This is a genomic window from Brevibacillus sp. AY1 (genome assembly GCF_029870785.1).
In the GTDB taxonomy this organism is placed as follows: domain Bacteria; phylum Bacillota; class Bacilli; order Brevibacillales; family Brevibacillaceae; genus Brevibacillus; species Brevibacillus invocatus.
The window spans coordinates 1-43,041 of the sequence record NZ_JAFLPN010000031.1 but is presented as its reverse complement, the minus strand read 5'-3'; the positions used below and the strand labels follow the sequence as shown (position 1 = coordinate 43,041).

General features: G+C 49.1%; 40 protein-coding genes and 4 pseudogenes. 9 read left to right on the top strand and 35 right to left on the bottom strand.

All coding sequences use genetic code 11. The annotated features are described in order from the left end of the window. Positions 1 to 184: 184 nt before the first annotated feature. Positions 185 to 271: pseudogene (locus JZI27_RS25080) on the top strand (pyridoxal-phosphate-dependent aminotransferase family protein); the annotation flags it as partial. Between the two features lie 84 nt (positions 272 to 355). Here the strand turns inward: JZI27_RS25080 and JZI27_RS19505 are convergent. The 10 genes from JZI27_RS19505 to JZI27_RS19460 all read right to left on the bottom strand — a co-directional run bounded on the left by JZI27_RS19505 (position 356) and on the right by JZI27_RS19460 (position 12,005). Next, positions 356 to 1,669 (bottom strand): (Fe-S)-binding protein, encoded by a 1,314-nt coding sequence (locus JZI27_RS19505; RefSeq protein WP_245996944.1) that lies wholly within the window; start codon positions 1,667 to 1,669, stop codon positions 356 to 358. Next, the gene (locus JZI27_RS19500; RefSeq protein WP_280208801.1) at positions 1,662 to 3,077 is read right to left on the bottom strand and encodes an FAD-binding oxidoreductase; all 1,416 of its coding nucleotides are present in this window, start codon (positions 3,075 to 3,077) and stop codon (positions 1,662 to 1,664) included. Before JZI27_RS19500 ends, JZI27_RS19505 begins: the two co-directional genes overlap by 8 nt. A gap of 57 nt (positions 3,078 to 3,134) precedes the next feature. Beyond that, on the bottom strand, positions 3,135 to 4,040 hold the full coding sequence (gene murQ / locus JZI27_RS19495; RefSeq protein ID WP_280208800.1) for an N-acetylmuramic acid 6-phosphate etherase: 906 nt from the start codon (positions 4,038 to 4,040) through the stop codon (positions 3,135 to 3,137). 48 nt (positions 4,041 to 4,088) lie between these two features. After that, entirely contained in the window at positions 4,089 to 5,051 is a 963-nt protein-coding gene (locus tag JZI27_RS19490; protein WP_251245223.1) for an ABC transporter ATP-binding protein, read from the bottom strand. Then, positions 5,048 to 6,022, bottom strand: a complete 975-nt coding sequence (locus tag JZI27_RS19485) for an ABC transporter ATP-binding protein (RefSeq protein ID WP_122909765.1) — start codon at positions 6,020 to 6,022, stop codon at positions 5,048 to 5,050. Before JZI27_RS19485 ends, JZI27_RS19490 begins: the two co-directional genes overlap by 4 nt. A 17-nt stretch (positions 6,023 to 6,039) precedes the next feature. Then, on the bottom strand, positions 6,040 to 7,260 hold the full coding sequence (locus JZI27_RS19480; protein ID WP_280208797.1) for a serine hydrolase domain-containing protein: 1,221 nt from the start codon (positions 7,258 to 7,260) through the stop codon (positions 6,040 to 6,042). Between the two features lie 15 nt (positions 7,261 to 7,275). Next, entirely contained in the window at positions 7,276 to 8,109 is an 834-nt protein-coding gene (locus JZI27_RS19475) for an ABC transporter permease (RefSeq protein ID WP_122909763.1), read from the bottom strand. An 18-nt stretch (positions 8,110 to 8,127) separates the two neighbouring features. Beyond that, positions 8,128 to 9,069, bottom strand: a complete 942-nt coding sequence (locus JZI27_RS19470) for an ABC transporter permease (protein WP_122909762.1) — start codon at positions 9,067 to 9,069, stop codon at positions 8,128 to 8,130. 126 nt (positions 9,070 to 9,195) lie between these two features. Next, complete coding sequence (locus JZI27_RS19465; RefSeq protein WP_280208796.1) at positions 9,196 to 10,758, bottom strand: ABC transporter substrate-binding protein; 1,563 nt, start codon at positions 10,756 to 10,758, stop codon at positions 9,196 to 9,198. 26 nt (positions 10,759 to 10,784) lie between these two features. Next, positions 10,785 to 12,005, bottom strand: a complete 1,221-nt coding sequence (locus tag JZI27_RS19460; RefSeq protein ID WP_122909760.1) for an anhydro-N-acetylmuramic acid kinase — start codon at positions 12,003 to 12,005, stop codon at positions 10,785 to 10,787. A gap of 239 nt (positions 12,006 to 12,244) precedes the next feature. Here JZI27_RS19460 and JZI27_RS19455 point away from each other — a divergent pair, with 239 nt between their 5' ends. After that, on the top strand, positions 12,245 to 12,844 hold the full coding sequence (locus JZI27_RS19455) for an undecaprenyl-diphosphatase (RefSeq protein ID WP_280208794.1): 600 nt from the start codon (positions 12,245 to 12,247) through the stop codon (positions 12,842 to 12,844). Positions 12,845 to 12,972: 128 nt separating this feature from the next. Here JZI27_RS19455 and mscL read toward each other — a convergent pair whose 3' ends face one another. Next, a complete protein-coding gene (gene mscL / locus JZI27_RS19450; RefSeq protein ID WP_122909758.1) occupies positions 12,973 to 13,431 on the bottom strand; it encodes a large conductance mechanosensitive channel protein MscL in 459 nt (152 codons plus the stop codon). A 187-nt stretch (positions 13,432 to 13,618) separates the two neighbouring features. Here mscL and JZI27_RS19445 point away from each other — a divergent pair, with 187 nt between their 5' ends. Continuing rightward, positions 13,619 to 13,942 carry a hypothetical protein gene (locus JZI27_RS19445; protein ID WP_122909757.1) on the top strand — a complete coding sequence of 108 codons (324 nt, stop codon included), beginning with the start codon at positions 13,619 to 13,621 and terminating at the stop codon, positions 13,940 to 13,942. Positions 13,943 to 14,880: 938 nt separating this feature from the next. Here JZI27_RS19445 and JZI27_RS19440 read toward each other — a convergent pair. The 5 genes from JZI27_RS19440 to JZI27_RS19420 form a co-directional block, all read right to left on the bottom strand. Beyond that, positions 14,881 to 16,092: an ABC transporter permease gene (locus tag JZI27_RS19440; protein ID WP_280208792.1), complete on the bottom strand. Its 1,212-nt coding sequence runs from the start codon at positions 16,090 to 16,092 to the stop codon at positions 14,881 to 14,883. Continuing rightward, on the bottom strand, positions 16,089 to 16,811 hold the full coding sequence (locus JZI27_RS19435; protein WP_280208791.1) for an ABC transporter ATP-binding protein: 723 nt from the start codon (positions 16,809 to 16,811) through the stop codon (positions 16,089 to 16,091). Before JZI27_RS19435 ends, JZI27_RS19440 begins: the two co-directional genes overlap by 4 nt. A gap of 4 nt (positions 16,812 to 16,815) precedes the next feature. Continuing rightward, positions 16,816 to 18,444, bottom strand: coding sequence for an efflux RND transporter periplasmic adaptor subunit (locus tag JZI27_RS19430; protein ID WP_280208789.1), 1,629 nt, complete (start codon positions 18,442 to 18,444; stop codon positions 16,816 to 16,818). A gap of 140 nt (positions 18,445 to 18,584) precedes the next feature. Then, the gene (locus tag JZI27_RS19425) at positions 18,585 to 19,994 is read right to left on the bottom strand and encodes a HAMP domain-containing sensor histidine kinase (RefSeq protein ID WP_280208787.1); all 1,410 of its coding nucleotides are present in this window, start codon (positions 19,992 to 19,994) and stop codon (positions 18,585 to 18,587) included. Beyond that, the gene (locus JZI27_RS19420; protein WP_122909751.1) at positions 19,987 to 20,670 is read right to left on the bottom strand and encodes a response regulator transcription factor; all 684 of its coding nucleotides are present in this window, start codon (positions 20,668 to 20,670) and stop codon (positions 19,987 to 19,989) included. Before JZI27_RS19420 ends, JZI27_RS19425 begins: the two co-directional genes overlap by 8 nt. A 522-nt stretch (positions 20,671 to 21,192) precedes the next feature. Between JZI27_RS19420 and JZI27_RS19415 the strand changes: the two genes are divergently transcribed. After that, positions 21,193 to 22,002, top strand: a complete 810-nt coding sequence (locus JZI27_RS19415) for an MBL fold metallo-hydrolase (protein WP_280208785.1) — start codon at positions 21,193 to 21,195, stop codon at positions 22,000 to 22,002. Positions 22,003 to 22,103: 101 nt separating this feature from the next. Here the strand turns inward: JZI27_RS19415 and JZI27_RS19410 are convergent, their stop codons facing one another. After that, positions 22,104 to 22,934 (bottom strand): prohibitin family protein, encoded by an 831-nt coding sequence (locus JZI27_RS19410; RefSeq protein WP_122909749.1) that lies wholly within the window; start codon positions 22,932 to 22,934, stop codon positions 22,104 to 22,106. A 62-nt stretch (positions 22,935 to 22,996) separates the two neighbouring features. Next, positions 22,997 to 23,872 (bottom strand): alpha/beta fold hydrolase, encoded by an 876-nt coding sequence (locus JZI27_RS19405; RefSeq protein ID WP_280208783.1) that lies wholly within the window; start codon positions 23,870 to 23,872, stop codon positions 22,997 to 22,999. 100 nt (positions 23,873 to 23,972) lie between these two features. Between JZI27_RS19405 and JZI27_RS19400 the strand changes: the two genes are divergently transcribed. Next, positions 23,973 to 24,764 carry a YwqG family protein gene (locus JZI27_RS19400; RefSeq protein ID WP_280208782.1) on the top strand — a complete coding sequence of 264 codons (792 nt, stop codon included), beginning with the start codon at positions 23,973 to 23,975 and terminating at the stop codon, positions 24,762 to 24,764. Positions 24,765 to 24,853: 89 nt separating this feature from the next. Here the strand turns inward: JZI27_RS19400 and JZI27_RS19395 are convergent. After that, a pseudogene (locus tag JZI27_RS19395) lies at positions 24,854 to 25,718 on the bottom strand (MFS transporter). Between the two features lie 127 nt (positions 25,719 to 25,845). Here JZI27_RS19395 and JZI27_RS19390 point away from each other — a divergent pair. Beyond that, positions 25,846 to 26,714, top strand: a pseudogene (locus tag JZI27_RS19390) (LysR family transcriptional regulator). 3 nt (positions 26,715 to 26,717) lie between these two features. Here the strand turns inward: JZI27_RS19390 and JZI27_RS19385 are convergent. From JZI27_RS19385 to JZI27_RS19370, 4 genes are all read right to left on the bottom strand, one after another. After that, positions 26,718 to 26,990, bottom strand: coding sequence for a hypothetical protein (locus JZI27_RS19385; protein ID WP_280208781.1), 273 nt, complete (start codon positions 26,988 to 26,990; stop codon positions 26,718 to 26,720). 82 nt (positions 26,991 to 27,072) lie between these two features. Continuing rightward, positions 27,073 to 28,761 (bottom strand): YndJ family protein, encoded by a 1,689-nt coding sequence (locus JZI27_RS19380; protein ID WP_280208780.1) that lies wholly within the window; start codon positions 28,759 to 28,761, stop codon positions 27,073 to 27,075. 186 nt (positions 28,762 to 28,947) lie between these two features. Next, positions 28,948 to 30,789, bottom strand: coding sequence for an ABC transporter ATP-binding protein (locus tag JZI27_RS19375; RefSeq protein ID WP_122909743.1), 1,842 nt, complete (start codon positions 30,787 to 30,789; stop codon positions 28,948 to 28,950). Between the two features lies 1 nt (position 30,790). Further along, positions 30,791 to 32,518 (bottom strand): ABC transporter ATP-binding protein, encoded by a 1,728-nt coding sequence (locus tag JZI27_RS19370; protein ID WP_280208779.1) that lies wholly within the window; start codon positions 32,516 to 32,518, stop codon positions 30,791 to 30,793. Positions 32,519 to 32,709: 191 nt separating this feature from the next. Here JZI27_RS19370 and JZI27_RS19365 point away from each other — a divergent pair, with 191 nt between their 5' ends. Then, entirely contained in the window at positions 32,710 to 33,204 is a 495-nt protein-coding gene (locus tag JZI27_RS19365; protein ID WP_280208777.1) for a peptide ABC transporter substrate-binding protein, read from the top strand. A 61-nt stretch (positions 33,205 to 33,265) separates the two neighbouring features. Here the strand turns inward: JZI27_RS19365 and JZI27_RS19360 are convergent, their stop codons facing one another. The 3 genes and pseudogenes from JZI27_RS19360 to JZI27_RS19350 all read right to left on the bottom strand — a co-directional run bounded on the left by JZI27_RS19360 (position 33,266) and on the right by JZI27_RS19350 (position 34,228). Beyond that, positions 33,266 to 33,640: a hypothetical protein gene (locus tag JZI27_RS19360; protein ID WP_481752828.1), complete on the bottom strand. Its 375-nt coding sequence runs from the start codon at positions 33,638 to 33,640 to the stop codon at positions 33,266 to 33,268. After that, a pseudogene (locus JZI27_RS25075) lies at positions 33,633 to 33,812 on the bottom strand (NUDIX hydrolase); the annotation flags it as partial. The pseudogene JZI27_RS25075 and the gene JZI27_RS19360, both read right to left, overlap by 8 nt. A 17-nt stretch (positions 33,813 to 33,829) precedes the next feature. Then, the gene (locus JZI27_RS19350) at positions 33,830 to 34,228 is read right to left on the bottom strand and encodes a DoxX family protein (protein ID WP_280208774.1); all 399 of its coding nucleotides are present in this window, start codon (positions 34,226 to 34,228) and stop codon (positions 33,830 to 33,832) included. Positions 34,229 to 34,452: 224 nt separating this feature from the next. Between JZI27_RS19350 and JZI27_RS19345 the strand changes: the two genes are divergently transcribed. Together JZI27_RS19345 and JZI27_RS19340 are read left to right on the top strand one after the other, a co-directional pair. After that, positions 34,453 to 35,220 carry a VCBS repeat-containing protein gene (locus JZI27_RS19345; RefSeq protein WP_481752827.1) on the top strand — a complete coding sequence of 256 codons (768 nt, stop codon included), beginning with the start codon at positions 34,453 to 34,455 and terminating at the stop codon, positions 35,218 to 35,220. Positions 35,221 to 35,448: 228 nt separating this feature from the next. After that, positions 35,449 to 36,294, top strand: a complete 846-nt coding sequence (locus JZI27_RS19340; protein ID WP_280208771.1) for a DegV family protein — start codon at positions 35,449 to 35,451, stop codon at positions 36,292 to 36,294. Between the two features lie 65 nt (positions 36,295 to 36,359). On the opposite strand, the gene tyrS is transcribed toward JZI27_RS19340, so the two are convergent. From tyrS to JZI27_RS19295, 9 genes are all read right to left on the bottom strand, one after another. Then, positions 36,360 to 37,625, bottom strand: coding sequence for a tyrosine--tRNA ligase (tyrS, locus tag JZI27_RS19335; RefSeq protein WP_481752826.1), 1,266 nt, complete (start codon positions 37,623 to 37,625; stop codon positions 36,360 to 36,362). Between the two features lie 45 nt (positions 37,626 to 37,670). After that, positions 37,671 to 37,796: a hypothetical protein gene (locus JZI27_RS19330; RefSeq protein WP_280208770.1), complete on the bottom strand. Its 126-nt coding sequence runs from the start codon at positions 37,794 to 37,796 to the stop codon at positions 37,671 to 37,673. A 202-nt stretch (positions 37,797 to 37,998) separates the two neighbouring features. Beyond that, positions 37,999 to 38,643 (bottom strand): formylglycine-generating enzyme family protein, encoded by a 645-nt coding sequence (locus tag JZI27_RS19325; protein WP_280208807.1) that lies wholly within the window; start codon positions 38,641 to 38,643, stop codon positions 37,999 to 38,001. 60 nt (positions 38,644 to 38,703) lie between these two features. Then, positions 38,704 to 39,072, bottom strand: a complete 369-nt coding sequence (locus JZI27_RS19320; RefSeq protein ID WP_280208768.1) for a DUF4180 domain-containing protein — start codon at positions 39,070 to 39,072, stop codon at positions 38,704 to 38,706. A 316-nt stretch (positions 39,073 to 39,388) separates the two neighbouring features. Beyond that, on the bottom strand, positions 39,389 to 40,000 hold the full coding sequence (locus tag JZI27_RS19315) for an isocitrate lyase/PEP mutase family protein (protein WP_280208766.1): 612 nt from the start codon (positions 39,998 to 40,000) through the stop codon (positions 39,389 to 39,391). Between the two features lie 260 nt (positions 40,001 to 40,260). Further along, positions 40,261 to 41,148, bottom strand: a complete 888-nt coding sequence (locus JZI27_RS19310; RefSeq protein WP_280208765.1) for a C-terminal binding protein — start codon at positions 41,146 to 41,148, stop codon at positions 40,261 to 40,263. A 218-nt stretch (positions 41,149 to 41,366) separates the two neighbouring features. Further along, positions 41,367 to 41,660 carry a spore coat protein gene (locus JZI27_RS19305; RefSeq protein ID WP_280208763.1) on the bottom strand — a complete coding sequence of 98 codons (294 nt, stop codon included), beginning with the start codon at positions 41,658 to 41,660 and terminating at the stop codon, positions 41,367 to 41,369. 17 nt (positions 41,661 to 41,677) lie between these two features. After that, positions 41,678 to 41,872, bottom strand: coding sequence for a hypothetical protein (locus JZI27_RS19300; protein ID WP_280208761.1), 195 nt, complete (start codon positions 41,870 to 41,872; stop codon positions 41,678 to 41,680). Between the two features lie 30 nt (positions 41,873 to 41,902). After that, complete coding sequence (locus tag JZI27_RS19295; RefSeq protein ID WP_280208805.1) at positions 41,903 to 43,018, bottom strand: zinc-dependent alcohol dehydrogenase; 1,116 nt, start codon at positions 43,016 to 43,018, stop codon at positions 41,903 to 41,905. Positions 43,019 to 43,041 lie beyond the last annotated feature (23 nt).

Sequence of the window (43,041 nt, the reverse complement as noted above, 5' to 3'; positions counted from 1 at the left end):
GGGAGGTACTCCTTTTTCTATGCTCAAAAAACCTTGAGCCCGTAGGGCTCAGATTTATGAAATTGATTCAATTAAAATATTTTAAAATTTTCTCAAAGAAAAGCGAAGGATTTTTTTCAAATATGTGCAATAGGTTCCATAGATATCCCAAAAATGGATGACATGCACGAACAAGGAGGTACACATGTACAAGGAATTGTCTCCTTCTCTTCGCACGATCATGACACCCGGCCCCGTCGAAGCTGAACCTCGTGTATTGCGAGCGATGAGCATCAGGAGAGCTGCCGCTAATACAAAAACAGCCCTGATCGGGACCGTATGATTCGGTCGATCAGGGCTGTTTAAAATCCGTGCATCACTTGCTGCTCATCTCAGATTGGTTGGAGACACGCGCCAGCAAATCGACCAGATGGACCGCTTCCATCCGGTCTTCCAAACCAGCACGCTTGATGCCTGCTTTCATTTGCAGCAAACATCCCGGGTTGGACGTCACCAAGATGTCTGCCTGGGTCGCTTTGACATGCTCCATCTTTTCATTCAGCAGATTGCCAGACATCTCAGGCTGCACCAGGTTGTAGATGCCCGCTGAACCACAACAGCGGTCTCCTTCTCTCAGAGCCACATAGGTTGCTCCAGGTATGGATTGCAACAAGCTCACAGGCTCTTTCGTCACCTTCATTCCGTTGCGCAGGTGGCAAGAGCTCTGATAGGTGACACGCTGTGGAAGTTCATCCCAAGCTTCCGGTTCCACGGACGGCGCCAGCACCTCGCTCACATCCTTGACACGCGAGGCAAACCACTTGGCTTGCTCGTGCCAATCCGGGTCATCATGCAGCAGATGATCGTACTCCTGCAGTAAAGCACCGCAGCCGCCCGCATTAGAGATGATGAGATCCACCTTTGCCTGCTGGAATGCCTCGATGTTTTTGCGCGCCAGACTTCGCGCAGCCTCCCGCTCTCCACTGTGGGCATGGAGGGCACCGCAGCAAACCTGACCGGGAGCAATTACCACTTCGTAGCCCGCTTCTGCCAAGAGACGAACCGTATTGACGTTGGTCTCTTGAAACAGGACATCCATAATGCAGCCGTGAAACATGCCGACACGCTGCTTGCTCTCGCCTACTGCCGGAATGACCGTCGCACCCATCCGTTCAGAGAGTCCTTTCGACGAGGCATCCGGCATGATCGCTTCCATTTCTTTCAGCTGCTTGGGCAATATGTTCAGCACACCTAGCTTGCGCACCGCAGTCTGCAGTCCGGAACGCTGATAGAAGCCAAGCAAGCCCCCCAGTCGATTGAGCCGTCGTTGATGGGGAAAAAGATGGGTAAAGGCTGTTTTCCGTGCCATGCGAATGTACCAGGGGTGATCCTGCTCCTGTTCAATGGCCTCTCTCGTTTGCTCGATCAATTGACCATAGGGAACACCAGCCGGGCAGACGGGCTCACATGCACGACAGCCCAGACAGAGATTCATCTGGTCGACAAAGTCCTTGTCGGGTTCCATGACGCCATCTGCCACAGCTTTCATCAAAGCAATCCGCCCGCGTGGGGATGCTGCTTCATAGCCGGTCTCCCGAAACGTCGGGCAAGCAGGCTGACAAAAACCGCAGCGCATGCAGTTGGCAAGTTCTTCGTAATCCAGTTTTTGTTGCAGCGCTTCCTTAAGCACGGTTGACCACCACTCTGTTCCGGGATTCCTTGGCAAACATCTTGCCTGGATTGAGCAGGTTATGCGGATCAAAAGCATGTTTGATCCCTTTCATCACTTCAATCCCGGCAGCGCCCACCTTCCACTCCAGATACGGCGCCTTGACGATGCCGACACCGTGTTCTCCTGTAATCGTACCACCCAGATCGATGGCTGCAGCAAAAATTTCTTCGAATGCATGCTCCACCCGCTCGATCTCTTCATGGTTGCGGGCATCCGTCATACAGGTTGGATGCAGGTTGCCATCACCCGCGTGACCAAAGGTACAGATGTTGAGTCCAAAACGATTCGTGATCTCCTGAATCGCGGCTACCATCGGTGCAATTTGCGCACGTGGCACCGTAGCATCCTCCAGAATCGTCGTCGGACGCATCCGCGACAGTGCAGCCAGGGCACTTCTTCTCGCTGTCATCACTTCTTCCGCTTCCTCCGGGGTGGTCGCGACCTTGATCTGAACCGCCTGATTCTTTTGGCAGATCGCAGCAATGCGCTCCATGTCCCGATCCACGAGCTCCGCTTCTCCATCCTGGCCGATGAGCAGGATCGCGGCTACGTCAGTAGGCAAACCAATCTGCTTGAAATCCTCTACGACGCGAATCGTTCCCTGATCCAAAAACTCCAAGGTGCCTGGGATAATTCGATTGGCGATGATGTCGGACACCGAGCGAGCTGCTTGCTCCATGTCAGCGTACATAGCCAGTATAACGCGCTGTGTCGTCGGTTTGGGAATGAGCTTCAGAATCGCTTCGGTAATGATCGCAAGGGTTCCTTCGCTTCCCACCAGCAGCTTGGTCAGATCGTACCCCGCTACGTCCTTCATCAGCTTTCCGCCCGTGCGAATCACTTCACCATTGGGCAGTACAGCTTCTAGGCCCAGTACATAATCCTTGGTCGTCCCGTACTTCAACCCTCGCAACCCACCCGAATTGAGCGCGATATTTCCGCCAATCGTGGAAATGACCATACTCCCTGGGTCTGGCGGATAAAACAGACCACGTGCTTCTACGGCCTGATGAATATCGACTGTGCGCACACCTGGCTGTACTGTGATCGTCAGGTTTTGCTCGTCAATCTCGACGATCTGGTTCATCCTGTGCAAGGTCAGGACGATCCCTCCCCCGACTGGAACAGTCCCCCCGCACAGGTTGGAGCCTGCTCCGCGTGTCACGATGGGAATCTGGTGTCTGGCGGCTACCTGAACCACCTTTTGTACTTCCTGTGTCGTTTGCGGCATGACTACAACGTCAGGCAATGCCTGCTGCATCGGTGTCGCATCATACGAATAGGCAACCAATGCTTCCTGTCGATCCAGACAATTCTTTTCGCCTACGATGGCGCGAAGCTCGGACCTGATGGCGTCTGACAACATAGGAATCTACCTCCTGCCTGCTAAATAGTGTCTGACTCCTGTGCAGCAATACCACGTTTACCCGTACTGTTGGATCGCTTCACGGATTCTTCCCTTCGTTAGTTTCAACAGACGGTTTGCTTCTTCCCTGCTTGTGCCGGTCAATCTCATCAAAATCGCGATTTTGGCATCCCCATCTGCCAGCACAGAAAGCTTTTCTGCTTCGTCATAGCTGACGCCGGTAACTTCCATAATGATCCGCTTGACCCGTTCCTTCAGCTTGTGGTTCGTCGCCTGAACGTTGACCATGAGATTGCCGTAGACTTTGCCCATCCGGATCATGGTTGCTGTAGTCAGCATGTTCAATACCAGCTTTTGTGCAGTTCCTGCTTTCAAGCGGGTGGAGCCCGTCAATACCTCAGGCCCGACCACGACGTTGATCGCTACGTCTACGCCTTCATTGATGGTTGCCTTCTCATTGCACGATACGGCAATCGTCCTGGCTCCGATCAGTTGGGCCTCCTTCAGGACACCCATGACGTATGGTGTCCGTCCACTTGCCGCGATGCCCACCACCACATCCTGACTGGTAATTCCGTGAAGGCGCACATCTTCTCGTCCCAGCTCCATCGAGTCTTCTGCTCCCTCGACAGCGCGAACCATCGCAGATGGCCCTCCCGCGATCACACCCTGAACCAATTCAGGATCTGTTCCGAAAGTCGGCGGGCACTCAGAGGCATCCAGTATCCCCAGCCTTCCGCTCGTTCCCGCTCCAAAGTAGAAGAGACGTCCTTCGTTTTCCAAAGCTGCAACGATGATTTCCACCGACTCAGACACTTGATCCAATACGCGCTCCACAGCGTAAGGCACCTTCTTGTCCTCATCGTTCATCATTTGTACGATGGCCCTGACGCTCAATCGATCAAGGTCCCGAGAGTTTTCGTTCTTCTTTTCTGTCATTAATGCATGTAAATGTTCCTGCATGATGCACTCTCAACCTCCTCTGTTCTCGTTCTCGCGGCTAGACTCTCGCTACTCCAGATGACAAGAGACCCAGTGGCCGGCTGACTGTTCTTTTACTGGAGGAGCTGTTGTTTTGCAAATGTCCATACAATGACGGCAACGTGGGTGAAATGTACAGCCAGTTGGCGGATTGGCCGGACTTGGCATGTCTCCCTCCAGAATAATGCGCTGTGCGGTATGATGTGGATTGGGCACCGGAACCGCAGATAACAGGGCCTGCGTATACGGATGTGTCGGATTTTCATACAAAGACTTCTTGTCTGCCACTTCCACCACTTTTCCTAGATACATCACCGCTACCCTGTCAGAGATATGGCGAACCACACTCAAATCGTGGGAGATGAATAAGTAAGTGAGTTTGAATTCCTTTTGCAGGTCTTGCATCAAATTCAGGATTTGCGCCTGAATCGACACATCCAGTGCGGAAACGGGCTCATCGGCAATGATCAGCTTGGGTCTGAGAATCAATGCTCGGGCAATTCCGATCCGCTGCCGCTGCCCGCCTGAAAATTCATGTGGAAAACGATTCAAATGCTGTTTGGTCAAGCCGACGATCTCGATGATTTCTTCGACCTGCTTGCGCCGTTCAGCTGCTGTCCCGATTCCGTGCACGATCAATGGGTCCTCCAGGATCTGACCCACCGACTTGCGCGGATTGAGCGAAGCAAACGGATCCTGAAACACAAGCTGCATATTGCGCCGCGCTTTTCGCAATTCCGTTTCGTTAAAATCCCGTATATTTTTACCGTCAAACCAAATCTCGCCGTCAGTCGGCTCGATCAGCCTCAGGATACATCTCCCCGTCGTCGATTTACCGCAGCCTGATTCACCTACGATGCTGACGGTTTCACCAGGGTAAACGGTCAGGTTGACGCCATCCACAGCGCGCACCACTTTTTCCTTGCTGAATAGTCCCGGCTTGCTCGTAAAATGCTTGGTCAACGATTTTACTTCTAAAAGCGGTTGCGTCATTGTGTTCCCCCCTCACCGTACAGCCAGCAGCGGCATTTTTGAGTCTCCGAAATGCTCTTGAGCTCCGGATTCTTCTCGCGGCATACGTCCATGACCTGCGAGCAACGGGGCGCAAAACGGCATCCTTTCGGCATTTCCGTAAGCATAGGAACAGCTCCCGGAATCGCATCGAGGCGTTCCTGATTGTTGTTCAGACTTGGCATGGAATTGAGCAAGCCGCGTGTATAAGGGTGCTTCGGTTCGTCAAACAGCTGCTTGACGTCAGCTTCTTCCACGATCTGGCCCGCGTACATGACGATCACGCGGTGGCACATCTCCGCTACGACACCCAGGTCGTGCGTGATGAGCAAAATGGAGGTGCCGTGCTCATTCCGCACTTTTTTCATCAGCTCCAGAATCTGCGCCTGAATGGTCACGTCCAGGGCAGTCGTCGGCTCGTCAGCGATCAACAGCTTGGGCGTACATGCCATCGCCATCGCAATCATCACACGCTGTCTCATCCCTCCAGACAGCTGGTGGGGGTAGTCGGAAATGATATCTTCCGCACGCGGGATTCCGACCTCCTTGAGAAGCTGGATGGTGCGTTCCTTGGCTTGCTGCTTGTTCAGCCCCAAGTGGCGGCGAAGCGGCTCGCTGATCTGCTTGCCAATGGTGTGAAGCGGATTCAAGGACGTCATCGGCTCCTGGAAGATCATCGCGATCTGATTGCCTCGGATCGATTCCATCTGTTTATCTGTCAAAGTGAGCAATTCCTTTTCCTGAAAACGAATGCTCCCCTCTAGCTGTACATTGCGTCCCAAAAGCTGCATGACGGACAGGCTGGTGACACTTTTGCCGCATCCCGACTCGCCCACGACGCCGACTGTTTCTCCCGGCGCTACGGACAGGCTGACACCTTCGATGACGGTAAGCTTCTCTCCCGATTGCAGAAAAGAAGTGCGCAAATCGCTTATTTGTAGCATGGCTGTCATGGGTACTCCCCCTCTTCTCAGGATGTGCCGACAGGCTGGATTGTGCCAAATACCACGTTGTGGTGGGAACGGCGCCACGCGTTCATGTTCGTATTGACCACGGGATGCACCCGGTTGGTCAGTGTGATGAGCGTTGCTCCCCGGACTGGATCAGACCAGATCGAGGTACCCGTAAACCCAGAATGTCCGAATGCTTGCTCGGACAAGAGATCTCCCCCGGTACAGCCATGTGCGATCTGAGCCAGCTCACCGGCTGGAGCGGACGCTTCCCAGCCTACGGCTCTTCTCGGTACGGATTGCCCCGTCTGTGCCCGGATCGCAAAAGCTCGCAGGATCGGGTCCATGCGTACAGGCGCATCGGCTGACGTCCAGATTCGCATGTAGAGGGACAAATCTTCCAGGGAGGAAAAGAGTCCAGCATGACCACTCACGCCTCCCATACCGTGATAGGCATTGCAGTCGTGAACATGGCCTCGAATAACCCCTTTTCGCCAGCTAAAAGCATCCAGGGCTGCTCGCCACTCTTCTGCTCGAGGATCTTGAACGGCATCCAGCTGCATCAAAAACTGCTTTGCCATATTCCACTCAAACGGACTTCCCTCTTCTGCAGGAGCAATCACGCATTCTTTTAGAGAAGCTTGCTCAAGTGGCAAATAAGTCGTTCGTGTCATGCCACTCGGTCTAAAAATCAGACGCTTTGCCAGAGCATCCAGCTCTTCTCCCCAAATTTCCTCCAGTACAAAGCCCAGAAGCATAAATCCCAAGTCGCTGTACACGACGTTTTCGCCAGGCTTGTAGATCAAGGACTCATCCGCGATATAGCGCAAATACTCGCGTTTACCATGACCTTTTATAAAGAACGGACGCCAAGCCGGCAGACCGGAGGAGTGTGTGAGCAAATGGATGATCTTGATCTGCTCCTTCTCGCTCTTGCCCGGACCTTCCCCAAATTCAGGCAGGTGCGTCACAACGCTATCCGTCAAAGACAGCTTTCCGTGCTGGACACTGAGCAGAATCAGCGGCAGGGTCACCACCACTTTTGTCAAGGAAGCCAAGTCATACAGCGTATCGGACGTGATCGGCTCGTCGTCTGTCGCATAGCCGGTCCTTCCCCTGTACACCGTTATATCCGACATTCCTTTTCGCTGTAAAAGAACAGCACCACCAGGAAAAATCTTCTGATCGATTCCGCGATCCAGACTCTTTTCGATTTGCAGGGTGATCGCATTCTTGTCCATTCGGTTTCCTCCTGCTTATTTGCCGCGATGACGCGGATCCAGAATATCGCGAACAGCATCCCCGAACATATTGCAGGAAAGAATGGTGATCGTCATCGCCACACACGGCCAGATGATCATTCCGGGTGCCAGTTCCATATAGCGACGTGCCTCTGAAATCATTCCTCCCCAGGACGGATCCGGCGGCTGAATACCCAAGCCAAGGAAGCTGAGTGCAGATTCTGTGAGAATCGCACCGGAGATCGCCAGTGAAGATTGCACGAGCAGCGGCGCTGTGACATTTGGAAAAATTTCCTTGAACAAAATACGCGGGGTACTAGCTCCGATGGCGCGGGCGCTCTCCACGAATTCAAGGTTTTTGATCGAGAGGACCGCCCCCCTCACCGTTCTCGTAAAGATCGGAATATTGACGATTCCGATCGCCATAATCGTGTTGAAAGTACCGGGTCCCAATGCAGCTACAATCGCCAGCGCGAGCAAAATCTCTGGAAATGCAAACAGCACATCCATGACGCGCATGATAAAACCGTCAATCCAGCGTCCAAAGTAGCCCGCGATCAAACCAAACAAAGTCCCGAAGAAAACACTCACCATGACGGCAGAAATCCCGACTAACAGAGACACGCGCGCACCATAGATGACACGGCTCAGCAAATCGCGACCGAATTGGTCTGTCCCTAGGAGAAACTCGCTGGAACTGCCTTCCATCCGGTTGTTTTGAAAGATTTCAGTAGGATCATGGGGAGCCAGGATCGGGGCAAAAATCGCTACCAAACAGAGCATTAGAAGCAATATGGAACATACAACGGCCGTTTTGTTGGCCCAAAATCGTTTACGAAAAGTGCTCATGTCTTCATCCCCCCCGTGTCAGTACTTGATTCGTGGATCAATCCAGGTATAGATCAGGTCGATAAGCAGATTGACCAGAACAAAGACTAGGGCGACAAAGAGAACGCCTCCCTGCACGACCGGATAGTCACGTTGATAAATGGCCTCCAGTACGTATTGGCCCAGGCCAGGAATGGAAAATAGCTGTTCTACAATGACGGAGCCACCAAGCAAATAGCCGATCTGCATACCCGCGATCGTCACAATCGGGATCGAGGAGTTGCGGAACGCATGTCCCACGACTACTGTCCATTTGTTGTTTCCTTTGGCACGAGCTGTCCGGATAAAATCCTTGTCCATCGTTTCCAAAAAGGCAGAACGCGTCATTCGCATGACACCGGCAGCTACGACAATTCCCATCGTGGTTGCTGGCAGTACAAACACCTTGAACGCTTCGACCGGGTTCTCCCAGAAGCTGACGACATCAATCGGGGGAAACCAGTTGAAGTACAGGGACGACGCCAGCAGCAGCAGCGTTCCGATCGCGAAGTTCGGAACAGAAATCCCCAGCAAGGTCATGACGCGAACCGTGATGTCCGTCTTCGAATGAGCGCGAATGGCGGATAGAATCCCGAATGGAATCGCAACCAGCCAGCCAATCAGGACAGCAAATACTGTCAATTGCAGCGTAATTCCAAAACGCTTGAGAATTTGCGGTAAAATTTCTTCGCCTGAGTGAACGGATACACCAAAATTGCCCTGGAAGAGTCCACCTATCCAAGTCAGGTATTGCGTTACTAATGGTTCATCCAGTCCCATGCTTTTTCGCAGGGCAGCAATCGACTCTTCGGTTGCATTGGTTCCCAGCATGATGGAGGCAGGGTCACCTGGCACCAGATGCAAGATGGTAAAGACCAACACGGAGATACCGAACAGGATCGGAATCAGGCTGATAACACGTTTGATCAGATAAGCTCCCACTAAGGCCCCTCCCTCTTTCCAACCTCTAAATCTTTCTTCTTTTACGTAATATAAACCTCTATCGAAGCCTATACGTTAAAAACATGGCTCCGCCTTTTGATCCGGCGGAGCCACCATTCGCTATTCTTACTTGATTGAGGCTCTTACCAGCGCGAAGCCCTCTCCCGCTGCAGATGGCGAAAACTCGATGTTGTCACGAACCGCGTAGAAGTTCTTCGGAGAAGCCAGGAACAAGTTTGGAACATCTTCATTAACCAGCATCATTTGAGCTTGATCGTACAGTTTCTTGCGTTCATCTGGATTCACTGTCATCAATGCCTTTTCCACCAGCTCGTCATAGGCAGGGCTGGAGTAGTTCCACACGTTGGCAGAACCCGTGCTATGGAAGAAGAAGCGCATGGAACGGTCAGCGTCAACACCGGATGTATTGCGTCCAACCATCAGATTGCCATCTTTGGACTTCCATACATCGATGTAGTTGCCCCACTCCAGCTGATTGATTTTCGCGTTGATGCCAATCGCTTTCAGCTGCTGTTGCAAAATGATCGCAGTCTCAACCATGTCAGGATAGGTAGCAGCCGTGTCGATCACGGTTTCAAAGCCATTTGCATAGCCAGCTTCAGCCAAAAGTGCCTTCGCCTTATCGATGTTGTGGTTGTAGGTATCATAGCTGCTCGTATCCAATGCGAAGCCTTTTACAGCTGGCGCGATTGGACCGGTCAGAGCTGCTTCGCCCTTCCAGACCGTTTGGACAATGGTATTACGATCTACCGCATAGCTGATCGCTTGGCGTACCTTCGGATCATCAAACGGTTTTTTGTTTACGTTGATACCCAGGTAGCTGTATTCGAGCGATTGGTAGCCTTTTACTTCTACACCTTCTTTACCTTGCAAAAGGGTAGCAGAATCGGCAGATACCATCGAAACGTCAATTTTACCAGCGCGGATTGCAGCCAGACGTTCTGCTTCATCCTTCATGATCTGGAACTTGATTGTTTCCATTTTTGCCAGTTCAGGTTTGAAGTAAGTTGGATTCTTTTTCAAAAGAACGTATTGGCCAGACTCGTACTTTTCCAACATATACGGTCCGCTGCCCGCTGTATCCTTGGTCAAATCGCCAGCGCCAACTGGTACGATCGCAGTGGATGCGCTGCTCGTATTTGCCATGAAAGCAGCATCCGCGTTTTTTAAGTGAAATACGACTGTAGTCGGGTCTTTCACTTCGATCGACTCCAGGCTGGAGAAATAAGACTTGGAGATCGAACCGGTATCCGGATTCAGAATGCGCTCAAAAGTGAATTTTACATCTTCGGCTGTCAAATCTTTGCCATCATGGAACTTGACGCCTTGTGCCAGAGTTACCGTGATGGTCTTGCCATCCTCGGATGTCTCCCATTTTTCAGCAAGGTGCGGGATGAGTTCCAGGTTTTCATCCAGCTTGGTCAAGCTGTCGTAAATCAGACCGTAAATTCTCGCACTGGATGCGGCTGGAACCTTGTGAGGGTCAAACCCAACTGGTTCCTGTTCTGCTGCTACAATCAGTTCTGTCTTAGCTGGCGTTTGCGGCTGTTCCTGCGCCGGCTGCTCTTGCGGCTGTGACTGGTTGGATGGAGCGGTACCTCCACCTGAACAAGCCGACAGAACCAGGGTCATAGATAGGAAAAATCCTGCCAACACGCGTTTCTTCACGATGTTACCCCCTACGTTATCTTTCGTTAAAAGCATATATTTCCTAACGGCACAGCCCTCTTCGCACCTGTAACAGATGGAACATTCGATGGCCTGCCCATTAGTGTCTCATGACCTAAAATGGCGAATGCAACTGCTTCCTTCGCGTCATCCGGCATGCCGAATTGCTGCGTCGTCATCACAGCCATTTCTTCCGGCAATTGCGCTCGAAGCATGCGCAACAGCGTTTGGTTATGTGCCCCACCCCCGGAGACAATCACTTCCTTTATAGGCGTCTTCGGCAAGACATGCTGCTTGTACGCCTGAGCGATGGTAGTGGCTGTCAGCGATGTCACGGTAGCGAGGAGATCCTCATGACTCAACCCCATGAAATGCGCCATGGAGATAAGCTCCTGAGCAAAGGCTTTACCGTATACTTCGCGTCCTGTACTCTTAGGTGGCTGGAGCTGGTAGTACGGATCCTGCAGAAGCTTTGTCAGCATTTCCTCTGACACGCTTCCCGTAGAAGCCATCAGGCCGCCTTCATCGTAGCGCATCTTGCCATTTGTGATGACATGGATGATCTGGTCGATGATCATGTTACCTGGCCCTGTATCAAAAGCTACTACTTTTTCAATGCCTTCCCCTGCCGGCAATATCGTCACATTGGCGATGCCCCCGATATTTTGCAGGAGTCTGCCTTTTGCAGGATCTCGGAAGAGTATGTAGTCCGCATAGGGTACGAGCGGAGCTCCCTCGCCGTCTGCAGCCAGATCTCTTGCTCGAAAATTCCCGACAACCGGGATGCCCGTACGTTCTGCCAAAAGGGAAAGGTCTCCGATCTGCAAGGAAGCCCGAACCTCCGTCATCCCGCTTGGTCCTGGAAACGGAGTGCGTCCAGCAATATGCCAGACTGTTTGCCCATGCGTGCAAACAGCGTCAACTTCCGCTGCTGTGATCCCCGCTTTTTCAATCAAACTCTGTACGGAATAAGCATACCACTCGGACAAACCGTAGTGTGCCGTGGTCAACAAATCAAGTCTGGCTGTCTGAAGACTGCACAAATTCATAACCCACTCCCGCACCTCATCCGAATACGGGAGGTACGTGAATTCCTTCAAGGACACCTGTTCAATTTCGCCGCTCTCATCCGTCCGAATGGCAACGAGCGCGGCATCAATCCCATCCAGTGAAGTACCTGACATCAAACCGATGAGCATATGATCCTGCTTGTCACGGTAGTCGAGCAAACTCGCAGGTTGATTCATCCTACTCCCCCCTGTACGGGATATTTTGAATGCTTACATAATTCTATCTTGATTACGTTTTCATTATATGAAATAAAATTACACCAGTCAATCGGATGTTGGTAAACAATATTTCAGATTAAGAAGAAATTTTTGGATTCTTACAGGATTGTAAGGTAGGCGTAAGCTAGATCGATATTTTTGAGAGAAGTGATCCTGTATCTTCTCTATATAAATGGAAATAAGGAGGAAACCTCTCTTTGAATCTCATGGAAATCAATATCTCGGCTTTTCGTGCCATCAATGACTTAGGCAAGCAATTCGCCTTTCTCGATCCTGTATTTTTCTTTTTTGCCGAATATACGGTGTATCTCTTGGCACTCGCTGTAGTCATCTACTGGTTTACGAGGACAAACGAAAACAGAATCATGATCATCAGCGCTGCCCTCTCCCTTCTCATTGCAGAGATTCTGGCGAAACTGGCAGGGTTCGTCCATGCCAACAACCAACCCTTCGCAGAGCTTTCAGCCGTTCACCAGCTGGTGGATAAAGCGATTGATAATTCCTTCCCCAGCGACCACACCATTCTCTTCTTCACGTTTTGCCTGACGTTTTGGTTGTTCGGGAAAAAACATCGCCTGATCTGGATGATCCTCGCAGTCTGTGTCGCTCTATCCAGGATCGGAGTTGGTGTGCATTATCCCGCTGACGTGCTGGTTGGTGCGATTTTTGGTACGCTTTCTGCTCTCCTCTCTTACGCAATCGTACCCAAGGCTCCGCTGATCCAAAGGCTTTTGGCTCTGTATGAAAGGATTGAGCTGGCTGTGCTTCCACGAAAAGATAAAGAAAGAAGCTTGTAATACACCGCTACTGTAGACGAAGCATGGATGCCCCCCTGTTCGACCCTCCTTTGAAAGAAAAAAGGATAGACCTGAGCTGAAGGTATAAGCTCTGGTCTATCCTTTCCCATTTTCAACGTCTGTTTCAATTAAGCAGGCTCATGTTCCCCGGCTTGCAGAATAGAGGTGCAATTCGGGCAACGCGTCGCTTTTATCGGAATCTGAGTAATGCAATGTGGGCATTCCTTGGTTGAAGCTGGCGGCTTTGCTTCCTCTTGTTTTTTCTTGAAGCGATTCAGCTGCTTGATGACCAAGAAAATCGAGAACGCGATGATCAAGAAATCGATGACCGTATTCAGGAACAGGCCGTAATTGATAGTAGCCGCTCCTGCTGCTTTGGCGTCTGCCAACGTTTTGTAGGGAACGTCAGACAAGTTAATGAAAAGATTGGAGAAATCCACCTTTCCGAGCAGCAAGCCAATCGTCGGCGTAATCAAATCGTTTACCAGCGATGAAACAATCTTTCCAAAGGCCGTCCCGATGACGACCCCGACTGCAAGGTCCATTACATTTCCTTTTAGCGCAAACTCCTTAAACTCTTTAAGCAACTTCTCTTCCTCCTCTTTCCTTAGAACGCACGCTTTCAATCATTCTTAATGATGCTTCTCTCCTATTGCATCATTTTCCTATCTATTCTACACTAATTTTAAATTCGACAAAATTCGTCTTCCTTTTTTCTTCAAAGAATCTCCTTCGATACAACTGACATGTCTCACAAAGGAGTCAGATTATGTGATGTTTTCCCTAGTACAACCGAACCAATTGATCGAGCTGGCCAAAAAACAGCTCATTCATGCACTGGTACAGCATCAGCAAAAGCCTTACCTGCCTGTTTGGGGAGAATTGTTTACTGCTCTGCGGGATATCGCCAAATATGGGCAGCAAACACAGGAAAACACGATAATCTACACGATACAGCCCTCAGGCAGCCTCTGGTATCTTTACAAAGAGCAGCGCTTTATGGTGGACGTGCCGGAACCCGGCATCACGATTTCTTTGACACAGGAGCAATTAATCGACGCTTTGCTGCAAGGCAGCTTTGCACCCTCCAAATCGTAATAACGACGCCCCCTCTTCCTTTTCTCACTATGTACGCCAGCCAAGCCGAGCTATGCTTATGCAGAAAAAAGCCCAGGTTTTTAACCTGGGAGAGAATAGTACGGAAGTATTCACGTGAACAACTCTATCATATAATCTTATCAAACTAGTTTCCAGCTGTATTTTTTTAGGTACTAATGCCTATATTAACCTTTTCAAGAAGATAACCTCGAGCGAGGCTTATTTAAGGAGGAACGACCGCGCTTTAGCGGAAAGTTTTACCGAAGCAATGCCAGGCGCGGACCCTGAGGCACCTTGTCATGCGCTTCAGAATTCATAAGCTTGAAGCTTATAAATTCCTATAAATAAAAAAAGAGGCGGCTCCACTGCGTAGATTCGAGCCGCCATCCCGAACTTCCCCAAGTTCGTTCATAATGAAATTGTACTATGAAACTCTCCTATCGAAAAGTGTCAGCTTTTGTTTTTTAACGAAATATTTAAAATATAGCTAGATTATACTCTATTTCCTCGCATTTTCACTTACTAGTCCCCCCTGCTTTTGTCCCAAACAGGATGTGCAGATACACATACTGACTGATACTTACCTTTGGAAAAACAAAAAGGATGTTAGATTTCCCCTTTATTTGTTGAATGGAATACTGGATATTGCTCGATTTCATTTTTCGTCGGATATATGCTGCTTCCCTCCATGATGCGAAAAATTCAACATTCTGCTCCATATCCCCCTACCACCTCATGGAGCTAGTATGTCCGATCCCTTTCCAAATCAATCCACTTGAGAATGTGTTAGTGAATTTCATGATCCACAGGTGTTGGCAAAACAAGCATTTCCGTCAGTTAATCTGATCTGCACAAACGATAGAAAAACCCAGTTGCACCGTCCACATTTGGCTGATTTCCCTGCCTCATGTGAGCTCGCAACTGGGTTCTTTTCTTTCCTATTCGTAACGCAGAGCGTCAATCGGCTTGAGCTGTGCTGCTTTTCTCGCTGGATAGACGCCAAACACAACGCCCACAATCGTGGAAGTCAGGAAAGCGTAGAGAATCGGTGAAATGGTGATCGCTGTGGCCATTCCTCCCAGCTTGCTGACCCCAAGAGCCGCTCCTATTCCCAGCAAAATGCCGACGACACCTCCGATCAGACTCAGCGTGACTGCCTCGATCAGAAACTGGCGCATGATATCTCGTTTCTTCGCTCCGATCGCTTTGCGGATACCAATCTCACGCGTACGCTCTGTTACCGAGACGAGCATGATATTCATGACGCCGATTCCTCCGACGATCAACGATATGGCTGCGATCCCTGAGAGCAATGTCGTCATCGAGCTAGAGACCTCTTGAGCCGTACTCAGGATGTCGGATTGCGAAGTAATGCGAAAATCATCTGCTTCGTTCGGTCTTAGGCTGTGCTGGGAACGCAAGGCATTTCTCGTATCCTGCTGGGCTTTTTCCATATCGTTTGCCGATGCTGCCGATACGTATATCGTGCCTACATTCTTGCCACCTGTCAAACGACTCATCGCCGTTGTCACCGGAATGAGTATCCGGTCGTCATTGTTGGTCATCCCGGAGCTTCCCTGGCTTTTCAAGACCCCAATGATCGAAAAGGGGATCCGGTTGATCTGAATCGTCTGTCCAATTGGAATGCTTCCCGCAAACAGGTTGTTGACAACCTCCGTACCTACAACCGCCACATTCATCTGCTTTCTCACTTCAAAATTGGAGAAAAAGCGTCCATCTGCTACCTGAACATTGCGCACGTCAGGAAAAGATTCCGTCGTGCCCTCCAGCATGGTCGAATAGTTGTTGCTCCCAAAGACGATCTGCGCTCTGCCATTGACACTCGGGGCAACACCAGACACTGCTTCACTTTCCGCTATTTTCTCCGCATCTGCGAGAGTCAAGGTGTTCAATGACCCTGCCCCCAGACTGACGCGACCTTGTGTAGCCTGTCCAGGAGAGACGATCAGCAGATTGCTTCCCAAGCCATTGATCTGATTAGCTACACTGGCAGACGTTCCTTCACCGATTGCGACCATCGCAATGACGGCCGCAACGCCGATGATTATCCCCAGCATGGTCAATACGGAACGAAGCCCGTTCGCCTTGATACTGCGAAAGGAAACGCGCAAGCTCTCTAGAAAACTCATGTGATCACTTCCTCTGGCAACACTCTTCTGCGCTCCTCCACGATTTCATTGGAGACGATCTGCCCGTCGCGAAAACGGACAATTCGCTTGGCGTATTCAGCAATGTCCGGTTCATGGGTGACGAGAATAACGGTTTTTCCGGCATTATTCAGCTGCTGGAAAATCCCCATGATCTCCACGCTCGTTTTCGTATCGAGTGCCCCTGTAGGCTCGTCAGCCAGCAGAATGACCGGATCATTCACCAATGCGCGTGCAATCGAAACACGCTGCTGCTGTCCGCCAGACAATTCATTCGGCTTGTTGTTCAGCCGCTCGCCCAGTCCCACGTCTAACAATGCCTGTATGGCGCGCTCCCGTCTTTCCTTTGCAGGCGTACCTGCGTATAGCAAGGGCAGCTCCACATTTTCCACAGCGGTAGTGCGGGGCAGCAGGTTGAAGTTTTGAAAAACGAATCCGATCTTCTGATTGCGAATCTCGGCCAATTCGTCATCATGCGCTTGCGATACCGGGTATCCATCCAGGTAAAACTCACCTGAGGTCGGCTTGTCGAGGCAGCCGATCACGTTCATCATCGATGACTTGCCTGAACCAGATGGGCCCATGATGGCTACGAAATCACCCGTTTCGATCGAGAGACTGACGCCGCGCAGCGCCTGGATCTCCTGATCGCAGATCTGATACCGTTTCTTCAAATCTTCCATCTGAATGACTGGTCTCATCTGCTCATCGCCCTCTCATGACGCCACCGCCACCGGGGAATCCGCCCATGCCAGGCATTCCGCCCATCCGCATGCCATTTTGATTGGCTGAACCTGTTGAGCCCGCGGTCGGCAGGATCACGATCTGATCTCCCTCTGACAGTCCCTCGGTAATTTCCACGCGGTCAGAAGCAAAGTAGCCGATTTTTACAGGCTGGAAGCGATAAGGCAAATTGCTTCGCTGCTCGGCTGTTCCTTCTCTTCGAGCCTCTTGCCGCTGCTGAGGCTGTTGCTGCTGATCGGTTGGCTGTCCCTGCTGGGCTTGTCTTGGCTGTTCATTCCCTGATGGTGCAGCTGTGCCGTTATTCATCAAAAGGACCCCATCTCGGCCATTGCGACTCTGCAAGGCTGACGCAGGAATGACCAATACATCCGTATGGGTACCGATCTCGATAGTGACATTCATAGTCATGCCGATTTTCAACAAGCCTTCCTGGTTATCGACCGAAAGCAGTACATCATAGGTCGTCACCCCCGAATTCGTCACAGCCTCCGGGTAGATCAGCTTTACCTTGCCCTCAAACACTTGATCCGGGTAGGAGTTGGTCGTAAAGGTGACCTTCAGATCCTCTTTTACCTTTCCGATATCACTCTCGCTGATCTGCGCCAATACTTCCAGATCGCCTGAGTTGGAGTTGTCCATGATAATAAAATTGTTGGACGGGACCTCGCCTACGTTGCCATTCAGCTGAACGATGACACCGTCCATTGGTGCTTTTAGCGTCACTGCATTAAGTGCAGTCTGATTTTGCTGCAATTGGGCTTTTGCCTGCTCGACGGCAGCCTTGGCTGAGAGAATGGTCGCCGAGTCAGGTCCTTTTTGCGCTTCTTCCAGGTTTTCCACGGCTATTTGATAGGCTGCCTGGGCTTGCTCCACCTTGTTCTTCGCTTGCCCGCTTGTCTGCTCCAGGGTCAAGACTGCTGTCTGGTAATCTCGTTTGGCCTGCTCCAAATCGGTTTCGGCTGTTTCATACTCGGTACGAGAAATCGCTTCTGCCTCAAAGAGCATTTTTTGCGAAACGTAGTTCTTTTCGGCTTTCTCCAGATTTGCTTTCGCCTTTAATTCATCATTGCGCGCTTTTTCCAGATCCACCGACTTGCCCGCCATCTCCAGCTCTGATTTTGTCTGGTTGACACTTGCCTGCAGGGTACTCATTTCTCCTGTACTCTTGCTCTTTTGCGCTTCTTCCAGCTTGGCCTGGGCAGACAACAGATTGGCCTGTGCATTGATCAGCTGCATTTTGGCAACAGAATCATCCATCGTGGCCAGAACCTGTCCAGCCTTCACATGATCCCCTACCTGTACGAGAATGGAGGAGATCACATCTTTGGCATCCTCCGCGTCTGCAAAGGATAAGGACGTTCGCTTGGAGGCTTGGACGGTTCCAGAGGCCAGTACCGTCTCCGTCACATCTCCCTTGCCTACATGTATCACCTGATAGGCAGCCTCTGCTTGAGCAGGCGCCATAAACGTCTGATAACCGACTACACCTGCTCCACCCAAAAGAAGAACGGCGAGACTCGTGATCACGATCCGCTTTTTATTTTTCCCTTTTTTGGAGAAGGCTTCTTTTTTCTTGCTTGTCTCATCCACTGGATGACTCCCCCCGCACTGTTTAATCTTTCAAGCCATTTCCTGCTTTTGCCTCAATATAAGGGAGAAATACGTCAGCATCATGTCAGAGAAAAGGGAAAGACGACTTGCTTCCCGCAAAGTCGTCTTCTTGGCATTCGCTATATTGTTTTTCGCAAGACCAGCATGAAGGTGCTTCCTGCATCAGAGCTTTCTTTCAAAGACAGTTGGCCGCCCAGTGCCTGCGCGATCATCCGGCTGAAGGACAGCCCCAGCCCCAGGCCTCTTTGCGTCTGCTTCTTCTCTTCTCCACGGAAGAATCGCTCAAAAATCAAAGACTGCTCATCCAGCGGAATCCCGCATCCATTGTCCTTCACTTCGATCCGAATCTCTTCTTCCGTGTCCACCAAGCTCACCACAATGTTTCCACCAGATGCGATCGCTTGAGCCGCATTATTCAACAGGTTGTACAAGATCTGCTGTACGCGAAGCGGATCTGTCGAGGCCATGAGAGGGTGCTCGGGCTTTTCAATCAGCACGGTCAGCTCCTCGATCTCGTGGGCAATCCGCCATTGATGGGTGATTTCGACGATCAGCTCGTTCATATTCTGATCCTCTTTGCGAATCCGGATATCGCCTACTGCGAACGAATTGAAATCAAGCAGATCCTCCACCATTTTTTGCAGGCGAGTCGTCTCTTTTGAGCAGATCTCCAAAAACTCCTTGGCTTCATCACCGCTCACAATATCATCCTTGACAGCCTGAATCAGTCCGCTGATCGAGGTCACCGGTGTTTTCAGCTCATGGGTCACCCCCGCCAGCAGCTCTGTCCGCATCATTTCCAGCTGACGCAAGCGATCCGCCATTTCTTTGAACGAGTGGTTCAGCTCGTAGATTTCCTGCTCTGGCCGTTCCTTATCCAGTTGAATCTCGTAATCCCCCGTGACGATCTGGTTGGCGGCTACCGCGACATCCTTGATCGGCTGCGAGAGCTTTTTGGTCAAAAGGTAAATAACCCCCCATCCCAAAAGCCCCAAGCTGAACAGCATGATAAACAACAGCTGGTACTGCGTATTGCTGCCCGCTTCCTTGTCTGGTGTAAACAGGAGCACCCAGCCGATTTCCTGCTGATTGAACTGGATCGGGTGTTTAACGAAAAGCATCTGGTCTCCATGAGAAAGTGTGATCTTCGTCACTTCTTGACCCTCTTTGAGCAGTTGTGGCGCCATGCGGCCGAGCTCGGAGGAAAAAGGACCAGGTCCGTCAAACAACGCTTTTTTCCGCGAATCGACGATCAGCATCAAGGGCTTGTAATCCAAGCGAAGAGACTGCTGCCTGTTGTCCAGAATACGGAATAAAAAAGGAGCCATTCTGATCTGTCCGTTGGGGTCGACGACACGCTCTGCGATTTCAGCAGCCATCAGCCTCATGATATCGAGTCGCTGCTGTGTCTCGCTGTACTTGATCCAGAGACTGGAGGCAATGCCAATCACGAGCAGACCGACACACAACGTCAAGAGATACCGGTTCGTCCAATAACGAAAAAGCGAGACTCTTTTTTCTTTATTCATAGACGCATAGCTTGTACCCTAATCCGCGATAGGTACGAATCTCCCCTTCTGCATCCGGCCAATGCTCCAATGCTCTTCTGATCCGCTTGATGGCCAAGTCCACTGCGCGATCGCTTCCCTCGTAGTCCATTCCCCATACCTGTTCGATCAGCTGCTCGCGGGTAAATGCCTGATTTTTATACTGGGCGAGAAATAAAAAAAGCGTCAAGTCCTTTGGCGTAAAGGTCAGCTCGATCCCATGAAGCATCACCGTGCGTGCCTTGAAGTCCACCTTCAGACTGCCAAACTGCTTGATATGATCTCCTTCGATGATTTGCGTCGAGCGGCGCAGAACAGCTTGTACACGCGCGACGACCTCATCGGCAATAAAAGGCTTTGTTATGTAATCATCCGCTCCCTGGTGCAGTCCAGCCAGCTTGTTGTCAATCTGCCCAAGAGCTGTCAGCATGATGACGGGACATGAGCTTTTTGCTCGTATATACTCAAGGATGCTCCAGCCGCTGCGACCAGGCAGCATGACATCCAATAATACGAGCGCAGGATTGATCAAATCGAATTTTCGCTGTGCCTCGTCTCCTGTAAATGCCTGTTCGACCTGAAAGTGATGCTTTTCCAGATAGACCTTCAACACTCGAGAGATAGGCAACTCGTCTTCCACAACCAGGATGTTCTTCATCTCTGCTCATCCCCCTTCTGATCGAATCGACTATCTAATCTAGCGTATGAGAAAATTATGTCAAACAGATGTCTAAGTGGAAAGCTTGGACTCCGACTTATCCTTTCCGTTCCTGTAAAAAAAGGGCTGCCTCAACTCCGGCAGCCGACATCTAGGGGGGTAGTACATGAAGAAGATACCCTACAGACGCTTGAAAGGTTGGCCAAGGTTTCAGTCTGTATCCTACTCGCGAACTTGGAACTAGCAAAATAGGCATGATCACCTATCTGGCTCGCATCGCATTCGACCCATCCAGACTTAAGACTTGGAAGCTCTTTACCGAATCGAATGGTACCATGCTGCAATCGCTTTACCGTGCGATACAATACGTTCACTTCATTCCTCGATATCCAAGAATCTACTTCTTTCTGAAATGGCCATTCACCTTTATATGGTCATGGCCTTGCTTTTTGTTCACTCATTTCGTGCGAATTTTCTGAGTGGATGTATAATAGAAAAAAATGGATGGCCCGGGAGGTATTTATGCTGCGAACTTCAATCCATGAAGATGTAGTCTGTGTCGAAATCGTATTGAATCGCCAAGGTAGGGAGTCATCCGTCTATGTCTATCTGACAGATGGCATGCTGGTCGATACCGGTCCACAGAATGTCCTGTCGGAATTGATTTCCTTTTATGAACAGAACACGTTTGAATCTGTCGTCCTCACACACAGCCATGAGGACCATGTCGGCACAGCCTCCTGGATCGAGCAAAATCTAGAAGTGTCTGTCTATATCCATCCCTATGGCATGACAATCTGCTCTGAACAAGCCGCTTATCCGCTGTACCGCCAAGTCGCTTGGGGTGTTCGCGAACCATTTAACGCCAAGCCATTAACCGATACCTTCCACTCCCGCTCCACTAGCTGGAAGGTGATCTATACACCCGGCCACGCTGATGACCATGTCGTCCTTCTGCACGAAGAAACAGGTCGCTTGCTTTGTGGGGATTTGTACCTGACTGCCAAGCCTAAAGTGCTGCTTTCTTTTGAATCCATTCCGCAACAAATGGCATCGCTTCGAATCGTACTGGACTATTCGTTCGATTCTATCTATTGCGGACATGCCGGATATATCGCCAGCGGAAAAAACATGCTGCGACAAAAGCTGGACTATTTGGAAAATCTCTCAGGAGAAATCATTCATTTACACCAGAGAGGATGGTCTGCCGCAGAAATCAATGATCGACTCTTTGAGCCCAACCATCTACTCACGAAAGTATCTGATGGAGAGTTCGATACCATGCACATCGTCACATCGGTACTGCGTGGACTTGCACCGAAGGAGGGCTGAAGACGGAGCTTCTGAACTCGAATTTGTCGTTCCCTTCCCTAATCAGTGAGTGATGGAAATAAAAAAAGGGTGCCTATCTGCTAAGAAGGCACCCTCTGTTGTTATTGTTTGTCTACATCGATAAATGGCATCGCGCCACCGGTTACGTTTGGCATTTTGCCGTCCCATTTGCGAATCGCTTCCAGCTGCGCTTCGATTTGTCTGAGCTGGATCAATTCAGGTGTTACTTCCTGCTTCTGCAAGCGGAGGGCTTCCGCCTGAGCCTGTGCTTTCGTAATCTCCTGCTCTTTCTCAATCTTGATCCGCTCCAGATCAAGCTTCGATTTGAGTGCTTGCTGCTCGGCGATCTGCTTGGACTCGATCGCGCGGTTGAACTCTTCGCTAAACGTAAATTCCCGTATGTTGATTTCATCCAGAACGATGTAGTACGTGGAGAGCTTCTGAGTCAGCAGCTCTTTCACTTTTCCACTCACTTCAGAGCGTTTGGAAATCAGTTCTTCTGCTGTATATTGAGCCGTTACCGATTTAAATGCTTCGGCAATAGCAGGGTCTACGATCCGAGAATTATAATCCAGACCAACCTGTTGATACAATTTGTTGACATTGTTTGGCTCCAGGTGGAAGTTCACAGCTATTGTCGTCGATACGTTTTGCAAATCACGTGAAGCAGAGGTTTGACTCATCTCTGATTTTTGGACCCTGACTTCGATTGGAATCACGGTTTGTACAAACGGAATCTTAAAATGTAGTCCTTCCTGCATGACATTTGGTTGTACTGCTCCTAGCTGCAGCACAACGCCGCTATGACCGGCCGAGATAATGGTAAAAGATTGCGTACCCAACAGTGCAATGACAGCGATTACAAGTATGGTGACGAGCAGCTTTCCTCCCTGTTTAAAGGAATTCATGTTTACTACGTTATCGTCGTTCATATTCCGCCTCCCCTTATCTTTTTCTGTATCCCTAGTCTATACGGCAAGAGGGGCAAAAAGTTTCATTTTTCTTTAGAATCTTCATTCCGGTAAATAAAGGCCAAGTATTCACTGTCTACTTGTTCCGATCCCTTCCCGATCCAAATCAAATGACCCCATGTGTCCAAGATGCATAGCTGAGCGTGAGGGATATGTGCATTTGCGCGATGAGCATGCTTCAAGGGCACGGTCTGATCATGTTTACTGTGCATAATCAGTGTCGGACACTTGATGCTCTTCATGTCCTCCACTAGGTCCCGCCTGGATTGTACCAGATCGATCATGAAGCCATACCCAGATCTCTGGCGATTGTTCATGGCGCAAAACGCTTCTACATCTTCCTCCTTCAGATAGGTCATCACTTCACTCCAAGACAAGGTCGAAAAGGAGGGAGCCATATGTTTCAGGATAAAGGTAGGAAATCGTTTGGACATGGAACCCATCAGCTTCCAGGTGAATCTTTCCACACCAGGGCGAAACAAGTTAACGGCCATTCGTTGGGTCTTGTCTGTTGGCGAAATCAATTCATCCGTCACTGCAGATTGCAGCGTGAGGGTTCGCACGCGTTCTGGGTAATATGCAGCGAAATAGATGCCACTCGGGCCTCCCGCTGAGATGGCAAGGACATGGACCTGCTCTAGTCCTAGTTCATCGAGTAACATCACATAGGCGTTACAAGCTTTCGCAAAACTTTCTCCAAGCTCGCGTGATGTATCACCATAGCCTGGCCGGGACGGTGTAATCAGAGAGCAGCCGCTTTCAAGTAGTTCCCGATAGCCGAATTCTTCGAAACAATTGGAGTGTCCACCGTGGAAAACAAGGATTGGAATCCCTGTTCCACGAATAGTATATTGAACCTCCGTCCCATCTGGCAGAAAAATATGTTCACTTTTGAGCATGGAGCACCCTTTCCCAGGAAAAACGTCCCGTTGATCTTCCTCTATGGTTATTTGCTACTCATCATACCCTTATATTCGAAAATGCGAAAGGAGTTTGTCTATGATACAGAATATACATACCCTGATCGAAAAGCTCGGTTTAGATACGATGAAAGAAACCATTCTTGCCCACCTACACGAATGCATGTACCTTTACCCTCAAAAAGAGGATACACCCACCTTGGCTACAAGTCGTTTGGGAGGTTATCCAGACTTTCCACCCGGATGGACGTATCCCGAGTATCAGGGTGAGCCACTGTCCTTTATTGGACAGCTGAATCTCGAAGATGTACAACGAATCGGTGTTGCCAACGAATTGCCTGAGCGTGGTCTGCTCTACTTTTTTTATGATGCGGCAGAGCAGTCAGTATACGGCGGAGAGCTGCCAAACAGAGATGGCTGGAGGGTTCTGTATTACGATGGCGATCTTTCGCACCTCCAAACGCTTCCGTACCCGGGGACACACAAATACGGGGTTCTTCCAGCCAACAATCTGCAAATGATCAAGGGCCTGTCTTTGCACAGCGAAGCGATCACCGTGCCAGATGAACATTGGGATGTGTATTGGGATCAGTTCCTTCCTGCCTTTGCCGAAATAAACGGCTCTCCTACTTGGCACCACCAGGCTTTGGGCCATCCTCACAACATCCAAAATGACGTCTTTGATGAAATTGATTATTTTCGCAAGCTAGAGGGCAACGATCGTTATACGCTGCTTCTGCAGGTCGATACGGATGAAGAAAACCTGAATATCATGTGGGGGGATGTAGGAACGATCTATTTTGTCATTGCACAGGATGACTTGCGAGAGAGGAATTTTGCGAACTGCTATTTTTCCTATCAGTGCTGCTAGTGAAGGGCCGAAAAAAGGAATATTAAAAAGGCGGTACAGGAATAATGACCTGCACCGCCTTTTTTCAACCTGCATGGATGTGATAGATTCTAACCCCTATGATTTCCTTTATCGTTTATCATGACCGCTACTGGTTTTACCCCCTTCGACAAGTTCACAGCCAACAGGAGAGCCAATAATAGAAATGCGGCGACCAATCCTACTACGCCTTCCCAGCCATACGCTGACCAGAACACTCCGCCTGTCGTTCCTGCCACACTGGACCCCGCGTAGAAAAAGAAAAGGTAAAGCGAAGAGGCCTGTGCCTTGTCGTGAAGCGCCCGCCTTCCCACCCACGCGCTGGCAATGGAATGACTGCCGAAAAATCCAAAGACCAGAACGGGCAATCCGATCATTTTCACCCATAGATGAGTTTCCAGGGTAATACACACCCCTACCAATGTGAGCGTCAAAGCCAGAATCATCATATTTTGGCGCCCGTATTTGTCCGCCCATTTCGCCATCCATACGGAGCTGACTGTGCCCACCAGATAAACGATGAAGATCCAGCCTACCAGGGTTTGACTGAGTCGATAGGGCGGAGCAGTCAGTACATACCCCAAATAGTTGAACAAAGCGACGTTGCTGCCAGGATGAGAAAGCCAATCCCGTACAAGCAAAGCATCCCCCGATCCTTCAGGTGATGCCCAAAGGAGAGCAGCAGCTTTTGCGGTTCAGGTGAACGAGGCTGGAAATTTTGTGAGCGCGGCAGATTCAGCCAAAAGATCAGGCAAGCGAAATGGTCGTCAACGACAGGGATAGACTGGCCATCGTCGGAGAAATCCCAAAATCTTCGGTAAACTCTGGCATGAGTGGCTGCGTGCTGTACAAAATGGCAAATGTATTAAAGCCGGCAGCAAAAAAAGCGAGATTTGCTTTACGAAAGGCAGAAGTCCCTTTCTGGATGTGTCCCACGTTGAAGCTACCTCCCCGAAAACGCTCTTCATGCTGCTATCGTATCACCCTCTATTCATAATGTATAATTTATAATAATTATGGTTTTGATGCATGTGGGTAATGATAACGATGGAGGTATAGACATATGGAGTGGCAACAACTCGAATATTTTCAAACGCTGGCACGCATGCAGCATGTGACTCGCGCTGCGGAGTCTCTTTCCCTTTCTCAGCCTGCACTGAGTCGTTCGATCGCTCGATTGGAGGATGAATTGGGTGTCCCGCTTTTTTCACGAGAAGGAAGGAAAATCGCCTTGAATCGTTACGGTCAGCTGTTTTTATCACGCGTCAATCGCATTCTGGGCGAATATGAGAGCGCCAAGCAAGAGCTGCAACATCTCGTACACCCCGAAAGCGGAGAGATCGCTCTAGGTTTTCTCCATACGCTAGGGACCAGCCTGATTCCCGATCTGATCGGTGCCTATCGCGTGCATTCACCAAGCGTCAGCTTTCAATTGATACAGAACCATAGCTACTCGCTACTGGAGCATTTGGATGCAGGGGAACTGGACATTTGTATTCTCGCTGAACCGACGGAAACCAAGCTGTCGATTCAGTGGACACCACTCTGGGTCGAGGAGATTTATGCGATCGTCCCTCTCGATCATCCGTTGTCAGGTTCGACTCCTTCATCTTTTTGAAAAAAGGTTACGCTCTGCGCAATACGACAGATCAATTGTTCCAACAGCTGGGGATTACCCCCAATGTTACGTTTGAGAGCGAAGAGGCAGCAACGGTTGCGGGTCTTGTCGCTGCCGGACTCGGGGTTTCCCTGTTGCCCAACCTGCGCGGCATGGACAAGAACAAGATCGTCCAGATTCACATCCGTGAACCAGAGTGTCGAAGAGTCATTGGCATGGCGCATGTCGAAGGCCGATATATGTCCCCTGCCGCCGCTCGTTTCAAGGAGTTTGTCATACGCCACTTTGAGCATCTGGATGCGGCAAATCAGTGATTCTCAGATTTTACGGCATTTGATAATCATTGTAGTCGGTATCCGGGCTGCCTTTTCGTAGGAGTACCAACGATTGGTCTGATTTTTCAGCATCTCATCCGTAAGAGACACATCCTCTACCACTCGCTCGATCGAGAACCCTTGCTGGATGCAGACATTGAGGTAGGTACTCAGGCGAAACTGCTGCATGATCGCGGTCTCTTGCCATGCTTCGTGATCAAATGAACCTTCCAGCTTTTTTTGTTTGCGATCAATGCATCCACGTTCATGTGTCATTACCTCCAAACTTTATCTACAACCACAAGAACATACATTCCCTGTGCAACCACCCTTTTCCTGCTAGAAAGTCACAACGTAGCTAGCTATCAACAACCTGTGATTTCTTAGAAATGTTGTAATCCAATGTTAAAAATTTCATCCCGAACAGCCACATGTCATGCCTGGCCTCGATTTTCCCTTTGGGAGAATCCGGGTCTTTCCATACCGTTATCGTTTCATTAATAGGAAGACGGATGGCTTTCTGATTTAGTACCAAGTACACACCTTGATCTCCGGATTTCCCTTCAGATGGCCATGAGGTTAATACCAATGTTTCGTCCGAGCCATTGCGCAGATTCAGGATGCTTGTCATTTGCGAGTACGGGAGTGGGAAAGCAATATTCATATAGCGCGTACGTCCTGACACATGCGTGGAGTACAACGCTGCATAAATGGTCTTTTTCGTTTGATTGTAGGTTCGTACCCAGGCTCGGACATTTTGCCTGCCGTCCTTACTGTCCTGAATGGGGAGTATGACGCTTTTCACTTGTTGTTCAATAGATTCCGCTTCTAGCGGGAAGTTCATTTGCTCGAGCCATTGACTGCCACATTTATAGACTTTAGCCGGGTAAGTAAAAGCTTTGCTCCAATAGGGTGTCACATACAGCTCAAAGTCGTCTGTTTTCTCATAGAAATCGATGATATCTTGGTCAAAGCGTTCGAGATCCAATGATTGGTTCTGGTAATCTTGCATATCATCGATCAAGCCCGTCGGCTTCTCCTCAGGCTCTCGATCGAGAACTTCCAACTTGGTAAAAACGTCGGCACCGATTCTCCCTGTACCTTGAATACGACTAAACGGAATTCCCGCTGTTGCTTGATCCATCAGGGTTGCATGCCATGCCAGCACCCCAATAAAGCAAAAGAGAACCGCATTCCCCCAGCCGTGGAAGACGATCATCGTCGAAATGGAAATGGTAGATTGTCCAGTCAACTCCCCAAATCCATATAGAACGGCCAAGGCCATCGTCAACCAGATCACTCCACTGGACAGGAGATGAAATCCCTTTGTCCATCTTGTTGCTTTTGGGATCACGCAAGTAAAAACAAGGACGCTGTACAGGATCAGGGACAAGGCAAAAGTGACGACAGACAGCCACTCCAGAATCGGCGAGTATGTCATACCAAGTGCAATGAGGATGGGGGTAATCCCGCCAAGCACAACCGTCAACCCCGAAAAGGATTTTCTTTCCAGGCTATCATGCAAAAAACCAAATAATACAGGCACAACGAAGCCCGCATAGTGAAAATGATTGACTGTAAGCAACATAATCAGCCCCTCAAAGCCTAGCAAGGACGAGCCGAATTGATAGGCCGCTAACCAAATGCCACCTACACTGATGTACATAAAACCAATCGCCCTGGACACATCACCGAAATGAGGGAAGCTCTTGACGAGAAGACCAACGCCCATGGCCGCAATCACAAAGGTTACAAGGCTCCAAGGAATTGCCAGCGCACCAGCGATAGGTCCTGGGGATAGGGCGAAGGATACAGCCAGTGATATCGCACCTATTGGGATCAGGGAGATGAGGATTTTCAAAAAGAGAACGGGCGTATTCTTCAAAGACTCAAATACGCGATACAGGGTTAATGGCACTACAACAAAAGCAGCGAATAAAATGATTCGCTCTGCTTGGTCATAATAGGGCAGGAACCAAAAACCTAACCATAGCAACAATCCGGTTGGCACGTAGGAATGGATGATTTGGTTTAGTCGATTTGGCAAGTTTCATGACCTCCGAATAGGAATTGCACCTCTATTACCTTTTAAGAAAGCTAGATCACTAGATTTGTCTTAATAGTATCAAGAAAGCAGATTGGGTACCATAAAAAGGGAAATATGAACTGGATCCTTGCAACGGAAATTGGCTGCCTCTTTCGTCCAGTATCAACGAAAAGACAGCCAAACCGGCTATTGTGCAGCTTCGATATTTTTAAACTGATTGGAAAACAACTGGTAGTACGTTCCTTTCTTCGCCAGCAGCTCCTCATGGCTCCCCTGCTCAGCGATCTTCCCACCATCTACGACCATGATCGTATCTGCATCCCGAACGGTATTGAGCCTGTGCGCAATGACAAAGCTGGTACGCCCCTGCATCAGCTTGAGCAGTGCCTCCTGGATATGAATCTCGGTGCGCGTATCGATGCTGCTCGTCGCTTCATCAAGGATCAGCAAGGCAGGCTTTGCCAAAATCACCCGGGCGATCGCGAGCAGCTGCCGCTGTCCTTGGCTGAGGTTGCCGCCGTTTTCGCTCAGTACGGTATCGTAGCGCTTCGGCAGCCGATTGATGAATACATCGGCATTGGCCATTTTTGCCGCCTCGCGCACCTCTTCATCCGTCGCATCCGGCTTCCCGTACTTGATATTCTCCTTGATCGTTCCCGAAAACAAATACGTATCCTGCAGTACAAAGCCGAAGCTGCTGCGCAGGCTGTCTCGCGTATATTCCCGGATGTCTTTGCCATCCAGATAGATCGCCCCGCCAGTCACATCGTAGAAGCGGGTCAGCAGATTGACGATGGTCGTCTTTCCTGCCCCGGTCGGACCGATCAACGCCGTAATGCTCCCGGCTTTCGACTCAAAGCTGACATCTTTCAGGATGAGCTGATCGGGTCGGTAGCCAAAGCTGACGTTTTCGAACACGACATGGCCTTTTGGCTGGGTTAGCTGCACTGCTTGGACGACGTCAGCCGGTTCATCCTTCTCGTCCAGCACTTCAAATACCCGCTCCGCTCCCGCTACACCGGACTGTAATACGTTGAAGATGTTCGCCAGATCGTTGAGCGGTCGTACAAATTGGCGCGAATAGCTGAGAAAGCTGGCAATCACACCGACCGTAATCATCTCCTCAATCGCCAGTACACCACCAACGATTGCTACCAAGGCAAAGCCAAGGTTGTTGATGACGTTCATGATCGGCATGAGAAAGCCCGACAGGATTTGAGCCCGCAAGCCTACTTTTCGCAGCTCATCGTTGATCTCATCGAATTCGGCAATCGCCTTTTGCTCGTGATTAAAGGCTTTGACGACTTGAATCCCGGAGATGGTTTCTTCAATATGACCATTCAGCTTGCCGAGCTGCATCTGCTGATTTTTGAATAAAACGCTGGTTCTGCGTGCAATGGTCCGGGTCAGCAGGTAAACCAACGGCACTGTAACTAGACAGGTCAAGGTCAGCAGCGGGCTCAGCACCAGCATCATGACTAATGATCCGACAATCATCAGCGCACCTGACATCAGCTGTGTCGTAGACTGCGAGATCGAATTGCTCACGTTGTCAATATCGTTGGTCAAGCGGCTCATCAATTCTCCATGCGTACGCGAGTCAAAAAACGAAACGGGCAGCTTCTGCAGCTTTTCGAACAGCGCGCTCCGCAGATTTTTCACAATCCGCTGTGAGATTCCCGCCATGATCCAGCCTTGAAGAAAGGTGAGGATGCCGTCTGCTACGTACGAGATGAGCAGGACGAGGATCATGATCCCGAGGAGGCCCATCATCTCTTCGCCTCGGGTCATCGCATCAATCGATTCCCCAATCAGATAGGGTGCCGCCAGCATCAACAGGGCATCGATGAAAACAATAACAAACACGATCGGCAGGATTCGTTTTTCCTTGCCAAAGGCATGCCACAGCCGTTTAATCGTCGCCTTAAAGTTCTTGGGTTTGCTTTGTGCAGCTCTCGCAGCCATCCCGAAGCGGTTTCCATGCTTTGGCCCTATGGAAGGCACGGGCTGTTCTCTTTGTTGGGACATGCTAGTTCACCTCCCGACCGATTTGGGAGTGGTAGATTTCCTGATAGACTCTGCAATTTGCAAGCAGCTCGTCATGTGTTCCTAATCCTACCATTTCACCATGATCCAAAACGACAATCTTATCGGCATCCATCACAGAGGTAATGCGCTGGGCGATCAGAATGCAGGTCAAACCATCGGCGTACTTGCGCAGAGATTCCTTGATCCTGCCCTCCGTCGCGACGTCCACTGCGCTGGTGCTGTCATCCAGAATAAGAATCTCCGGCTTGCGCACCAACGCCCGCGCGATGGACAGCCGTTGCTTTTGCCCGCCCGAGAAGTTGACACCCCCCTGGCCAACACGTGATTCATATCCATCCTTGGTAGCCATCACGAAATCATGCGCTTCGGCCATCTTCGCTGCCTGTTCCACTTCTTCTAGCGTTGCGTCTTCTTTTCCCCAACGGATATTTTCCATGACCGTCCCCGTGAATAAGACTGTTTTTTGCGGAACAATCGCGATGCGTTCCCTCAGCTTCTTCGGATCGATATGACGAACGTCCTCTCCATCGATGCGCAATGATCCGTATGTAGCATCGTAAAATCGAGGAATCAAGGCAACTAAACTGCTTTTTCCAGATCCTGTCGAGCCGATAATCCCCACTGTTTCACCTGGCAGGCAAGTAAAGCTGATTTCTTTTAAGACAAGCTCGCCGCCCTCTCCATCATAGGAGAAGCTTACCTTTTCAAAATCGATTCTGCCTGTCTCAGCTTTAGACTCATAACCGGTCTCCTTCCAGGTTATCCGGTTTTCCTCAGCAAACACTTCCCCGATCCGAAGTGCAGAGGCTTTGGCCCGCACGAACAGATTGAACACCATCGAGATCATCATCAGTGCGAACAAGATCTGGGTCATGTAGTTGGTAAAGGCGATGATATGCCCAACCTCGATCTCGCTCTGTTCGACGCCAAGTCCACCGATCCACAATACAGCGACGATCCCGAGATTGACCACGAGCATGATAGCTGGGCCAAACACAGACATGATCCGTGTAGCGGAAATCGACTTTGCTTGGAGCTCTTCATTGGCAAGATTGAATTTTTCACTTTCAAACGCGTAGCGATGAAAAGCCTTGACCACCCGCACGCCGGACAGGTATTCTCGCATGGCACCGTTTACCCGGTCCAGGGCGTATTGTACCTTGCCGAAGAAGGGAAAGCCGATTTTGATATTGAGGATGATGAGCAAACCCACAATCGGCACCACGATAGCCAGAACCACGGATAGCTGCAAATTCAACTGCGCTGCCATAATCAGTCCGCCTATGCAGAGGAGCGGTGCTTTGACGAAAATCCGCATCATCCCGTTCACAAACACTTGTACTTGGTTGACGTCATTGGTCAGCCGCGTGACCAGTGACGCCCGATCAAACTTGTTTACATTTTCAAAAGAAAGCGACTGAATTTTTCGAAACAGGTCGGAACGCAACAGCGCGCCAAAATTCTGGGAGACGTAGCTGGACAGCAGATTTCGCATCGAAGCAGCGACTGCTCCCAGTGCTGTAATGAGCAGCATCAAGCCACCCATTCGCAGGACGTAGTCCATGTCCCGCTCCGCTACCCCTTTATCGATGATCATCGCCATGATCGTCGGCTGCAGCAGATCACTCACCGCCTCCATGGCGAGAAAAAAGAAGGAAATCGCAATAGCCACGCCGTATTTTTTCAAATACTTCAGATAGAAACGCATTCATTCACCCCATCCAGGCCTTCTCTCTCAATAGCTTCTCTCTCCCCGATCCCGTATGAGATGCAAGCAGACATCATGATGGATAAAATTTTATCCTTTCGTATTGAAAAATGAAAGAGTGCAAGACGCAGTCTCGAAAGCCAAAAACGTTTTTCCATTTTCGTCGTCACATAGTAGCAAGGAGGGATAGCATGGATTTTTTTAAATTTGTTTTGTACGCACCCTTACTCTTGACCATGTACATGGGTATTTCGTCGGAAGAGGCCCCGGCTGCAAATGCAACCCATCTTGGAGCAGTATACAGCATCGCTCTGGACGCCTCCATGCCTCTGGATGAAGGACTGAATCACGAGATGCAATACATCGCCATCGACATGACTCACATGGAGAAGCTGAATCCGCAAGTTAAAAAACAGATTCTGACGTTCTTTTCTGAAAAGTATCAGGTTGAGGTGATGGCAGCCACACTCGACGAGCTGCGGGAAAAAGGACTATATGATTCGGAAACACTCATGTTGGACGGTGTTTTGTTGCGTCTCACACACGCAGATATAACCGAGTCCAAGATCGTCGTCGAAGGCTCCAAGTACCGATCTGGCCTCGGAGCTATTGGCACGAAAGTCGTGGTGGAATGGATCGATGGCCAATGGCAGGTGACACAAGCGGATATCACGTGGATTAGTTGAGCAGCAGAAAAAAAGCACAGCCCTCTCAGAAGTAGGCTGTGCTTTGATTTTTTCTGGCTGTTTACCTCGATTGTTTGAGGGTCAGCTCGATGATCTCTTTATGTTCCTTGCCATTCCCGTCCTTCCAGGTAATCGTCAGTACCGGGTTGCTGGTGAAAAACTGTTGGATGTCCACTTCGTACAAACCGTCCTTGAACTCCTGCTGGTAGCTATCTGAGTTTGGAAAATCGGTAAATATTTGTATGGGACCGTTCTGAAAATTGGGCTGTTTCAGATTCCCACCGCGCCCTCCATTTTTCAACTCCACTTCATAATGGACATGCTGGATCGGCTGTACGGTATTCTGATCGAGTTTCCCGATGAACATTGCCCCGTATTCTTTGTGCGGGACGACCTCCATAACGAACTGCCAATTTCCGGAATTTCCTTCTGACATCTCCAATCGCCCCATCTGGCTCCATATTGCACGCTTCCCCACCCTGGGTGACCGTTTCATAGATGACGGAAACCCAATGCTCCGCGTCCTCGGGTCGAATCGTTTCCGCCATGCAGAGTAAGCCTTTGACTGCTATATCGAGATTTACTTCCTCTTTGATCTCCCTTACGACGCAATCGGGCTGCTTGTTTATTCTTCCCATTTGAATGGGATCAGATTGCGAATTCGATTATTTCTTAACCAAATTCCTCCCCACGTAAAAATGGCAAAGTAAACCGGAAACAGCACGTGAGTAAATAGAGGAGCATCCACTCGCAGATTTGTCGCAATCGCACCGCCAAAGTACGCTGTCAGTAACACTGCACCTAAAACAGCAGTTCGTGGAATGGCGTACAGGAGGGTTGATAGAAGCCCAAGTGCTCCAATCACCATAATATGATGCTCGGCATAGCCGAGTGTTAGTGTTCCCTCCACAACTGAAGCAGGTTTGATGAATTTCATAATACTATCAAACAGCATAAATACAATGACCAGTCCCTTCAAAATCCCTGCTGTCCATATCCTGCCTTTTGAATAGCTGTTCGTCATCGTTATCCTCCTTTCGAATAGACACCACAGATCGCATATTTCCTTCAGTACAATCATGTTAGCATGAAGCACGTGTTTCGATTTCTTCTGGATTGCGGTATAGAAGGACGAAATATTCGCTTAGGATCGGCTGGAATTCTAGGGATTTTCCCCTTCCCCTCATGGGCAAACATACAATCATCTAGTCACTGACCTACATATCGTATCGAAAACGGGAATAGGGGATGTTACATGTGTACAGCCCATATCAAGGATACATGCCTGCCAACTCCACCCATTCTGGAGCTTTTGCTTTGCTTGACTTCAAGCAAGGTGATGTCACCGGAGATGGAATGATCGACAATGTATATCTATATGGCAAACCAGAGGGAGCAGGAGGCTTTGCCGATCACATCACACTCGTCATCCAGGATGGTCGTACTCAGCAAATCACGACGGTCAATCTGCAAAATAATGCGGGATATCATACCAGTCTCTTTCTTGGAGATTTTTCCGGGGATAAAGTAGAAGACATCATGATCAGTATGGAGACAGGAGGAAGCGGAGGCTACGGAATCTTTTATGTGTACTCCTTCAAAAATGCGATTCTACAGAAAATGTTTGATGTAGATCTCTACAACAGTGAGTATGTATTCAGGGTGGACTATGAAAATAATTACCGAGTGGGTGTAGGAAGTCCGCAATTAAACATCCTCTTCACGATTGACATTAGCAACAAGGGCTTCGACTATATTTCACAGTTTTACGACGAGAATGGCAAGCTGAAACAGCCCGTAAGCGGTGAAGTTCTTGCGTTAGGTGCCTTATATCCCATCGTGACCAGTCCAAAGAGCTCACGTTATGATTTACTTTCTTTTCAACGGATTATCGGAACGACGAATGCGGATACCTTAGGATATGTTGAAAACCTTTTGACATGGAATGGGAATCAGTTTGTCTCCTCCAGATTGTCGGTATCCATTCTAGGAACTCCGTTAATCAGCCTCTACTAGTGGTTATGAACACGCCTCAACTGGCGTGTTTTTATTTTGGCATGCTTTTTCTCTCGCATTTTTATCATCTTCCACGAAATTCCGCTCATTTGTTCAATAAAATTCCTATAATTACGACAAAAACCGACATGTTTCATAGTATGATAGAACATGCAAGTTTGCTTATATATTTGCATGACGCATAGGGCAGGCAAAGGTTTCTACTTTTATGGGGGAGGACATGTTTCCTTGAAGAAAAAAATAGCCTGGGTTACAGACAGCACTGCTTTCATACCCGATCCAATCATGGAAGAGCACGACATCTACATCGTTCCACTGGAGATCATCTTTGAAGATGGGACATACGAAGACGGCATAGATTTAACTCCTGAACAGCTCTATCAAAAAATTGTTCAGGCCAATTATGCCCCAAAAACTTCACAACCTTCTGTTGGCAAATTTGTCGCTCTGTATGAACAATTGAAGGAAGAGTATGAATGCGCCATCGCTGTCCATCTCTCCTCTGAGCTTAGCGGCACTTACAATGCAAGTGTAAACGCTGCGAAGCTGGTTGACTTCCCTGTAGAACATGTAGATTCCAAGCTGATGTCCTATCCGATTACTTCGATTATCTTGCAAGGGATTGAGCTTGCTCAGCAAGGGAAAAACTATCGGGAAATCGCGATCACGCTACGCGAGGAATACAAAAAGATTGAGAACTACATCCTGGTGGGCAGTCTCGACCAATTTTATAAGGGCGGCCGAATGAGCGGTCTGCAGTATTATCTCGGCAATCTGCTCCAGATAAAACCGATCATCCGGATTAAGGATGGTCGATTTGAGATCTATGAAAAAGTTCGTACTGAGGGTAAAGCAGTAAAACGCATGCTGGAGCAGTTGGAACGAGCAAAACAAAATGACTCTGTGAAGCATCTGCAGATTCTGCATGGCAACGTACAGGAAAAAGCGCTGGCACTAAAAGAGACTATCACAAACAAGTATCCCGATGTGAAGGTGTTGATAGGACCAATCAGTTCCACGATCGGCGCTCATGCCGGGGAGGGTACACTGGCACTAACGTGGAAAAATGAGTAGACTCAGAATCTTAAAAGCCCTTCCCCCATCTGACTCGGGGGAAGGGCTTCACTTTATACTGCCATCTATACCATTTTCACCAAGCTGTAATTCTTTTTACCTTTGCGAATAATGATGAACCGGCCGCCGATAGCAAGGTCAGCAGTTACCTCAAGTGCGAGATCACTGACGCGTTCCCCATTCATGGAAATCGCACCATTGGTGATGTCCTCGCGCGCTTGACGCTTGGATGGCTCAATGCCCAGATCTACCAGCCAGTCGACGATGTTTTTCGATTCCTTCGTCGCTTCAAACGTCGGCATCTCTTTAAAGCCTTGCTCGATCTCGTCTGCCGTCAGAGATTTGATATCTCCTGTGAACAAAGCAGCGGTAATGCGCTTGGCCTGATCCAGTAATTCCTCTCCGTGCACAAATCGCGTCATTTCCTCTGCCAGCATCTTTTGCGCTTCGCGTTTATGCGGCTCAGTCTGGACCTTTTCAGCCAGTTCGTCAATTTGCTCTTTGGACAAGAACGTAAAGTATTTCAGGTATTTCACCACATCGCGGTCATCGGTATTTGCCCAGAACTGGTAGAACTCGAATGGCGTTGTCTTGTTCGGATCCAGCCATACTGCTCCTCCCGCTGTTTTCCCGAATTTGGTGCCATCTGCTTTCAACATGAGCGGAATGGTAAGACCGAACGCCTTTGCCTCAGGACCTTCTTTTTTACGGATCAAATCGAGACCGCTGGTAATGTTCCCCCATTGGTCGGAACCGCCGATTTGCAGCTGAACGTCTTCGTGTTTGTACAGATGCAAGTAGTCGAGCGACTGCAGGATTTGGTAGGAGAACTCTGTAAAGGAAATCCCGCTATCGAGTCTGCTCGCCACGACATCCTTGGCAAGCATCGCATTGATGCTGAAGTTTTTCCCGTAATCGCGCAAAAATTCGATAACGTTGATTTTATGTGTCCAGTCGTAATTGTTGACCAGTCGGATTTGGTTGTCGCCTTCTGTCACGAACAGCTTTTTCATTTGCTCAGTCAGGGCATCTACGTTGTCCTGGACTTGTTCCAGCGTTTGCAGGGAACGCTCGGACTGACGACCGCTTGGATCTCCGATGGTTCCGGTTGCACCACCGATCAAAATGACGGGACGGTGGCCAGCGAGCTGGAAGCGCTTCAGCACGATGAACGGGATCAAGTGGCCAATGTGCATGCTGTCACCCGTCGGATCCACACCACAGTAAAGCGAGATCGATTTTTGTTCGGTCAATTCACGAAGCCCTTCAGCATCCGTCTGTTGATTGATGGCATCGCGCCATTGAAGCTCGTCGATAATGTTCACAGCCATACACTCCCTCATTTTTGCGCGTTGAAATAAAAAATCGCCCCTTGTCTATTGTAGACACAGGGACGATTGAATAACCGTGTTACCACCCAGCTTGCACCAATGGTCTTCGCGCAGTCGCTTGCCATTCATGCCACTCTTTAGCGAAGTATCGTTCGCCATTCCGCTCGGCATTACCCGAGATACTCCAGAGTGTAATTCGCTCGCTTAATGTGTACCGGGTTCCAACACCCCCGGCTTTCTGGAACAGGGATTAAGCTGCTACTGGGCTCTTTCAACGTATGTCGCATATCAAATTACAGACAGTATAGTGAATTGCGATGGCTGTGTCAACTGCCAGGGTTTTGACGGTGAATTGTACTTGCATTTCCACCCCCTACAGGGACCTAGCAAGCCGAAATCCGAGATCATCAATCCGAAATGTTGGGTGACTACGGCGACGACATGTCGCACCGCAGCCTCTTGCCTCTTCAGCCCAGCTACCGCCGCGGAAAACTCTGTAGGAGCCATATACTTTCTTATCGTATAGATCCCAGCACCACTCCCAGACATTACCTAACATATCGTAGAGCCCCCATGCATTCGGCAGCTTTTTCCCTACCTCATGTGCCATGCCCTCAGCGTTTTTGCGGTACCAAGCAATTTCATCAAGCTCACCGTAGCGATACCCACCAGTCCCTGCTTTACAAGCATACTGCCACTCCGCCTCTGTAGGTAGACGATAGCCATCCGCTCCCCAGTCACAGACGACACTTTCACCGTCAGCATGTATCGAGTAACATTCCTTTAAACCCGAGTATTGAGATAGCAAATTGCAAAAAGAGATCGCCTCATTCCATGAGACATCCACGACTGGGGCATGAGGAAGGTCATTCGCTCCAAGTGTCTTTTGCATGATCGAACCATAGAAAGCTTTCGTAACTGGAATCTGCGCAAGCAAAAAGGAATTCACCTGGACCGTCCATTTGGTCTTTACTCGATCATCCCGCAGTTCAATTTTACCTGCAGGAATTTTCATCATCGGGTACTCAGCATGATTGCGCTGTTCGATTGTCACTCACCTTCCTCCCCGTATAAACCTCTACTTCAGCTTGCTTAGCTTTTCAATCGCTTGCTCTTCAGTGGGCAAGAAAAAGATGTTGTTTCCGTTGTTCGATTCATAGATAAAATCCTTTAAGCTTTTGCTTTCATATCCGGAGAACTCTCCAACAACGGCAAGCTTCATGCGGTAATTGACGAACTTTTGAAGAATTTCACCTGCAAGACGAGTTTTCAGATCGAAAAAGGGTTCGCTTATGAGGGATTTGTTTATTACCATACGATCACAGCCTGTTTCGTAGTGCACAGTAGCCATTAGATCCAAAGCAGACTGTACATCTCCTATTGCAATCTGATTACCGCCCAAGATGGCAATATCGACTCCATCTGCTTCGACCTTCTTTATGTTCATAAACACCCTCCTACTCGTTGGATATAGAGACACTGGCTTTCTATCCTTATTTATACACAATCTATCTCATGATGGCGAGGGTTATGCAGTTATTAGTCGTATAGCCCGATAGGTGCAAAATAGGAGAAGGGATCTCCCCTTCTCCTACGTCATTCATGCTATTGCATGGGAAGAGGTGTTATCAGAACAACTTCCCCACCACAAACCCGTCAATTATTATCTTAGAAACTCCATATGGTCAGACTATCATCATGAAGAGTACTGCTCAAAATCATCGCCCTATCTGTATTGATCAATTCCAAGAAATTTTTCATAATCATGGATTGTCAACATATGGCGCATCGATTTTCCGAGCGACTTCTTTCATTTCATCCACCGATTCCAGCATTTCAATCAGAATGAGGTCTGCTCCAGCATTAGCATACGCTTTTCCCCGTTCAATCGCTTCCGCTAAACCCTTTGTTCCTCTGGCATCGCTTCGCCCAATAATCAGGAAGTTCTCGTCCTTGCGTGCTCGAATCGCTGCTTTAATTTTATCGACATGCTCCTCAATGGAGATGAGCTCAATACCGCTCATTGCCCCGCATTTTTTCGGTGTGACCTGATCTTCCAAGTGAATCGCTGAAACACCGCTAGCCTCATACTCTTGTACTGTACGCACCACATTATTGCGGTTCCCATATCCCGTATCCGCATCGGAAATCACGGCTGAAACAATTCCCCTAGCCCTGGAGACCATTTCCGTCATGGTGAGGAAACCCAAATCCGGTTTTCCGATCGCACTAGCCGAAGTCCCGTTGCCAGTCATATAAACGGCTTCAAACCCGACACTTTCGATCACTTTGGCACCCAAGGCATCATGGCAGCCCGGTGCGACAACGATTCCTTCTTTTTGAAGCAATTGCTTTAAAGGAACGCTATTACCCATAAACCTCACCCCTTTGCTTTCTGGTAAAATGCTAGCTCATGACCAAACCGCCGCAAATACTGATAGACTGTCCCGTGATATACTCTGCTTCTGAGGAATTAATCGTTCTTTCACTAATTCTACTTCCCCCTGCTGCTGGCGGTGCTGATTGCGGTTGCGCGGTTGATGTTCCCCCACACGCCGCCAGAGCCAATACCAAACTGCTAAATGCGTAACATCCCCTTATTTATTCTTTTATCGATTTTTAGGAAACGTTTGAGTTAATGAGCTGCCTTGGTTGCCTTCATTTTCTGCAAGATCGCATCTCGATCAAAGTTGTAGCGTTCATGTGGAAGGTGGGATTGGAGTTCTGTCTTCTCCATAACTTGTCGATTCGCAAGGTATTTCGGATATTCACCGTATACCAATACATCCACAACCCCCAAGGCTGTTTTGGATCGAACTTCTACAGCCGCCTCTTCCGAATACCAGGCGGAATGTGGCGTCAATACGACATTGTCCATGGAAAGGAAAGGGTGATCAGAAGCAATCGGTTCTTGATCGACCACATCCAGCCCAGCTCCAGCGACAATCCCTTCTTGCAATGCCTGAATGAATGCCTCTTCATCAATAACAGGGCCACGCGAAGTATTAATGATCGAGACTCCTTTCTTCATACGTTGAAATTGTTCTTTACCAATCATGCCCTTGGTAGATGGCAGCAGGGGTGCATGAACAGAGATCAGATCTGCATGCTGACAAAGCTCATCTAAGGAAACTAAAGTAACATTCCGGCTTTTCGCCACCTCCTCCGGAATATACGGGTCGTAAGCGATTACTTTTAGTCCTAAAGGTACGACCTTTTCTGACAATCTTTGTGCGATATTTCCAAAGCCGACTAGCCCAAGTGTTAAGCCTGTCAGACGGTAAATGGGTTGAAGTGGTTTGAAATCCCACTTTCCTTGCTTGACATCTTTGTTCGCGAATGTGATTTTTCTCGCTACATCCATCAGCAACGCCAAAGCATGGTTGGATACTTCATCGATTCCATAATCGGGAGCATTGGCAACTTTTGTTTTGGGTGAGAAATACGAAAACAAAAGCGTTGCAATAATAACGAACCTTAAGCGGATTTTTTCGGAACCAGGAACACTTGAAATCTCCTGCAAGGATGGAATCTATTATTATTTGAATATCTCTATCCAATTAGCATCATCAAAATAAAGCGAAGGAACCTCCCTTAAGAAAACCTCTATCGAGGCCATTTCAATGACGTGCGACCGCGTTTTAGAGGTAGGTTATTCTTGCAGTATCGGGACGTTTTACTCACAGAAGTTTATACTTTCCGATACTGTAAAGAAAAAGCACCCTGGTTAGGTGCTTTGCTTTACGGCAAATCCAGCGCTGTCTGGATATTTTGTTGGTCCAACTGTATCTGCTCGTTCACATTCCACGGGTGGTACCAGCCCCGCTCGATCATATACGTGCTGATTTTTTCGTGCAAATCGATTGCTTCCTCCAATTGCTTGGTCAGCGTCGCTTTTATTTCCGGAGTGCCTGTTTCCGTGAGGGCCATGGCGTAATTTCGCACTCCAGTCTTAGCTGCAATGAGAAAGTCCATGGCCACTACTTGATCCGTCATACCACCCATGCCCATCAAATCTTGAAAAAAACCAGTCATTTCTTCAACTACACCTCCTAAGCGTTTGCCTTTGCCAGCAATGCATTCAGCTCCTGAAGCTGTCTGGTGGACACTTCAACATCTTCTGCCAGAATTTGTTTTAGTGCTTCGTCCGTAATCAGTCCTTGCATAGTCTTGGATTTAGTCATACAAACTGTCTTGAAAGCGGCAATCTCATGAACCTCTAGTTGTTCGTGCAATCCGATTGTCATCGCCTATCTATCCTCCGTTCCCAGTATCACTCAAGGCTTCAGAACGACTTTAATGCAATTGTCCGTTTTTGTGTCGAAAACTTCATAACCGCGCTTCGCTTCACTAAGTGGAATAATATGGGTGATGATGTCGCCAGGATCCACTTTGCCCGTCGTAATGAGCTCATACATATAAGGCATATAGTGGATGACAGGGGCTTGTCCGGATCGTATCGTGATATTGCGTTGCATGATGTCTCCGAGAGGAAACGCATTATAACGTCCTCCATAGACGCCGGTAATTTGGATCGTGCCACCCTTTCGTACTGCTTGGGAAGCGATGACCACAGCTCCCATTGCGCCTCCCTGGAGTTTTAATCCGCTCGCGAGAAACTCCAGATCTGACATTTTTCCATCCATACCGACCGCATCAATGACGACATCTGCCCCACCCTTCGTAATTTCCTTCAGGTGATTTCCAATATTTTGCTCTTGCTCGAAGTTTACAATTTCTACATGATTCGTACGCTTCGCATGCTGTAATCGATAGTCGACATAGTCTACCGCAATCACACGTTTTGCGCCCTTCAGCCAGCAAAATTTTTGTGCGAGAAGGCCAACCGGACCGCACCCCAAAACGATAACAGTATCTCCGCTTTTTACACCTGCATTATCTACGGTCCAGTAAGCGGTTGACATGGCATCTGCGATCAGGCAAAGCTTTTCATCTTCTACTTCGCAGTTTTCAGGAAGCTTGAAATGGGTGAAATTGGCGAAGGGTACCCGCAAATACTCCGCTTGGCCTCCGGGATAACCCCCTGTTGTGCCTGAATAACCGAAATATGCACCCATATCCCCGTGTTCGTTTGAATTGTCACATTGGCTTTCTAAATGATTCTTGCAGTAGAAACACTCACCGCAAGCAATATTGAATGGAATAATAACACGGTCTCCCTTTTTCAGCTTGGTCACGCCTGGCCCTACTTCTTCTACGATGCCCATCGGTTCGTGGCCGATGATATAGTCTTCCTTCAAGTTGGGAATCATTCCATGGATTAAATGCAGGTCGGATCCGCAAATCGCTGTGCTCGTAAGCTTTACAATCATATCGTCGGGCACTAGCGTTGCATAAAAAATGCGTTTGTGATTTGTCGAAGTATTCTGAATGAAATCTTCAGCTTCCCAACCAA

Excerpts from the sequence above, each read along its gene's own strand:
- JZI27_RS19500 (WP_280208801.1), bottom strand. The coding sequence starts at position 3,077 with ATGTTGTCAGACGCCATCAGGTCCGAGCTTCGCGCCATCGTAGGCGAA.
- JZI27_RS19300 (WP_280208761.1), bottom strand. The coding sequence starts at position 41,872 with ATGACAATCGGATTGCACGAACAACTAGAGGTTCATGAGATTGCCGCT.
- JZI27_RS19490 (WP_251245223.1), bottom strand. The coding sequence starts at position 5,051 with ATGACGCAACCGCTTTTAGAAGTAAAATCGTTGACCAAGCATTTTACG.
- JZI27_RS19370 (WP_280208779.1), bottom strand. The coding sequence starts at position 32,518 with ATGCGTTTCTATCTGAAGTATTTGAAAAAATACGGCGTGGCTATTGCG.
- JZI27_RS19385 (WP_280208781.1), bottom strand. The coding sequence starts at position 26,990 with ATGACACATGAACGTGGATGCATTGATCGCAAACAAAAAAAGCTGGAA.
- JZI27_RS19480 (WP_280208797.1), bottom strand. The coding sequence starts at position 7,260 with ATGGACAAGAATGCGATCACCCTGCAAATCGAAAAGAGTCTGGATCGC.
- JZI27_RS19365 (WP_280208777.1), top strand. The coding sequence starts at position 32,710 with ATGGATTTTTTTAAATTTGTTTTGTACGCACCCTTACTCTTGACCATG.
- JZI27_RS19360 (WP_481752828.1), bottom strand. The coding sequence starts at position 33,640 with ATGTCAGAAGGAAATTCCGGAAATTGGCAGTTCGTTATGGAGGTCGTC.
- JZI27_RS19350 (WP_280208774.1), bottom strand. The coding sequence starts at position 34,228 with ATGACGAACAGCTATTCAAAAGGCAGGATATGGACAGCAGGGATTTTG.
- JZI27_RS19410 (WP_122909749.1), bottom strand. The coding sequence starts at position 22,934 with ATGAACGACGATAACGTAGTAAACATGAATTCCTTTAAACAGGGAGGA.
- JZI27_RS19330 (WP_280208770.1), bottom strand. The coding sequence starts at position 37,796 with ATGCCGAGCGGAATGGCGAACGATACTTCGCTAAAGAGTGGCATGAAT.
- JZI27_RS19485 (WP_122909765.1), bottom strand. The coding sequence starts at position 6,022 with ATGACAGCCATGCTACAAATAAGCGATTTGCGCACTTCTTTTCTGCAA.
- JZI27_RS19460 (WP_122909760.1), bottom strand. The coding sequence starts at position 12,005 with ATGAATCAACCTGCGAGTTTGCTCGACTACCGTGACAAGCAGGATCAT.
- JZI27_RS19445 (WP_122909757.1), top strand. The coding sequence starts at position 13,619 with ATGTTTTCCCTAGTACAACCGAACCAATTGATCGAGCTGGCCAAAAAA.
- JZI27_RS19405 (WP_280208783.1), bottom strand. The coding sequence starts at position 23,872 with ATGCTCAAAAGTGAACATATTTTTCTGCCAGATGGGACGGAGGTTCAA.
- JZI27_RS19325 (WP_280208807.1), bottom strand. The coding sequence starts at position 38,643 with ATGATGAAAATTCCTGCAGGTAAAATTGAACTGCGGGATGATCGAGTA.
- JZI27_RS19415 (WP_280208785.1), top strand. The coding sequence starts at position 21,193 with ATGCTGCGAACTTCAATCCATGAAGATGTAGTCTGTGTCGAAATCGTA.
- JZI27_RS19475 (WP_122909763.1), bottom strand. The coding sequence starts at position 8,109 with ATGAGCACTTTTCGTAAACGATTTTGGGCCAACAAAACGGCCGTTGTA.
- JZI27_RS19435 (WP_280208791.1), bottom strand. The coding sequence starts at position 16,811 with ATGAGACCAGTCATTCAGATGGAAGATTTGAAGAAACGGTATCAGATC.
- JZI27_RS19420 (WP_122909751.1), bottom strand. The coding sequence starts at position 20,670 with ATGAAGAACATCCTGGTTGTGGAAGACGAGTTGCCTATCTCTCGAGTG.
- JZI27_RS19320 (WP_280208768.1), bottom strand. The coding sequence starts at position 39,072 with ATGAACATAAAGAAGGTCGAAGCAGATGGAGTCGATATTGCCATCTTG.
- JZI27_RS19305 (WP_280208763.1), bottom strand. The coding sequence starts at position 41,660 with ATGACTGGTTTTTTTCAAGATTTGATGGGCATGGGTGGTATGACGGAT.
- tyrS (WP_481752826.1), bottom strand. The coding sequence starts at position 37,625 with ATGGCTGTGAACATTATCGACGAGCTTCAATGGCGCGATGCCATCAAT.
- JZI27_RS19440 (WP_280208792.1), bottom strand. The coding sequence starts at position 16,092 with ATGAGTTTTCTAGAGAGCTTGCGCGTTTCCTTTCGCAGTATCAAGGCG.
- murQ (WP_280208800.1), bottom strand. The coding sequence starts at position 4,040 with ATGCAGGAACATTTACATGCATTAATGACAGAAAAGAAGAACGAAAAC.
- JZI27_RS19345 (WP_481752827.1), top strand. The coding sequence starts at position 34,453 with ATGTTACATGTGTACAGCCCATATCAAGGATACATGCCTGCCAACTCC.
- JZI27_RS19375 (WP_122909743.1), bottom strand. The coding sequence starts at position 30,789 with ATGTCCCAACAAAGAGAACAGCCCGTGCCTTCCATAGGGCCAAAGCAT.
- JZI27_RS19315 (WP_280208766.1), bottom strand. The coding sequence starts at position 40,000 with ATGGGTAATAGCGTTCCTTTAAAGCAATTGCTTCAAAAAGAAGGAATC.
- JZI27_RS19400 (WP_280208782.1), top strand. The coding sequence starts at position 23,973 with ATGATACAGAATATACATACCCTGATCGAAAAGCTCGGTTTAGATACG.
- JZI27_RS19425 (WP_280208787.1), bottom strand. The coding sequence starts at position 19,994 with ATGAATAAAGAAAAAAGAGTCTCGCTTTTTCGTTATTGGACGAACCGG.